The organism is Gammaproteobacteria bacterium (genome assembly GCA_029862005.1).
Taxonomy (GTDB): domain Bacteria; phylum Pseudomonadota; class Gammaproteobacteria.
In genome coordinates, this window is sequence record JAOTYD010000006.1 from 1 (window position 1) to 57,671 (window position 57,671).

The following is a 57,671-nucleotide window of genomic DNA, read 5'->3' on the forward strand; positions in this document are numbered from 1 at the left end:
AGCGATCCCACATTTCGGACTTTTCTGTCGCCGTGTACCATCTTCGTTTTCTTCGTGACATTTACAACACCTCACCTTTGCTTCTAAAGATAAAGTGTTGCGCCGATCAGTTGAGGTCACCGTCGTTTACGGGCGCTGGCTTTGAAAAATTGAGTGTCCGCTATCGGGGATTCAGCATTTAGGCGTAAGTATCGATAATGCGTTTCGAATCTTTCTTTTGCTGATCTTTCTGGCGCTGCTCGTTCTTCTGTTTTTTTTCGCGATCAGGCTTGTTGAGGGCATCCCGAACCCGTGGCGTTTGATTCACCGATTTAATTAGCGGGTCGGACATTCTAAAAACCTTTGTTCTCCCGGTGCTTCGGTGCGCTGCGGTACTGTCATGCGGCTGCCAACCTGCACCCTCTCGTCTATATCCTTATCGACCGTTCTCCAAAAAAGTTAACCACGTACCCCACTTTCGATTCACGATACGTCGACCTGTCGAATAATTTTTTCGATTTTGTCTTTTAAAGTTGCCGCGGTAAAAGGCTTTACAATATAACCGTTAACACCTGCCGCGGCAGCGTCGATGATTTGTTCACGTTTCGCCTCCGCGGTAACCATTAATACCGGTATGTCCTCTAGTTCCTTGTCGGCGCGTACCGTTTTGAGTAGCGTAAGTCCATCCATACCGGGCATGCTCCAATCGGTTATCAGGAAGTCGAAATTTCCCGCTTTAAGCATTGGCAATGCGGTTTCTCCATCGTCGGCTTCGGCGGTATAGTTAAAACCAAGCTCACGCAGCAAGTTCTTGAGTATGCTGCGCATGGCTGAAAAATCTTCAACGATAAGAATGTTGATATCCTTATTCATCCGCTTTCCAGTCAGACATGCGCGCTTTCACACGCAATAATGCCTGGCCATGCAGCTGGCATATCCTGGATTCCGTGACGTCGAGAATCTCGCCGATTTCACGAAAATTAAGTTCGTCGTCATAGTACAGCGACATCACCAGTTGTTCCTTTTCAGGCAACTGGCGAATACTTTCGGCGAGTTGCTTCTGATACTCGGCCTGGCTGAATGCCTCTTCGGGAGTGAACACAGACGAACTGGGAAGCGAGGCATCCGATGTGTTTTCCTCGAGGGTGTCGATACTGTAAATACGCGCTGACGATGAGTCGATTAAAATCTGGTGGTACTCACCCAGGCTGATTCCGAGGGCCAATGCGACGTCGGCATCTTTCGCATCTTCCCCGGTCTCGTTCTCTATTTTTCGAATGGCTTCGGAAACTGAACGAAACTTGCGATGCACCGAGCGCGGAGTCCAGTCGGAGCGGCGAATTTCGTCAATCATCGAACCACGAATACGAATCCCGGCAAAGGTTTCAAAACTGGCACCCATCTCGGCGTCAAAATTACTGGCCGCTTCGAGCAAACCCACCATTCCCGCCTGGATCAGGTCATCGATCTGCACCGTCGGGGGTAGCCGGTTTAACAGGTGATAGGCAATTCTTTTGACGAGCGATGCATGGCGAACGATCTGGTCTTTTTCGTCCAGATTTTCCACCTCCGCATACATCGCGTGCCCATTCACAGGCGATCTTCCTGCGCACTGAAATTGACCAGGCGCTCGATAAAGAACTCAAGATGCCCCTCCATGCTGCTCGGGGTGGGCCATTGCTGGGTTTTCTTCGCAATCTGCTTGAAGGCCAACGCGGATGGGCTGCGCGGAAAGGCCTCAACCACTGATTTCTGTTTTTGCACCGCTTTCTTTAAACAATCGTCGTAAGGGACACTGCCTATAAAGTCGAGCGTTACGTCGAGAAACTTCTGCGAAACCCTTGCCAGCTTGTTAAACAGTTCACGTCCCTGCTGAGTGTCATGCGCCTGGTTTGCCAACACGTGAAAACGCTCGACGCCGTAGTCACGATTCATGACCTTGACCATCGCGTAAGCATCGGTTATCGAAGCCGGTTCGTCGCAAACCACGACAATCACCTCGCGCGCCGCGCGCGTATAGCTGACAACACTGTCCGAAAGGCCGGCCGCGGTATCGATCAACAGGGTATCTACCGGTTCGGTCAAGTCGGAGAACGAGCGGATCACGCCGGCGTTCTGGGCGGGTGTGAGATCTGACATCGCCGCGATTCCGGAGGAAGCCGGAACAATCTTGATTCCGGCCGGCCCCTCGACGATGGTTTCCTCGAGCGAGCACTCGCCGTTAATGACATGGGAAAGATTGAGCCCCGGGTTTAAACCCAGCAGCACGTCGATATTGGCGAGGCCCATATCGGCGTCCATGATCATCACCTTCTCCCCACTTTGCGCCAGTGTCACTGCAAGGTTGACGGTGACATTACTCTTACCGACACCACCCTTGCCACTGGTCACCGCGATCACGCGCACCGGGTGCTGTTCTTTCATCTGTCTGATACCTTGAGCCTGATCCATTTTTAATCCTATGCCTGGTTCTTGTTTATGATGTGGTTGTAACGCATCGCCAACGCTTCCTGATCGAACTGTTCACCGTAGCGCTGCATCAGCGACACTGCCCTGCTGATCAAGCGGTGACTCTTGGCAGTTTCCAGATCCTCGGGCACCTTCTGGCCGGTACCGCAGTAAGCCAGAGCCAACTGGTGTCGGATCGAAGCCGTGATAATTCCACCAAGACTCGCTGCCTCATCCAGCTTGGTGACGAAAGCGCCCGCCAGTTTCACCTTGCTAAAGTTCAGAATCGTCTGGTTTAACGCCGCCAGCTGGGTGTTCGCCGACAGCACCAGGTAGGGTTTAATCTCGGAAGAATCCGTCTGCAGGCGTTGAAATTGCTCGCTCAGACGCAGATCGCGCTGGCTCATGCCTGCCGTGTCGATTAGAACGAGTTTCTTGTCACCGAGCATATCCAGTCTATCGCTTAGCTCTTCACTGTTTCCTGCCATCAGCAAAGGCACTTCCAGTAAACGCGCAAAATGCTGCAGCTGATCCTGGGCACCGATTCTGAATTGATCGGTGCTGATCATCGCCACCGACCGTTTGCCATGCAGGTGTGCAAAGCGCGCGGCAAGCTTGGCGATGGTTGTGGTCTTACCCACCCCGGTTGATCCGACCAAAGCAATACGACCACCTACGGCCAGAAGATCGTGGCGATAAACCGGGATGCAGTGCGCGATTATGCCGAGTAATTGCTGCCATACCTTGTGTGGGTCGCTACTATTCTGGCCCAGGTGTGACATCACGGTTTCACACACATCGGTTCCGAGCCCCATTTCTGTCATCAGGTTCAATAGCACCGTCCGTACCGGGTGTTTCTGGCTGAATCGGTCCCACTGCAGTACCGACAGTTGGCTCTCCATCAAGTCACGCAGGTTTTGCAGTTCACTCTTGACTTCGTCAATAACCGGTTTAGCCTCAGATTGCCTGGCAGTCGCAACCTGTGACTTGTTGGCTACCGGCTTGTTTGAAACCGGTGCCTTGGGTACCGACCTATCGACCACTTTCGATTTGTTCCTCGATTTGGCAACGGCGGCCTTGACGATAGCGTCATTGGCGCTCACAGCTGGTTTGGGCTTAATTCTGGCTACCGGTTTTTTGACGCTCACCGGTGCTTGCGCTGAATTAACGCCCCCTTTAGCGACAGGACCCAGCACGGGCTCTTTACGACCGTCGGCCAAAATCGATCCGATCCAGGCGTCGCTGGCGACATCGGTGCTCACGGCGGGGAGCGCCGCCTCGGTTCGTGGCGCCTGACGGGGTGCCGGTGCAATCGAGGCCATATTGGCAATCGCGACCTCGTCATAATCGATCGCCGAGAGTATCTCTACGCCCCCTGGCACTTTATTGTTTCCCAGGATCACCGCGTCGCCGCCCTGTTCCTGTTTGACCAGCTGCAATGCATCGCGCATGGTGGGCGCAAAGGTTCGCTTAATTCTCATTTCCAGACCTCACTTCGCTACCGACCAGCGTATCGGGGGCCCCGACGCTGGCGACAACCTTCAATTGTTTATCGTCCGGTACTTCGTCGTAACTCAATACGTGAAGTCCGGGAATCGCATGTCGAACCATGCGCGCCAGGAAAGCTCGCAGACTTTGCGATACCAGTAATACCGCCGGCTCACCCTTCGCCTGCTGGGTTTCTGCGGCCTGTTTTAACGAGCTATGTATCATTTGCGCCAATCCCGGTTCGAATGCCATGACGTTACCGTCCTGCCCCTGTACTGATTGAAGCAAAATCTGTTCCAACGAGGGGTGCAGGGTCATAACAGTAAGCTCTGACGCCATTCCAAAGATGCTCTGCACAATTTGCCGCCCCAGGCTGATGCGCACCAGGGCGCTGAGGGCGCCGGCATCTTGACTATTGCTGCCGTGCTCTGCCAATGTTTCGGCAATGCTGCGTAAATCACGGATCGGAATCTGTTCCTGCAACAGGTTTTGCAATACCTTGACGATCACGCTCAGTTCGAGTGGTTTTGGTGTCAATCCATCGACCAGCTTCGGTGAACTGCGTTTCAGCACCTCGAGCAATTCCTGGACTTCCTCGTGCCCGATCAGTTCGTGCGCATTGTCCTGCAGCAACTGGCTCAAATGCGTGGCGATGACCGTCGATACGTCGACCACGGTGTAACCGAGCGTTTGCGCATGATCACGCTGGGCGCGTTCAACCCAGTAGGCTTCGAGGCCAAAGGCTGGATCCTGGGTCGGGGTGCCGCTCAGTTCACCGTAGACGGTACCCGGATTGATCGCCATATCCTTCCCCGGCTGCACCTCGGCCTCGCCCATCGGCACCCCCAGCAGGCTGATGCGATAGCTATTCGGCGATAAATCGAGATTGTCTCGAATGTGTACCGGCTGGATCAGGAAACCGAGTTCCTGCGACAGTTTCTTGCGTACCCCCTTGATACGCGTCATCAGTTCGCCACCCTGGCGGGCATCCACCAGCGGAATCAGTCCATAACCGACCTCGAGCCCGATGATATCGACCGTTTGTACATCATCCCAGCTCAAGTCCCGCTGTTCAGGTCGCGGCTCGACTTCTTCGGGCTCGACCTCAACCAGTTCCGCCTGCTGCTGCCGGCGGTGCAACATGTAGGCGAGACCTGCTGCCATTAACGCAATAGTCAGAAAGGCTGCATTCGGCATGCCCGGTATCAGTCCCAGTATTGCCATGATCGCGGAGGAAACGATCAGTGCGCGCGGGTTGTCGAACATCTGGCTGAAAACCTGGCTCGACATCGCTTCCGAATTGGAGACACGGGTAACAATTATCGCGGTCGCGGTTGACAACACCAGTGACGGAATCTGCGCGACCAGGCCATCGCCGATGGTCAACAGGGTGTAATTTCTCACCGCTATCCCGGCCTCGAGATCATGTTGAAACACACCGATTGAAAGCCCACCGATAATATTGATGAACAGGATCAGGATTCCGGCAATCGCGTCGCCCCTGACGAACTTGCTGGCACCGTCCATGGAACCGTAGAAATCAGCTTCCTGGGATATTTCGCTACGACGGTGACGCGCTTCGTCCTGGGTACACAGGCCGGCATTCAGGTCGGCATCGATTGCCATCTGCTTACCGGGCATTGCATCCAGCGTGAATCGCGCGCTGACTTCCGAGACACGTCCGGCACCCTTGGTGACCACGACAAAGTTGATGATGACCAGGATCGCAAACACCACCAGGCCTACCGCGTAGTTGCCGCCAATAACGAAATCACCAAACGCTTCGATGACCTTGCCCGCGGCGGCGGTACCGGTATGTCCTTCGAGCAGGACGATACGGGTCGACGCAATGTTAAGCGCCAGGCGCAGCAGTGTGGCAATCAGCAGAATGGTTGGAAATACGGTGAAATCGAGTGGACGCAGCGCGTACACCGACACCAGCAACACCACCAGTGCGAATGTAATATTGAAGGTAAACAGCATGTCGAGCGCCATCGGTGGCAGCGGGATCACCACCATCGCCAGCATCATGATCACGATCAGGGGTGCCGCAAAACCCTGGGGATTGAACCCCCTGAGTTGCGCGCTGAAAGTCTGGCCAGCCATTATCGTTTTACCCCGCCAGCCAGGATGCTGTTAGCGCGGAGCGAAACCGTCAGTTTTAAATCCATTTATACTTCCTCGTCGATCGGCGTATGGGGATCGGGGCGCTGCGGCAATTCGGTTCCTTGTTCACGCGCGATGCGCAACTGGAACACGAACGCGAGAATCTGCGCGACTGCGAAGTAAAGATGCGCCGGAATTTGCTGGTCAATCTTGCAGTTGGCGTAAAGCGCGCGCGCCAGCGGCGGTGCTTCGAAAATCTCGATGCCGTGGAAAGCAGCAATTTCCCTGATCTTGAGTGCGACCAGGTTCCTACCCATGGCAAGCACGACCGGGGCCGCCATGTTGTCATGATCGTACTTCAGCGCGACCGAATAATGTGTCGGGTTGGTAATGATAACGTCCGCATCCGGCACCGCTTCCATCATGCGGCGTTGTGCCATCTCCTGCTGCACCTGGCGCACTTTCGACCTGACCTCGGGCTTACCCTCGGTATCTTTTAACTCATCGCGCACTTCCTGCAGCGTCATTTTCAGTTTCTGCGAATGGTCCCAGAGCTGGAACGGAACGTCGATTGCGGCAATCAGTACCAATGTTGAAGACACCACCAGGAAACTCAGACCCAACAGCCAGGCGCCGTTGAGCAGCGCCAGCGACAGCGACTGTGTCCCCAGGCCGATAAACTCCTCTGCCTTGCTCCATAAGAAGATGACCGCAACGCTCGACACCACCAGGAACTTGGCTACCGCCTTGATCAACTCCATCAGACCCTTGCTGGAAAACATGCGCTTGAAACCGGCAATCGGGCTGATACGTTCCGCCTTGAAAGCCATCGATTCGACGCTGAAAGACCAACCACCAATCGCCAACGGTGTGAAAATTGCGATCACCGTCATCAGGAACATGAATGGGCCGATCGCGGTCAACGCCTGTGCGGCTGCCATACCAAATTTTTCAAACACTGCCTGCTGCGAAAACACGTCAGCTCTCGAAATAGTGAATCCCTGCTGCATGAAAATCGTAATGTGTTCAATCATGTGTGAACCCATGAACAGCAGGCCGAGGGCCCCGAACACCATGATGGTCATGCTGTTGAGTTCTTTCGAGCGCGGTACCTGGCCCTTTTTCTTCGCATCACGAAGTTTCTTCGCCGTCGGCTGTTCCGTCTTTTCCTGACCGTTGTCGCTCTCTTGTGCCATATCCGCTCAGCCTCAGGGTGCGACCATCGATTGCGACAGCCGCATGGCCTGCAACATCATCTGGTTGAAACGTGGCAGGAAACCGGGAATCACCAGCAGCAGGATGATAAATCCCATGAACATGGTGACTGGGAAACCCACCGAAAATATGTTTAGCTGTGGTGCGGCACGAGTCATGACGCCCATCGACAACGTGATCACCAGCATCGAGATCAGCGCCGGAATTGCGACCCAGAGGGCACCGATAAACATTTGACTGCCCCAGGAGATCAGTGCCCAGAAATTGTCACGCCCGACGCCGGTCGGTGAGATCGGCAGGCTTTCAAAGCTGCTCACGACCAGCTGGATCAGCATCAGGTGGCCGCCCAGGGCGAGAAACAACAGCGTGCCGATAATGATAAAGAACTGCGAAATCATCGGCACGTTGACGCCATTGGTCGGGTCGACCATCGATGCGAAACCGAGGCCCATACTCATCGCGATGGCTTCGCCGGCCATCATCAAGGCACCAAATACCAGCTGCATCGTGAAACCCATCGACAGGCCGATCAGAATTTGCTGGGCGGAGACAAAAAGACCTTCGAGCGATAACGCTTCGACCTGTGGCATATCGGGCAGTAGCGGCAGCACCACCACGGACAGAACCATGGTGATGATAATCTTGACGCGGGTGGGCACCAGGCGCGTACCGATCACCGGCATTGCAATAAACATCGAACCAATACGCATCATCGGCCAGATCAGTGAGCCGACGAACGCGGTAGCCTGGGCGAAGCTGAAATCCATCGTCAAATCAACCAACCAGGCCCGGGATTCCGAGGTACAGGCGCCGGGTAAAGCTCAGCAGCAGGTTGAGCATCCAGGGTCCCGCGACCAGAATCGACAGCAGCAACACCATGAGCTTTGGGATAAAACTCAGCGTTTGTTCATTGATGGATGTGGCTGCCTGGAACATACCGATCAACAGGCCGATGGCAAGTGCCGAGAGCAGCATGGGCGCTGCGATCATTGCGATCACGTAAAGCGCTTGTTGTGACAGATCGATAATCGTATCTGGCGTCATCGTCAGGCTCCCAGCAGAAAACTCGAGGCCAGGGTGCCCATGATCAGGGCCCAGCCGTCCACCAGTACGAATAACATCAGTTTGAATGGCAGCGAGACGATCATCGGCGACAACATCATCATACCCATCGACATCAGCACGCTGGCGACAACCAGGTCGATAATGACGAAAGGAATGAAAATCAGGAATCCGATCTGAAACGCGGTCTTCAGTTCACTGGTAACGAAGGCTGGCATCAGTAGTGAAAAGGGTGTCTTGTCCGGGGATTCGATTTCGGTCACCCCGGCGATATCGGCAAACATGCGGATATCGGTTTCGCGCGTTTGTGCCAGCATAAAGGTCTTGAAGGGCTCGGTCGCGGCCATCATCGCATCCATCGCCGATAGCGAACCGGCCAGATATGGCTGCATTGCGACCTCGTAAACCTGGTCGAATACCGGCGACATCACGAACAATGTCAGGAACAGCGCGAGACCCAGGATAATCTGGTTCGAGGGTGTTTGTGCAGTGCCCAGAGCCTGGCGCAGAATCGAAAGCACAATAATGATGCGGGTAAACGATGTCATCATCAGCAGGATGGCGGGTAACAATGTCAGCATCGTCATCAGCGCCAGGATTTCGAGCGTCACCGTATAAGTCTGGCCGTCGCCATTGCCACCATCGATCGAAATGGCTGGAATACCGGCCGACTGTGCCTGTACCTCAGGCACCAGCAACATTAAAAAAAGAGCTAGCAGTAGCTTCACGTGGACTCCCCGTCGCCCATGGCCCGGTTCAGTTTTGCAGCGAAAGTCGACGTCGCCGGCTGTCCTTCCGGCGCTTCCAGTGGATGAGCCATGGTATGGAGTTTTTCGATACGGCCCGGCGTCAGGCCAACCAGTATCTGTTCTTCACCGATTTGCAGCAGCACGATTCGATCACGGGCGCCAATCGAAAGTCCCGCGATGATCCTGATCAACCCATTTTGTGACTGCTGGTTCAGATTGAATCGTTTAACCAGCCAGGCCAGTATCAGGATCGCCACAACGACCAGCAGCAGGCCACCTGTCAGTTTTAACAAGTACGGCGTTGACAGCGGTTCCAGTGGCGGCGCATCGAGTCGTGACTCTGCCAATGCCGCACTGGAAAGCAATCCGGTGAGTACAAACAACCAACGCATCAGCGGAGATTCTTGATCCGGTCTGACGGGCTGACCACGTCAGTCAGGCGAATGCCAAATTTCTCGTTGACGACCACGACCTCGCCATGTGCCACGAGGGTGCCGTTGACGAGTACATCCATCGGTTCGCCCGCGATTCGATCGAGTTCAACGATCGAACCCTGGTTCAACTGTAACAGGTTACGAATGCTGAGCTGGGTGCGCCCGATTTCCATCCCCACGGTAACCGGAATATCGAGGATGACGTCGAGCTTGACGTCACCTGATTCCGGATTCACGTTACTATTCAGATGCTTTGCCGCAACCTGCTGAAATTCGTCACCCTCCTTCGGTTGGGCAGTACCACTGTCGGCACTGGCCTCCTCCGTCGCGGTTTCCAATTCCTCGGCCAATCCGTCCTGGTCTACGGCCTGTTCTGTTTCGTTGCTCATATTAGTCTCCTGCAGACTATTCCTGGTGCGTAATTGCGTTTTTAATGTCTTCGTTATCCGGATCGTAAATTTCGATAACGTCTTCCACCTTGATGGCTGCATTACCCTGGTGTTCACCAAACTGCCCACGGATAACCGGCATGTCTTCGGCCAGTAACAACACCTGCTCAGGCATATCGATCGGGATAATGTCGCCGGCCCTGAAGTTAATCAGGTCAGAAAGCGGCACCTGTTTTTCGATAAACAGGGCCTGCATATTGATTTTGGCGTGCATCAATTCCTCCTTCAGAAGAATCGCCCAACGTTCGTCGATTTCACCATGATCGCTCTGCACGCCGGTATCGAGCAAGTTGCGGATAGGTTCAATCATCGAATAGGGGTAAACGATCTGAATATCGCCGCCACCACCTTCGAGTTCAACATGAAAAGTGGAAACCACGATGACTTCGGTGGGACTGACGATGGTCGCCATCTGCGGATTCACTTCGTGATTGTGATAATTGAAATTAACGGACATGACCGGCTCCCAGGCCTTCACCAGGTCCCGAAAGCTGATATGTACAACCTTTTCGATAACCCTGAGTTCGGTACTGGTAAATTCGCGCGGCTCGATCTTTGTCTCGATGGTGCCGTCGCCACCAAAAAAGTTGTCGACCAGAATAAAGACCAGCTCGGGATTAAGTACGATCAGGCCGGTGCCACGCAACGGCAACATTTTGATCATGCTGAGGCTGGTCGGCTGGTGCAAGGTCTGGATGTATTCGTTGAACTTGACCATCTCGATACCGGTTACCGATATTTCCGGAGACTTGCGCAACATGTCGAAAAAGCTGATGCGAAAGTAACGCGCGAAACGTTCGTTGATCATTTCGAGGGTCGGCAATCGGCCCCGAACGATACGTTCCTGGTTATTGAAATCGAAAGGATGGGCTTCACCGTCAAAACTGGCTTCATCGGGTGAGGTATCAATGACACCGTCATCAACACCACCGAGCAGGGCATCAACTTCGTCCTGACTGAGAATGTCGTTACTCAAGGTAATTTACCTACTGCATGACAAAGCTGGTGAAAAAGACATTGTCGACTTCACCACCCGAACCGTGCTTGTTAATGACAGTCTGTACCGTTTCCAGTGCCGATTTTTGCAGGCGCTCCTTGCCTTCCGGGGCCCGCAGTTCGGCCGATTTCTGTTTTCCGAATAAAACGACCAGGTTGTTGCGAATCAGGGGCCTGTGCTTTTCCAGTTCTTCGGCAACGTCGTCGTCGAAGGTCAGTACCTGCATCGAAATCTGCAGAAATCCAACCGGATCCTCAGGCGCAAGGTTTACCGTAAAGGCGGGCTTCAGGTCGATGTAGCTGGCATCGCCCCGGGAAACCTCTACTTCTTCCTCAACCTCGGCCTCGGCACTATCACCGCCCCCGACAATCAATAACGTGCCACCGACCGATCCGCCGATCAGCAAAACCACGCCCAGAATGATGAAAATCAGTGTTTTTTTGCTGCCGCCAGTCGTTTCGGCTTCGCCCTGTTGCTCTTCTTCCGCCATTTTGAGTTCCTGCCTGTTAACAGATATCTAAGCTTGAGCAATTCCTGTGCCAACTAATTTTGTTTAGGGTTTTCAATAAGTTAAAGGAATGGAATTTGAGATAGACAGTTTTTTGACAGTGTTTTCCGGTACAGAGACAATAACTTGTCGGCAGTTTGGCCATGGTTTGTCGAAAAGCCCGGGACAGGCCCGTAAATGTGACGCTTCAGGGCGTCATCCGGGCATGGGCACAGCACTTATCCGGGGCCCTGGAACGATGCCAGGATTTAAAATTTTCTGCTGAACGGGGATGACCCTGAAACTAAAAAAATTGCGGCGCGCACGCCGCAATAAGGGGGTAATCAGGCGAAGGTGTCGACAATGCCCTCGCCAATGAAATAACTGGCCTGATCTCGCTCCCTCTGCTCGAGAGCCTGTTCCTGCTGGGATTCATCCTGCTGCTCGGCCTCCGCATTGAAAGTCGAATTTGAACGCTGCTGCTGGTCATGACGCTGCGAAACATCGACGTTCACGTTCTGATAGCCACTTTCCTGTAGAAAATCACGCAGTCGAACCGAGGCGGTTTCGATCAGCTCGCGAGTGTGTGCATGCTGTGTCAGAAAGCTTACCGTGGTTGCATCGTCAGCGATCTTTACGTGAACATCGAGCTTACCCAGGAATGGTGGATCGAGTCGAATCGTTGCCGTATTCTGCTTCTGGTTAATCATCCAGTTGACACGTTCACTTAACCCGTTGCTCCATTCGGTCGCATCTGCGTTGCGCGGTAGTGTCAATGTCTCGAGATGGGGCGGTAAGGCGCTCGACTGGGTGCCCGGTGTCAGCACATGGGGTAACACCGAAACCGACTGGAGCGCGCTCGCAGACGGGGTGATCGTTGACTGCTGCAGGTTTGCGGACTGCTGTGCCATGATATCGGGATTACGATATTCAGCGCTGCCCGGCATATCACGCGCAGTCGCGGGGCCAGGGAGCGGAATTTTCTCTCCGGCCATCAAGGTCCTGTCCAACGCCTTTTCCCGCGCAGGAACCGATTCCATGGTTAGGTTTTCCCGGAGTCCTTTTAACACGCGTTGAGTATCGTCGAGTTGATCTTCACCGACCATTGCGAGCACCGATGCCGAAGGTTGCGGTGCCGCTCCCAACGATCGTTCAGATTGAGGTAAAGCCACCGCAGTTCTGAAGTCGACATTACGCATCACTTCAGCCGCGCCAGGTTGCCTGGTTTCGGGAACGGGTTTTACCTCCGCCAATAAATCTCTCGCGATGAACTGACTGGACTCAGGATCAACAGGCCTGGGTATCGAGATAGCCTGTGCCGATTCGCGTGTGAGCGCGGATTTATTCATCACCGACACGAAATCCGCAGCAGGGGATATTGTCTCCGATGCCGCGTTAATAGCCGCGGAAAGCGTCTCTAGCTTGCCTGACTGCGGGGCTGCTGCCGACAAAGCGACTTGTGGCTTGAGTTCGGAGGGAGCGCCTTTAAGCGTATCGGAAACACCGGCGGCGGGGGCGGTCATATTTTTGGACATGCCTCGCTGCGCTATATCAAGCGCGGCATTAACCGGCAAACTCTTTCCGCCAGCTGGCAATGTTTCTCCCGTCTTACCGTCTACCAGCGCATTCGTTACCGCTTCTGAGCCGAGTTTTAACACCGGCAATCCAACGCGCTCAATAAGCTCTGTCGCTGCCTTGACAGCCAGATTGGTATTGATGGGAGTCGAGGTCGGATCTGGCAGTAAGTTTTCGTCACTGCTGCTACCGGGCGACAGCTCCGGGATTGATCTGGAGGCATCCGAAAGAGTTGGAATCTTATCTAAAAAGTCTTTAATATCAATATCTTGGGTTTCTTTACCAGGCGCCACGGGAAACTGCTGAGAAAACAATCCGGCAAAGCTGTCCGCGTCAGCCTGCGGGGCCAGGGGTAATTCCTGCTGGTCCAGCGTGAGCGAGCTTATGTCGGTCAGCAATATATTCATCTAGTCATCCAGTCCATGTATTGATCGGAGCGCTTGTCGAGCCATTGCAGGAACTGAATGCATCATGCGTGCCAGTTTTTGTTAAATCGAGCTAGCGACGGTTGAATTTGCGTTGCGCGAATTCGTCGAGCGCCTTCTGCTCTTTACGCGCCTGCTCTGCAGACTCCTGCTGTTGCAGCTTTTCGACTACCTTGTGCATCTTCTTGGAATCGACGCGCATGACATTCCAGATTTCGCGCTTTTGTTCCAGTTCCTGGCGACGCAATGCGACCACTTCGATCTGGCGTTCAATAGTCTGATCGAGTTGCTGCATAAACCGGTTGAACTCCTGCAGTTCGTGCGGGGTGAAGACACCAATGTCATACTTTTTCTTTTGCAGGTATTCAAGCTTGTAGTCCTGCAGCTGGGCCTGTCGGGCTATCTCCGTGTCGAGCAGGTTCTGGCTCACGGCAACTTCCTGCAGGGCCCGCTGTTCCTTCTTATCGGTATGCTTAACCACCGGGTGCAAACGTTGGGCGCGAGTCATCGTTTACCCAACCTCTGCCCTGCTCAACTGCCGCTCCACCAGGGCATCAACTGCCTGCGGCTGGTTTTCATCTCCAGACTTGCTCAATACTTCGGCCAGCTCGGTGCGGCTGCTTTCAAAACTCACTGAATGATTCATATTCTGGGTAATGAAGTCGATCAGGTCAGGTTGCATTCGGATCGCGCGATCGATTGCCGGATCAGATCCCTGCTGGTAAGCCCCAACGTTTATCAAGTCACGATTTTGCTGGTAGAGACTGTAAATACCCTTGAAATTCTGCGTCAAGCCCATGTGCTCGGGGGTTGTGATCTGGGGTGTCAATCGACTAATCGAGGATTCGATATCGATCGCAGGATAGATACCTGTTTCCGCCAAAGCACGAGACAGTACAATATGCCCGTCAAGTATGGCGCGGGCCGCATCCGCGATCGGATCGGCGTGATCGTCACCCTCGACGAGGATCGTGTAAAACGCCGTAATCGAACCCGAATTCTGCGCACCGTTCCCGGCCCTTTCGACCAGCTGGGGGAGGCGGGCGAAGACCGATGGTGGGTAACCCTTGGTTGCCGGCGGCTCACCAATGGCAAGGGCAATTTCACGTTGCGCCTGCGCAAATCGGGTGAGCGAATCCATCAGCAGGAGCACATTTTTCCCCTGGTCACGAAAGTACTCAGCAATACTGGTTGCCTGCATCGCACCGTGGATTCGCATTAGCGGCGACGAGTCAGCCGGCGCGGCCACGACGACGGCCTTGCGCAAACCCTGCTGGCCCAGGATTTCCTGCACAAACTCCTTCACTTCTCGTCCGCGTTCACCGATCAACCCGACCACCACGATATCGGCCTCGGTATAGCGGGTCATCATTCCGAGTAAAACCGATTTTCCGACACCGCTGCCGGCAAATAATCCCATGCGTTGACCCCGGCCGATCGGAAATAGCGCGTTTATTGCACGTACACCAACGTCAAGTTCTTCATGGATCGGTGTACGCATCAACGGATTGATTTCCTTGCCCTGCAGCGGATATTTCTGGTGAGCACGCAGCGGTCCCTTGTCATCGAGTGGCCTGCCACGTCCGTCGATTACGCGGCCCAGTAATTCCGGGCCGGTGAGGACGTCGGATCCCTGTCGCATCGGGATCACCCGGGCATTCGGTACCAGTCCACGAACTTCCGCGGTCGGCATCAGGTATAGACTGTCGCCGGAGAATCCGACCACCTCGGTCTCCACTCTGTCACCACTTGAATTGACCACATCACAACGCGCCCCGGTCGGCGCCTGGCAGCCAATCGCTTCGAGCGTCAACCCTACCATACGTGTCAGCACGCCTTCGACAACTGGACTACCCACATGCCTGGATTCGCTCGCAGTTCGTTGCAGTGACTTCATCCAGCCCGAGGTTGCCTTCTGGATCAGCGGGTGCGGCATTAATCCTGCTCCCTTTCACCACCCAGAACCGAAGCAGCAAGCGCGGAAAGTCGATTTTCGAGGGTCGCATTAATTGCCGATGGCGCAGCATTAATCTCGAATCCACCACGCGTTATCATCGGATCTTCAACCAGTTTCCAGTTATGTTCCTCGTCACTGGTTTCGATCGACAATGCACTGCGAACAAGGTTGGCGTCCTCGGGATGCAATACGATCGAAATATTACGCTGATTGCCGGGTAGCAGCCGCACCGAGTCTCGAATCAAACCGATAATTTCACCTGGCTCCAACTTCAGTTCGCGCCGCACCAGTTGCTGCGCCAGGGTTACCGCCAGTTGGGTTAACTGGTGCTCGATATCCTCGTTCAACGCCTGCAGGGGATGTTCAAAAAAATCAATCAACTGCAATAACTGCTGCTGCAGCTCATGGGTTTCCTGTCGGGCGCGCACCAGCCCCTGCTGGTAGCCCTCTTCCTCGGCCTGCGCCATCCATTGATCGAGGTCTTCGGCCGTGGGAATGGAAGCTTCATTTTGTTCACGATGACGAACCACGCGACTAGGATCGGCATCCATTACCGGCACGCGCCATTTTTCGACTTCTTTGTCAGTCATCATTCCGGGTTTACCTGTTTCGTTATTTTTATTGGTCCAGCGCCAGCAACTGCCCGCCTAGACCATTTCCTCGCCACCACCCGAGAGCACGATCTCCCCGGATTCCTCTAGCTTGCGGGCGACGTCAAGAATTTCCTTTTGTGCCGCTTCGACTTCGCTGAGCTTGACCGGTCCCTTCGCTTCCATGTCTTCCAGCAGCATTTCCGATGCACGCGAAGACATGTTTTTCAGGAACTTCTGCCGCATCTCGTCATCGACTCCTTTCAGTGCGAGTGACAGCAGATCGGTTGATACTTCTCGCATCATGGTCTGAATGCCGCGATCATCAACATCGCGTAGGTTCTCGAATACAAACATCATGTCGTCAATCCTGGTGGCGAGCTCTTCGTTTTCGGCACGTACCTGTTCCATGATCGTATTTTCAATCGAGGTATCGATGGAATTGAGAATATCGGCAGCGGTTCGCTCGCCACCGACCATCGACGACTTTACGTTTTCGTTGTCGCTGAAGTAACGCTCCATAATTGAATCGAGCTCCTTGATCGCGGCCGGCTGCACGCCTTCGAGGGTCGCGATACGCATCAGTATTCCGGCACGCATGCTTTCCGGTAAATGGGTGAGTACCCAGGCGGCATTATCGGATTCGAGATACGACAGCACGATGGCAATAATCTGCGGATGTTCAAGCCGGATTATTTCGGCGATGGCCTTGGGATCCATCCACTTCATCGACTCCAGGCCATTGCTGCCACTACCCATCAGGATTCGATCGATAACGCTGCCCGCCTTGTCACCCAGGGCCTTTTGCAGCATACCGCGAATATAGGAATCGTTACCGATACCAAGCGCAGTCTGAGATTCGAGCACATCGAAAAAGTCATCGATGACATACTCAACCGTCGGGCGCGATACATCATTCATGGTGGCCATGGTTGATCCCACCACCTGGACCTCCTTGGGGCTCATATGCTGGAGAATCTCGGCCGCGATGTCCTCGCCCAGGGTCAGCAGCAATACCCCGGCCTTTTCCGGGCCCTTGACCGAGGTCAAACTCTTATCCGACTGTTCGTCAGCCACTATTGGTCACCTACCCAGTGTTTCATTACGTTGGCAACCCGCGCGGGATCATCCATGACCATCGAGCGTGCCATATCGACCTTTTGCTCGTAGGTCGCATCTTTACGCCTTACCATCGCAGCCGGATTATTGGGGTCCTCGGCCAGGTTGGGAATGCCAAAGTTTTGTGCTCCCGCCTGTTGTCCAGGCATTGCATATTGCATCGGCGTTGGTGTTCCCAGCGTCTGCACGCCCGACGAGTCCGAGCCACTTGAGCCAGCCGAGTTTTCGGCATCGGTGTTTTTCAGTGACAGCGATCGGAGGGCAGGGCGCACCAAAATAAAGTAAACGATGATCAAACCAAGCGCGCCCAGGACCTGCTTGATCAGGTTAATGATCCAGGCTTCATTCAGCAGGCTGCGCCAGGCGGGTATCGGCTCAACGACCAGTTCCTCGACTTCCAGAAAGGATGCATTGATGACACTGACCGAATCTCCCCGATTTTCATCGAAGCCAATCGTTTCCTTGACCAGGTTAGTGAAACGCGAGATCTCTTCGTCACTGTAAGGTGTCCTGGAGACGCTGCCGTCGTCCGCGGTCACCTGCTTGTCATCGATAATGACTGCTACCGAAAGTCTCTGCACGCTGCCAACCGGGTTACTGGTGTGGCTGATAACGCGATCAACCTCGTAATTACGCGTCGCCGAACGATTTTGATTGGTCGGAACCCGCTCGGTGACAGCGCCCTCGGTTGCAGTTTGCGCGCCCGTTTCCGTTGCGATCGTGCCGGCGGCGGGGGGTTGATTGCTAAGCGCACCGGGGATACCCAGGGCCTGGCTGAAACTCTGATTCTCTTCTTCGTTAATTTGCTCGCTGCGAATCACGCTGCGCTCCGGATCGTAGGTCTCGCGAGTTGATTCTACCGCGGAAAAATCGAGCTGTGCGGCCACCTGCGCGTTGACCCTGCCTTCACCGACTATCGGTTGCAGCAGGTTGATAATGCGATCAGCAAAATTGTTTTCCAGCTTGCTGGTGTACTCGAATTGCCTGGTTGTCAACGAGATTCCTTCATCTTTTTCACTGGTCAAAAGGCGACCAAACTGATCGACAACCTTGACCTCGGTGCTTTCGAGCATTGGAATACTCGAAGCGATCATTTGCACAATGGCTTCCACCTGCCCCGGATTCAGCACCCGGCCGGGATGCAGCTTGACCACGACTGAGGCACTTGGCATGGTGCGGTTGCGAATAAAAATCGATTGTTCTGGAATGGCGAGATGCACACGCGCCTTATCGACCGCCCGGATCGACTCAACCGAGCGCACCAGTTCTGCCTCGACGGCATGATTGTAACGTGCGGTTTCAATAAACTGGCTGGTGCCGAGACCCTGATCCTGCTCCAGCATTTCGAGACCCTTGGCGGTGCCGTCAGCCAGGCCCTGCGAAGCGAGCAACAGACGCGCCTCGGACAACTTGGTCTGGTCGACCAACAAGGTACCCGTGTTGGCATCCAGCTTGAATTCAATATTGCGCGACATCAGGGTGTCCGCAACCTGTGCCGCATCCTTGCTGGACATGTTGGAGTACAGCGGCGAGTAATTCGGTTCCGCGGTCCACAATACGACGACCATGCCGACGGCAATTGCCGCGGCAAGCCCGACGAGCTTGCTGATATGGCGCACCGCACGTGACTGCGCGACGGCATCGATCGGATTAATCTGTCGCGGCGCTACTGCCACTATCCCCTGCCCGTCCGGGCCGGGTAGTACCTGCTGATTTGCGCTTGCCTCTGCCATGGTTTACACCGACATGTTCATAACATCCTGATATGCGCTCAGGAGTTTGTTGCGGACCTGGGTCAGGGCTTCGAAAGAAATTCGCGATTTCTGTACCGCGATCATGACCGCGGATATATCGACATCTTCACCCAGTTCGAAGGCCTTTGTCAGGCTGGACGCCTGCATTTGCGTCTCATTTACCTTGCCGATTGCCTGCTGCATCAGGTCGGCAAAACTCTCGCTCTGCTCGGGCTTAAGCTCGGGTTGCAGCCCCTGGCCTTTGGCCAGGGACTCGAGAGCCTGCATTTGACTGAGTAAGTGGTTTTGAGTCTTGTTGATCATAAATTTCCCTACTGGTCGATTTATTGACGGATTGAGTCCCGACCCATGGATCAGGTGCAAAACTGTTAATTTTTTGACGTATCGTCGGTTTAACCCACCCTTTTCGGGTCCCTGGGGGATAGTCAGCAACAATCGCGCCAACTTCCCCTGGTCCAATCCTAATTCTGGTTGAACCGCATTGCTGCCACCGACTCCTTGTATGTTGAGCCATTCCGGGGGAAAGTCTGCAAAAGTGTCGCGAGGCAGGACGCCGAGCACCAAGCTGTTCCCTGGATGGACCAACCGGCGCACGCGCCGGTTGGGAGCGTCTTTTGCGGGCTTTCCCCCGGGGTGGCAGGGGAGATACCATTGCGATGATCATGCCTTTGGTATTAGTCCGGAAGCGCTGCGCCGGCATCGCGCAACTTGGCGAGCTTGTAACGCAAGGTGCGTGGACTGATACCGAGTTTTTCCGCCGTCTTCTTGCGGCTGCCCCTGAAATTACGCAGCGTTTCAAGAATGACCTCGGTTTCCCGGTCGCGCAGATCCGAATGGAGTTTACCGTTATCCTCGAGCAATGGATCGAGTGGAGCCTGCTCGATACCACTCTCAAGCATGATGTCCTGCGGCAGGATTTCCCTGCCCTGCTTCAGGATCAGCGCACGCTGAATCACGTTGTCGAGCTCGCGCACATTGCCGGGCCAGCTGTGTTGGCATAAGGTTTCGCAGGCAGCGTCGGAAAGCTGGATCGATTCTCCCGCTGCCCGACTGTACTGGGCCAGAATCTTGCGCGCGATGGGGACAATGTCGTCGGGTCGTTCGCGCAGGGCAGGGATCGTAATCGGAAACACATTAAGCCGATAAAACAAATCCTCGCGGAAGCGCTTTTCGCGCACCTCGTGGCGTAAGTCCCGATTGGTGGTAGCGATGATACGCACGTCAAGTTCTATTACCTGGGTGCTACCGAGCCGCTCTACCTCCCGCTCCTGCAGCACACGCAGGATTTTTGCCTGCAACCCGAGGTCCATCTCGGTAATTTCATCCAGCAGCAGGGTGCCGCCATGGGCCTGTTCGAACTTGCCGACGGTCGCCTTGTGCGCACCGGTAAAAGCGCCTTTTTCATATCCAAACAGGACCGCTTCCAGCATATTCTCGGGAATTGCGGCACAGTTAATCGCCACGAACGGCTGCTTCGAGCGGGCCGATTGCTGATGAATAAACCTCGAATAGATTTCCTTGCCGACACCGCTCTCCCCGGTGAACAGAACCGACGCAGTGGTTTTCGCGACACGACCGGCGAGGACTAGAGATTCCTGGCTGGCCATGTCCACGGCGACAAGATCCTGATCTGCTGACACCGGATCCTGGATCTGCTTGCGCACCGTGCTTACCAGGCTTGAGACTTCAAACGGTTTGACCAGGTAATCGACTGCCCCGGCCTGAATCGCATCCACCGCCTGCGGAATCGATCCGTAGGCTGTCATTAAAATAACCGGCACATCGATCTGATTGCTGCGAATCGAAGACAAAAGTTCGTAGCCATTGCCCGGGCTCATCTGCACGTCACTGAGTACGAGTGACGCCGAGTTGCTGGCCAGGAACTGTTCGGCGGCACGACCATTTTCAACCTCGTGAAAGCTGATTTCATTAAGCTGCAGCGTGTCGCAAATAGCCTCGCGCAGATCAGCATCATCTTCTACTACCAGTACATCAACCATGGTTTGGCTCCTTTTTTATCATTTACTTGCTAGTGCTGACTTGAGTTTTCATTGCCTGCCTGCAGGGCAGGAAAATACGAAAGCGACAACCGCGCCCGGGTCTCGAAAAGACGGCGATACGGCCCTGGTGTGATTCGATAACCGCCTTGACTACCGCTAGTCCGAGACCGGTACCATCGGTCTTGGTGCTGAAAAAAGGATCAAAGATATGGGTGCGGGTGTCGCGATCCATACCGCAGCCATTGTCCTTTAGCGAAATCGACAGCAGTCCATGCAGCGTCGTGCCTACCCTGATTTCAATCCGGGGGTCCTGGGTACAGGCTTGCAGTGCATTCATGCACAAGTTGGCGATTGCGCCCAGCAGCGCATCCTTGTTGCCCTGCAGTTCAACGGTGCACTCATGTCCATGCAGCTGCAGCAGCGCACCGCGTTGCTGTAGCTGTGGCATGAGCTGGTCGTTGAGCTCGGTAAACAACTCCGTTACCGAGAAACGTGTCGTCACGAACTGGCCGCCATGGGCGAAAACCAGCATGTCATTGATGAGCTTTTCGATATGCCGGCTGCGTGCCAATGCCTTTTTGCAAAAGCTTTGCACGGTCTCGGTGTCGAGGACAGTATCGACGCATTGCGACAGGTACAACATGGTCGAGGCTAGCGGAGTTCTGATCTGGTGTGCAAGACTCGCCATCATCTTGCCCATGGTTACCAGGTGCAGATTCTGTTGAGCCGTACGCTGCAACTCGCGGGTCTGTGTGACATCGCTGAGTAACAGCACCTGTCCCGGCGCGTAGCCGAGCGGACGCGTCGAGATACTGAACTGCCTGCCGTCGGCGGTTTTCAGTTCACCCTGGTCAAGCTCAGGCAAAAATACGCGCGTCACGATGTCCCGCCAGGGCTCCTGGTCCAGCGGTGTGCCCAGCAGCAGACGGGCACTCTCGTTGGCTTCGACGACATGTCCCTGCCGGTCGAGTACTACGACTCCGCCGGGGATCGCATCCAGCAACTGAGCATTGGCGGCAGGTCTGGTCGGCACATCATCCGCTTTGAGGCGACCGACATGCTGGTTGATTTGTTCGACGCTCGCACTCAGGCTCGCCGACAGTCGATTAAACTGCTCAAACGCGCCCTTAAGGCTGTGCGTTGCTGGCGCTTTAAATTCTAGCTTTTGATTTTCCACCCCGAACAGGGTGCACAAGACAAACCAATTGTAATAAATCTAATAATATCAGAAAGTTATAAATTACGATTATTCTGGACGACAGAAAAATGACGCTATTCGGTGCGTTCTATTTCGTATTTGCGCATTTTTTCGACGAGGGTTGTGCGCCGCATTTTGAGCATGGTCGCTGCCCGCGCAACCACGTTATTGGTCTTTGACAAGGCTTGCTCGATCAATGTTATCTCGATATCCGTCAGGTATTTTTTCATATCGATGCCGTCTGCAGGCAACTCGCTCAGGTCGGGCTCTGCCATCGCCAGCCTGGTTTCGTCCCCGCTAGATTCGAAAACTTCGAGCGCTCCCTCGCTCTGGTATTTTACGGGTAGATCTTTTGAATCCACGACACCGTGCGGAAACAGGATCGCAAGGCGTTCGATCAGGTTGGCGAGTTCACGCACATTTCCCGGCCAGGCATACTGTTGCAACATGGATATCGCTTTTTTGCTCAGTCGGACAGAACCGCGATTTTCACGTTCAATTCGAGCAATCATTTCGTGAATCAATAGCGGGATATCGGACTGCCGTTCGCGCAGCGGCGGTACCTCGATCGGAAAAACATTGAGTCGATAAAACAGGTCTTCCCGGAATTTGCCCTCGGCAATTAACTCTTCGAGACGACGATGGGTTGCGGCAATAACCCGCACATCGGATCTTATCGACTTGTTGCTGCCAACCTTTTCATAGCTGCGCTCCTGCAGTACACGCAGTAACTTGACCTGCATCGGCAAAGGCATATCCCCGATTTCATCGAGAAACAGTACACCCCCCTCGGCAAGTTCGAAGCGACCCTGGCGCGCACTGATGGCACCGGTAAATGCGCCCTTTTCATGGCCAAACAGTTCGCTTTCAAGCAAATCTGCCGGGATTGCGCCGCAGTTGATTGGTACGAACGGTTTCTTGCTGCGTGAAGACTGTGCGTGGACATTACGCGCGATGACTTCCTTGCCGGTACCCGAATCTCCGAGAATCAAGACCGACGCATTGGTGTCGGATACCTGGTCGATCATTAAATTAATGCGCTCAATTGAGCTGCTGTTGCCTATTAGCGGCTGGCATTCGCGATTCTGCATGCGGCGTTCGCGCTTATTGTGCTTACGCGCCTGGTCGAGGACCTGGGATAGAGAATAGTAATCAGACTGGAAACAGAGTCCGGAAACAAAGGGTAGTTCTACCACGATTTCAAGCGCACTCGATTCGGACTTGTCTGCCAGTAAGATTACCGGATACTGACACTTGTCTTCCTTGTTGCGCTCGAGAAAAAACTTTGAAATATCGTCGCCGCCGATACTGAATATTGCGAGATATTCAAATAATTCTCGACGCGGGATATCGGGGAGTTGTTCGGGCGTGATAAGCCTCGCTTCCACTTTGATGAAGCCGAGTACCGCAAGGAAAGAATGTCCACGTGTATGGTTGGAATCGACAACAAGCACCTCGTTGCTGTCCTGACCTCCACTATGGTCCTTCATTTGTGTTACCCCGATTCTAGAAAAAACATCAGCCAGTTTTTTGACGACGCTGAAATTTAGTGTTGATTTTAGACCAGAATGACAATATACCGGCGCAAAAAATCGTAGTTTCTAGATTAATAATTTCAATTGGTAATGGATTGAATTATTTGGGGTACGAGTCATTACTGAGGTAGGCACGAGACGCTTTGGATGCGTTTCGAATACGTTTCTGCTGCAGAATAACGGCCTCTTTGAACAGGTTCAGCTTGTCGACAACCTGTTGATTCAGGCTTTGCAGGTGTTGTGCCCTGATCACGTCGACCTGTGCAATTGAATCCGCAAATGCCTGTTCTATAAGAATTTTTCGCTTCTTCTCGAGTTCATCGACGCGCTCGAATTCGCCATCTTCGAGTATCTCGAGAATTTCGTCCGTCAGCGCAATCGCTGCGCCCAGGGCTTTCTGCTGGTTCATTTTCTGTACCAATTGCTTAGGCACCGGTTTCCCTGGCCTGCTCGGGTATTTGCTCCCAGGCGGACTTGATTGTCAGCAAAAGATCGCTTATTTCATTGAGCCTGGCTATATCGTCGCTGACGTTGGCCTCGGTTAACGCGATAATCATGTACTGATAAAGATCTGACAGGTTCTGTGACAGCTCCCCTTCCTGCGAGTGGTCGAGGCACCCTTCAAGCCCGCCAATGATCGAAATCGCCTTGCCGATAAACTCGCCTTTTTGCGCGGTATCCTTGTGTTTTACGGCACCTTTGGCCTGCGCTATGCGCTCCAGAGCACCGTTCATCAGGCGCAGAATCAGCTCGTGGGGATCCGCATAAGTGATCGAGCTATTGTCTGCGGACTGGTATTGGTTAACGGCTTTAATTGCAACATTTGTCATTATATTTCTGGCTCCATGGCTTGTAACTATTAAGGGTTATCGTCTCTAACCCCATTTTCTTTAATTAAGAATCTCTATCAGTCGTTATTGTTGATCGAATTCGGCTTCGGCAGGTTCGCGAGCTGTTGTGTCAGGAAGTTGCTGGTCTGGTTGAACTGCGCAATCAGGGCGTCGAGTGCTGAAAACTGCCGTATCAGACGCGCTTCTAGCGCCAGTATCCTGTCCTCAAGCCTGATTCGATCATCTTCGATGTCTTCCAGGCTTTCGTTCAAGCCGGCTTCGCGACCGGCAATCGTGCCATCTGCCTTGAGAAAATTCTCCAGCAGGTCATCGAGCTTGCCTGCCAACCCCTTGGTCAGGGAAACGGTGCCACGATTGCCAAAACCACCTGTCAGAATTTCAACGGAGAGCCCCTTGCTCGGGCCGGAATCGCTGGTCACGATTTGTCCATTTACGGTTGCGCTTGCACCGTCTATCGTCGCCGCAATGCCGGTGTCGGTACCATCAACTCCAGTAGCTACCGCAAGTCCAAAGTCCGCGAAAGTGTTGGGGTCGACGTTGGTGATTTCGACCGTCGATGACGGTCCACTGCTGTCCGAGGTGATCACGTAGCGATCGTCAGTCGCGTCATAGGTTACCGTAACCGAGATGCCACCCGACAACCTGCTGTTAATCCTGTTCTGCATCATGGTTGCGAACGCGGCCTCGTCAGCATAGGTACCACCGCTCAAATTGAAGTTTCCGGTGTCGTCCCCATCAACCGTCAATCTGATTCGATTGTTGCCACCATTGACCGTCAGGCTGTTGACCGGGCCGGCCCCGATTAAATACCCCTGGGTAAACACCTGGGTCAGGTTGATCGCATAGTCCCCCGGCTGGGTATCCGACGTCGACGACACGTAACCGATACCGGGATCCGTCGTCTTTCCCTGCAGCGTAAACAGCGCCTCCACCTCGGCACCATAATCCAGCAGCGCATCCTTCAGCTTGGTCGAATCGACGTCCAGCGTACCGCCGGAGTTGGTGGTAATTCCGATGTCAACCAGTGATTTGATGTTACCCTCCAGCCCGGAAATACTGCCGAACAGGATACTGCGAATCTGGCTACTGATGCCACGTACGGTAAAATCACCAATCAGGGCGCTGCCGGTAGCGGTCTCGGCATCGTAGGCGGTGAGCTCCTTTATATTTTTTGCCAACTCATTGTAGGCCTCTACGAACGCGTTTATCGAAGCGGTTACTTCGGCCCTATCCTCATTGATATCGATAGTGACAATATTGCCGACATCCGCTTTCAGCAAGTCGAGCGTGACGCCATTAATCGCGCCGGTTATCGAATTTGTCTCACGGGTAATATCAAGACCATTGATCGTCAGCGTCGCATCCTGGGCAGCGACGGTTTGCGACAGGCTTACCTGGGCCGAGGCATTGAACGCCAGTTGCGACAATCCCAGATCATCGTTGTCGTTGCCGTCACCATCGCCAGTCACGGTCAGCTCCATGCTATTGGCAGCACCGGTATTTTCAGAGGTGAGTACCAGGCGGTAGCCATTAACTCCATCGTCAATAATCGACGCCTGTACACCCAAATCATTGTCGTTAATGTAATCTCTCAGTCCGCTAACGGTGTCATTGCCATTGGTAGCATTGACCTCGATAACCTGGGCTGGTTTGCTCAGGTCCGGGGTAAAGGAATAAGGCCCCGTGGTGGTGGTGCCGAACTGGATTGTCAGCGTGCCGCTGCCGATGACGTCATCGACCGTGGCGAACGCGGTAGCGGCATTGCTGGCCAGCGATTGCGACTTGGCCAGTGCGGTTACCTCGACCGAGTAACTGCCGATATCGGCAAAACTTTCGACCGAAGAGGAAAATACCGAGCTATCGGAGGCGGTAATTGCCTTCGCATTAAACGCCGTTGACGATTGCAGCCCACCGAGGCTGCTCTGAAACTGTGCCAGCGAACTGCGCAACAGTCCAAAAGCCGACAGCTCGGTCGTCAGGGTTTGTTGCTTCAGGTTGAGGCGATTTTCGACGGGCGCGCGCTCGGCTTCGATCAGTCCCGAAACCAGCGTTCCGAGATCCAGCCCGGAACCGACACCCAGTGAAGTAATTGCCGCCATATGTTGCTACCTACATCACAAATTTTACAATCCAGGACCAGGTTTTGAGGCTGGTCCCTTAATCAGAAAATGAGAAGGGACAGTATCAACTCCCCCTTCTCATGTATGCCTTAAATATTTACAGCAAGAAACAGACCAGATTTACTAGGTACTATCGGAAAACAGTAATCCCTGCCCTATTTCACTTTGACTCACTGCATCTTCCTGAAATTCACGAAGCTGCGACGCGATTGCCAGTACTTCCTCAGTCGGAATCTGTCGAATTAATTCTCCACTTTCCGTATCAACGACCCGAATTACGTATTTACCGCTGCCCTCATCCATGTTGAACGACAAATCCCGCTGTACACTTTGTACGATCTCGTTGATCTCGCTAACCGCCTGGCGAACCTCGGCGGTATTTGCAGCCTGTGGCGGTTGTTCTTTACCGTTAATCGGCAAAGCCTGGCCACCATTATCTGGCAAACTGGCTACGTCAGTCGTCGCGACCTGCCGTGAGTTCGTAGCTGCGCCGCTCAATCCCCTGAGTGACGCTATGCTTGAAATCTCGTTAGCCATGTTAATTCTCCGCTTTAAGAGATGACTGGCATGAGATCATGCCAGTCACTCATTCACCTGATTACTGAAGTAAAGCCAGGACGTTCTGCGGTAAGGCATTGGCTTGCGACAGAATCGCAATACCGGCCTGCTGCAGGATCTGGCTCCGCGTCAGCTCGGCGGTCTCAGCCGCGAAGTCCGCATCACGGATCCGTGAACGCGCTGCCGACAGGTTCTCGGAAGTCACGCTCAGGTTGGAGATGGTAGACTCGAAACGGGTCTGTACCGCACCCAGTTCTGCACGAAGACCACTCACCTGCTGTAAAGCAAAGTCAAGCGTCAGCAAAGCCTTATTTGCGTTAGCACCGGTCAAAACATCGGTATTAGTAAGCTGTTGATCTATCTGAGCAGCAGTACTAAACGTCACAGCAGTACCTGCTCCACTACCATCATCATCAAGTGTTGCAAACGTGCCAGCAGCGGAAAATGCACCTTCTGAGACTGCGCCTGCTAAAATAATGCCTGAGTGATAAACTTCATCACCCCCAAAGGTACCTGTGCCTTCAACAATTGTTATATCTGAACCATCTGTATTACTCAGAATAACACCGCCACCACCATCAACAACGGCGGTTACACCCGTTTGGTTTGATAACGAGTTTAGTGTTGCTGCATCGGTTGCATCCACACCTGTCAAAGTAACTTGCACACCATTGACAGTTACAGTACCTAGACCAACGGCAAGAGCACCAGTAGCAGTTGTAGTTGCCTTAAGCGCCTGCACACCTGAATTAGCACTTACTGCATTAATTGCTGATACAACATCATTAATGGTTGTTGCAGTGGTTAAATCAATACTTGTCCCGTTAATTATATGATCAGTTGCTGCAACAGCCAGTGCTAAATTTGTTTCAGTGATCGAGGTAGTTGTCAAAACACGTGCGCCTAACTGAGAAGTCCGTGAATCAACACCATCAACCTGGATTGTTTGGTTCTGGTTAGCGCCAACCTGGAAGGTCAGTGTCGACAATGTGCCATCGAGGATGTTCTGACCGTTGAACTGGGTTGCATTCGCGATTCGATTCACCTCCGCGATCAGCTGACCCACCTCATTATTCAGTGCCTGACGGTCTGCCGACGAGTTAGTATCGTTGATCGACTGGACTGCCAGTTCGCGAATACGCTGCAGCGAGTCACCGGTAGTACTCAAAGCACCTTCCGCAGTTTGCGCAAACGAAACACCATCGTTGGCATTTCTGATTGCTTGATTCAAACCCCGAATCTGGGTAGTGAAGCGTTCTGAAATCGCAAGACCTGCTGCATCATCTTTTGCACTGTTGATGCGCAGACCTGTTGACAAACGCTGTAGCGAAGTAGCCAGGCTACTCTGCGAACCGTTCAGGTTCCGCTGCGCCGTTAACGACGCAATGTTTGTGTTAATAATCTGAGGCATTTTTTCTCTCCTAAGTCACGCTTCAACAAGCGCCAAATTTAAGTTACGGACAATCCGAGAGCTATATGGATTAACCGCTCAAGGGCTTTAGCGGCCAAAAGAGAATAAACTTTAAGAAATTTTTGGTTATTTGAGGAAGTTAAACAGCGAGGAACTGGTAATCCTTGCAAACACGGCCTGCGCGGCGTCGAGCGTGGTCTGTTCGAGGGTTAGCTGGCTGATCGCCTCGGCGAGGTCGGTATCGCGCAGGGTACTCAGCATGGATCGCGTGACAAAAACCTGCGCCTCGTTATCTTCGCGCTGGGCTTCGAGGGCATTGAGCCTGCCCCCAATGCGGGTACGGGCATTGAGAGAATTTTCGAACGCGCTATCGAGATCGGCCAGCGACTGACCGATATTGGCAGCCCTGGCGTCGGCGGTCGGAGCGGATTTCAACGTCTCTGACAGGCTCGCGACAATTGAAAAGACATCCTGGAATTGCCCGGCACTGACGGTAAACACGTCACCCGCGGCAGGCGCACCGGTAATCGAGGTCCTGATTCCCTGGAAGTTAATGTCCTGACCGTCGGTATAGGTAGCGCCGGTGACGATGTTAACGGCAGCGGTGACATCGAAGACATCATAAACGCCCGGTGCGGTAAAGCGGATTTCGTAATCACCGGGTACGTAAAGCGAATTATCGACGACGCTGGCCGGTGCGATAATGCCGGTTCCAAGGTTCGCGGGGTCCGGAATTTCGCGCAGTGCGTTGGCAGAAGTTACTTCCATAAAGATTTCACGCCCGGGTATATCGACCGGAAGCTGCCGATTCTGACTGATCTGAACCGACCGGACACCGTCATCGCCATTGAAATTTACGAAATCTCTAGATCCGATCACCGCTTTCGTAAATGGGGCACTGTCGTTCTGATATCCCGCAAAAAGGTAATCGCCGTTACTGTCGATCGTATTTGCCAACGACAGCAGCTCGTTAAGGCGCTCGTCGATCTCTGCCGCAATGGCGTTTCGTGACGTCTGATCAAGCGGTGCATTGTTGGCCTGGATCGCCAGCTCACGCACCCGGATCAGCAGGTTGTCAAAATTTGCCAGCACCGCATCCTGCTGGTTCAGGCGCTGCTCCGCAAGATTGATGTTTGACTGGTACTGCAGGTTCAGCGAAACGGTCTGCTCCAGCTCGAGCACCTTCGATGCGGCGGCCGGATCGTCAGATGGTTTGCTCAGGCGAATCCCGGTCGAGATCTGCTGCTGTAGCTTGGCCAGCTTCACCTGCTGTTGCTGAAAGGCTTCCAGGCCCTGGGTATATATTTGTCGTGTTGAAATTCTCATGCTTATCTTACGCTATCCAGCAGTGTTTCAAAGATAACCTGGGCGGTACTGATAAGACGGGCCGTTGCTTCGTAGGCCTGTTGATAACGCACCAGGTCAGCAGCTTCTTCGTCCAAATTGACCGAAGCTTTAGAAGCTTGTCGATCGACCGCCTGGAAAAGCAGTGCCTGCTGGGCATCCCGTTCCAGGTTTGCGGCAAGCGTCTGAGAACCGACGAAACCAACCAGCGAGCCGTAGGTTTCCTGAAAACTGGCAATGCCACCATCGAAAACACCGGCATTCTGCAGGTTGGCGAGGTTTAGCGCATTGCGATTGTCGCCGCTACCGCCCAGGTTGGCTTCAACCGTAAAGATATCGCCCGCCTGGGGGGCACCGTTCAGGCTGACCTGCCAGCCATTCGAATCGATCACCATGTTGTTGCTGAACGGAATCGCCGCGCCGGCCACGTAAGGCACTCCGGCGACAACGACGTCGGCATCGGCACGCAGCGTGGTCGGCGGATTATCGAACGTCAGCGTGACGGTATTAAGCAGGTTGGCATTGGTAACATCGGTAACGATACCGGGGCTGATGTCAGCACTGCCGAGGTTGTTCAGTGATGCACTGCTGCGAATCGGCAGCGCCGCGGCAATGGCAGTGGGATCGGTGGTAATCACCTGCAGGCTCCCGGCGCCGGCCAGGGTTGGCTTGATCGTAAACCGGTCACCCGCAACCGCCGTGGCGCCGTTAATTGTCAACGTTATTCCCTCGAAAACCAGCGTAGCCGGGGCGCCGTTGGCAACGCTGGCACTGCTGCCACTATCCGAGGTCAGGGTCCAGTTCACACCATCGAAGGCGAGTTGATAGTCGTCCGTGGTCAGGGCACTAACGTCGCTGACGACGGTTGATACCGTTGGCGTTCCCGCATTCGTCGAATAGGCGATGGATTGCGGCGCCGTGTAGCTGAAAAAGTCCTGCCCGAGATTACCATTCAAATCCATACCGTCGCGCATCTGCGCATTAAAGGTTTCGGCAAGCCCGATCGCGGTGCGACCCAGGGCGTTGAAGGTCGGGTCAAGCACACCGTCACGGAAATCAAGCAGACCCCCGAGCTCGCCACCGGACAGGTTGGCGCTGATATCGTAAACCGTAATCAACCCGTTATAGGCGATCACGTCGCGGGTCGGGTCGCTGACGTCGGGCTGCGTACTCAGGGAAAAACTGGTGACCCCGTTAAGCATGGTTTGACCGTTACCGAGAAATATAGACAGGTTATTTTCGCGCTCGTCGACCACGGTAATATTGACCTTCTCGGAAAGTTCGTTCAGCAGTGCATCTCGCCGATCAAGCAGGTCCGCGGCCTGTTGCGTCGAAGCAGCTGAAGGCGCTAAATCATTAAGGCTGACGTTGATATCTCGAATCCGGGTAACCAGCGAATTGATTTCGTCAACGACATTACGAATTTCACCTGTCGTGTTGCGTTCGAGTTCCTCGAAGCGGTTGTTGATACTCTGAAACCGGCCAGCCAGGGTTTGCGCCGTGTTGATCAGGGCATAACGTGCCGTACTCGAGGCCGGGTCATCGGCAATATCCTGTACCGACTCGAAAAAATCATGCAGTATCGGGCTGATACCCCCGTTGGGATCAGCCAGTACATCGTCGACACGCGAGGCCAGCTCGCTAAACTGGGCCACGCGTGCATAAGCCGACGTCGTGTCGCGTACCTCGCGCGTCAGGAATTGATCGTAGGCGCGGCTAATCCCCTCGATCTGCACCCCGTTACCGTAGAAATTACCGCCAAAAAATGACGGATTGTTGGTGCCGAACTCGACGGTTTGACGGCTATAGCCCGGCGTATTGACATTGGCAATGTTGTGGCTCGTGGTGTTGAGCGCTCGCTGAAACGACAGTAAACCGCTCACCGCGGTATTGAGAATATCAGGCATGGTCCTTCACCTCCGCGTTGAGTCTGGCGAGCGATCGTTGCATTACCTCGCCATTGAGAATGTTCAGTACCTTGTCAGCATATTGCGGGTCGGTCGCGTACCCGGCTTTGTGGATCTCGCGGATGTAGGCCTGATCGTCGCCCGCCTGCTCTAGTGCCTGGCGGTAACGGGGATTGGTACGGATAAATTCAACGTAATCAGCAAAGCTTTGCGCGGGCGAGGCGTAAACCCGGAAGCTCGATACCTGGTTTTGCAGGACGCCATCCCGGAACTCCAGCGATGCCTTTTGTAACGAACTTCCCTGCCATTCGGGCCCTGCCTTGATGCCAAAAAGGTTGTTGCTGCTGCCGCCGTCGGCCAGCTTCATCGCGTACTTGCCCCAGCCTGTCTCCAGTGCCGACTGCGCAATTAACAATCGGGCGCTGACGCCCAGGGTATCGGCGGCAAGCTGTGCCTGCGGTAGAATATCGGCAATATAATTATCCGGATTCTGCCAACGACTGTTGGCTCGCTCGATACGTGAGACCTCGGCGAAATCATCATTCACTACCCTGCTGGTGCGTACGGTTGATGTTTCAGTCGCGGTCTCGATGGGTGCCCTGGCCGGATTGACATTCGCATCCAGGACAACTGGCGTCTTCTCCACTGCCGTATCTGGATCCAGCGACACGGCCGTCACCCTGGGTAGATCCAGGTCGAGAACAGTCGCGGTCTTGGCCGGTTCTGTCCCGTCAGCCGGTATATTTTCGTTGCCTGGCATATTTTGCAGAATCAATTTAGCAACACCGAGACCACCCTGTTTGGCGATACTTTGTGCCAGCTGTTTGTCGTACATTTCCTGGTAAAAATCCATGTAAGAGCTGTCCTGGGACGTATCGAGGTTCGCTGCCGAGCGCATCGCTGCCAGCATCTGCTGCACGAACAAACCCTCGAATTGCTGTGCGACCGCCTGCCCGGCGTCATCAGAATTGTTGCGAGCACGCAGTTTCATATCACCAAACTGCTGAAAATTAAGGAAGAATTCCGCCTTGCTGGGAATCGACATGAACGTTTCCGCCTATATTACGATCAGCTCGGCGCTCAATGCCCCAACCTGTTTAAGCGATTCCAGGATCGCAACCAGGTCACCCGGCGAAGCACCCACCTGATTTACGGCACGCACGATTTCGCTCAGGGTCACACCCCTGGGAAAGCGGAACATGCGGCTATCCTCGGCGGTAACCTCGATGTCGGACTGCACATTTTCAGTCGTGGTGCCGCCACTGAACGGACCCGGTTGTTCAACGTCTACCGTGTTGGTAATCGTTACAGACAGGTTGCCGTGCGACACCGCGGCCGAGTAAACCTTGACGTGATTTCCGATGACAACCGTCCCCGAGCGCGAATTGATAATCACCTTGGCTGGCCCCTCACCCGGCTGAAATTCGAGGTTTTCGATGAAGGACATGAAGCCAACGCGTTGCGAGACATCCCTGGGCGCGTTAATCGTGATTTCAACGCTATCCTTGGCGCGCGCATTGTTGGGTCCGAGAATCTGGTTAATGGTATCGGCAAGACGCTTGGCGGTCGTAAAGTCCGGGCGTTTCAAATGCAGGGTGAGTTTTTCACTCGATGCAAATGGATTCCTGATTTCACGTTCGATGCTGCCACCGCCGGGGATTCGACCCACGCTCGGTACGTTAATCGTTATCGAGGACCCATCGGCACCCTCAACACCGAGGCCACCGACGATCAGGTTGCCCTGGGCGAGCGCATAGATATTGCCATCGGCACCTTTCAGCGGCGTCATCAACAAGCTGCCGCCGCGCAAACTCTTGGCGTTACCCAGCGATGACACGGTGACATCGATGGTTTGACCAATTTTTGCAAATGCCGGCAAATCCGCGTGCACCGACACCGCCGCAACGTTCTTCACCTTAGGATTCACATCGGGCGGCAAGACAATCCCGTACTGCGACAGGAAGTTTTTCAAACTCTGTACCGTGAACGGGGCCTGTGAAGTCTGGTCTCCCGACCCATCGAGACCCACGACCAGGCCATAGCCAACTAGCTGGTTATCTCGAACGCCCTTGATCGAAGTGACGTCCTTGATGCGCTCGGCCCAGGCGTTTTCTAAAAAACCTATAAATATCAGTAAGATAAATAACCTTGCAAGCTTCATATCAAACTCCTAGAGTGGGAATACCGGGCTGTCGAAAAAGCGTGACAACCAGCCCCTGGTATTAGATTCGGCAATGACGCCACCCCCACCGTAGTAAATACGCGAGTTCGCCACCTTGCTAGAAACCACGATATTGTCGGTGCTGACGTCTTGCGGGCGCACGATACCCGAGATGCGGATGAATTCTGATCCCTGGTTCAAGCCTATAATTTTTTCGCCGCGCACCAGCAGGTTGCCATTGGGCAGTACATCGACCACGGTAACCGCGATCTCACCGCGCAAGCTGTTACTCTGGGCACTATCCCCACTGCCGGAAAATGCCCGTTCCGTGTCGATTTGATTGGTCAATGCCAGGTTGCCATCAATGGTAGGCCCGGTGCTGCCGAAGATCGCAGACGCGCTGATATCGATTTCGTCATCCTTGTCGGTACTGGTTTCCGCCGACTTGGAGGCATTGGTTGACTCCATCAGGGTCACGCTGAGCACATCACCAATGCGAAACGCTTTATTGTCTTCGAATAGTCGAACAGAACGTCCCGACTGGAAAATAGAACCGTTTTCCAGGGGCTTGAATTCGATTGAATTCAGATCCACCGGCGCGTACTGCGGATCAGGCTGAACCACTATCCTGGTCTGTGCGCAACCCGCTGCGAGGCTAATTAGTAATAGTGAGTATACTAATCTGGCTATACGGCTCATCGCGTCACCTAGGTGTTGTTGTTGAGGTATTGCAGCATGCCATCGGCGGTCGCAATCAACTTCGAATTCATTTCATAGGCGCGCTGGGTTTCGATCATGGAAACCATCTCCTCGACAATATTGACATTCGATCCCTCCAGTGAACCCTGTCGCAATCTACCCAGTCCACTTTCTCCGGGTGTTCCCTCTTGTGGAGATCCACTGGACGCCGATTCAATATAGAGATTCTCGCCGATAGGTTGCAGGCCGGTCGGATTGATGAAATTGGCAATCTGGATGGTACCGATGTTGGTGGGTGAAGCCTGGGTCGGCAGCTGCACGCTGACGATGCCGTCAACACCGATTGTTATCGTCTGGGTATCTTCAGGCAGGCTAATGCCAGGCTGCAAATCATAGCCGCTGGCGGTAACCAATTGCCCCTGGTCGGAGATCATGAAAGTGCCATCACGAGTGTAAGCCTGGGTGCCATCCGGCAGTAAAACCGAGAAAAAACCCTTACCATCGATGGCGACATCCAGCGATTTACCGGTATTTTCGATATTTCCCTGGGTATGGATCTTTTCGGTTGCGACCACCCGGCTACCCGTCCCCAGCATCAAACCCGAGGGTAAACGGGTGTCTTCGGAGGATTGTGCACCGACCTGGCGCAAATTTTGATATAAAAGATCCTCGAATACTGCGCGCGTTTGCTTGAAACCGGTGGTGCTGACATTGGCAAGGTTGTTGGAAATCACCGAAAGGCGCATCTGCTGCGCATCGAGTCCGGTTTTTGCAACCCATAGGGCCTGGTTCATGTTACGTCTCCATCGATTGGTTCTGCTGAAGAACTATGCAGTTACCATGCCAACTCGTTTTTCAGTTGACCGGCAACTTGAATCAAGCGTCTACTTGACTGGCGTCACTTAAATCCTGCTTAAATTCTGTACCCTGATTTTTGACCGAAATCCTAAGGGGGGTGGTATCATGGCAAAGACAAAAAAAGCATCGGTAAAAAAGAAACCAGTCGCTAAAAAGGCTGCCGCGAAAAGCAAACGGCCTTCGATTAAAAAGTCAACTGCCCGCAAGGGCAGCGTAAAAAAGAGGAAAGCCCCGTCAAAAAGTAAAGTTGCCGCAAACACCCGCCAGGCTCTGCTCAAGAAACTGCGGGCCGATTTAAAGGCGACCCGTACCAGTCTTAAAGGTGCGCGATCCGCCGCGAAGGCAGAACTCAAACTCGTCAAGGCGACGGCAAAGGCTGAAATTGACGTCTTGAATGAAAATCTGAAGGCTGCATTAAAAAGGGAACAGGCGCTGTTAAAACTCGGGGAAAAGCGGGCAAAAATGATGCTCGCGGCCGGCCAGCGCTGGGAAAAACAGCAGGTCGCTAAAATCAAGAAACTAACAGCGAAAAAGATAAAGTCTAAATAACGTTAATCCCGGCATCTAGGATAAATGAGCATTAAAGTCGAAGAATTGATGACGAAATCGGTCATCACCGCCCAACCGCATCAAAGCGTCGAGCATGTCCGCCACATGCTTGAGAACAATTCGATCAGTGCCGTACCCGTGGTTGACAGCGACGGCCACCCGATCGGTATCGTGTCGTTAACCGACCTCGTCCATGAACTCAAGCCGGGTGCCCCGATCAGCCAGATTATGACCGAAAAGGTGTATACGGTGCCGCAATATGACGATACCAGCATCGCCGCAAGAGTGATGCGCAATCACAAGATTCACCGGGTGGTGGTGACACACGAACAGAAAGTCGTCGGCATGTTGAGCGCTTTCGATTTACTCAAACTCGTGGAGAGCCACCGCTACGTGGCCAAAAATCCGCCGACACCGTCGTCGAGGCGCAAAGGTAGCAAACGCCGCTAGCGGTCAGCTAAAGGCGCAAGGTTAAGCTTCGTTATTTAATGACGCGGTGAGGCGACGATCTCGTTAAAGAGAGCAGACAAGCAGGGTTTAGATAGGCTCGAGCGGCGGATCCAGCAGGTTGAAAAGGCGTTCCATGTGTTCGATCGCTTCGCGCCCGCTATCGGTGAGTTGTCCTCCCTCGGCGGTGGTAATCAGGCCCTTTTCAAACATGCGTTCGGCCGCCGCGATCACTGCTGGGTCCGGGTTATCGTGCACATTCATCGCCACCGGCCCCCCCATACTGAAACGCCGGAGCAGGTTTAATTCATCGATAAGTTCGGGATCAATATGCATATTCTTCCTCCTCCATCAGGGCCTGGCCATATCCTCGCCTTCCTTATCCGGCAATAGCAGGTCGCCGCGGCTGATACCAAGCGCCAGCGCCGAGGTCGTGGCAACGTAGATCGAGGAATAGGTCCCGACCAGCACCCCGATGATCAGGGCCATGGCAAAGGCGTGTATCGCCTCGCCGCCCAGGAAGAACAGGGATAACAGCACCAGCAAGGTTGTAAACGAGGTCATCAAGGTGCGCGAAATGGTCTGGTTGATGGACGTGTTGACGATTTCGATCGAAGTCCGCTTACGAATCTTACGAAAATTCTCGCGCACCCGATCGAAAACGACGATCGTATCGTTGAGCGAATATCCGATCACCGCTAGCAGTGCCGCCAGCACGCTCAGGTCAAAATCGAGCTGTAATACCGAGAAGATACCCAGGGTAATTAACACGTCGTGCACCAATGCAGCCACCGCGCCGAGCGAAAATCGATATTCGAAGCGCAGCGCGACATAGATCAAAATTGCGATTAGTGCGTAAAGCACTGCCAGTCCGCCGTCCTCAGTGAGTTCTTCACCGACCTGTGGCCCGACAAAATCGACTCGTCGCACGTCGATCGGGGTATCACTGGCGGCCTGCAGCAGACCGATGACCTGCGAGCTAATTTCGGCTTTATCCTTTGCCACATCGGGCACCAGTCGAATCAGGACTTCCTGTGCACTGCCAAAATGCTGCACGATCGCGTCGCCGAAGCCCCCGGTCTCGAGCGCATTGCGGATCGGCTCGAGTTCGACTGCCTGCTGGTAACCCACTTCGATAATACTGCCGCCCGTGAAATCGATGCCCACGTTTAACTTGAACGTAAACAGGCTGATTATCGAAATCAGCAACAACGTGATCGAAACGATCATCGCTGGTTTGCGCAGAGACATGAAATCGAAATTGTTGAATAGTGTCTTGGCCATGATCAAATCGCCAGCCGGGTGACCTGTTTACTACCGTAAATCAGGTTGATCAATGCACGCGTGCCGAAAATTGCGGTAAACATCGAAGATGCAATTCCGATCATAAGCGTCACCGCAAATCCCTGGATCGGCCCGGTGCCGAAACCAAACAAAACTATCGCCGCGATAAAAGTCGTTATGTTGGCGTCGGCTATGGTCCCGAAAGCCTTCTCATAGCCAACGTAGATCGCAGCCTGGGGCGTATTACCCAGGCGGATCTCTTCTCGAATTCTTTCGAAAATCAATACGTTAGCATCAACCGCCATACCCACGGTCAGTACGATCCCGGCTATTCCGGGCAGCGTCAGAGTTGCCTGGAATATCGACAATATCGCCACCATCAATACCAGGTTAAGGCTCAGCGCGACATCGGCAACCAGCCCGAACACCTTGTAATACACGCCCATGAATATCAGTACCAACGTAAAGCCCACGACTACCGACAGGAACCCGCGATCAATATTTTCCTGTCCCAGGCTCGGCCCTACCGTCCGTTCTTCGACGATTACCATGGGCGCCCGCAGTGCGCCGGCACGCAGCAGCAGCGCCAGGTCACGAGCTTCACGGGTACTGTCGAGCCCGGTGATATGGAAACGTTTACTGAGCTGGTCGCGGATCGTGGCAACATTGATAACCTGGGAATCAGTGGTCCTGAAGCGTTGTCTTTCACCGTCGACATCGCGGAATTCAAACTTATCCTCGATGAATACCACCGCCATGGGTTTACCGATATTGTCGCGCGTAACCTTGGCCATGCGATCGGCACCCTTGGCATTCATGGTGATCGTGACGTCCGGCGTACCGCTCTGCTGATCGATACCCGATGCCGCGCCGACTATCTGGTCCCCGGTGACGATGACGGAGCGTTTCAGCAATACCGGGGAACCATCGCTCTGGGTATAAAGCCGGGTTCCGATCGGGGCCTTGCCATTGGCCTGGGCTGCACTCCATTCGGCAAAACTGCCGTGCACGAGTCGAAATTCGAGGGTCGCGGTGGCGCCGAGGATTTCCTTGGCCCTGACGGTATCCTGTACTCCGGGTAGCTGGACCACGACACGTTCCGCGCCCTGCCGTTGTATTACCGGCTCGGCAACACCAAGCTCGTTAACCCGGTTCTTGAGGGTCGATATATTCTGCTCGATGGCAGCCCGCCTCTCCTCGTCGAGCGCGGTTGGGTTAAAACCGATGTCGATAAACCAGCTGCGGTCATCGTTGCTGTCGACAAAAACGAAGTCGCGATACTCGTCCTCCAGCAGCAATCGTGCCGCGTCACGATTTTCCTGGTCGGAAAAACGGACGCTTATTTTTTGCGGGCTGGCCTGTACCCCTTTGTAGCGTATCTTTTCTTCACGCATAAAGCTGCGCAGTTCGTCTCCCGCGCGTTGGAGTGATTTCTCGATCGCGGATTCCATGTCGACTTCCATCAGGAAATGCACGCCACCTCGCAAATCGAGCCCGAGGTACATCGGTAACGCATTTAGCGCAGTGAGCCAGTCTGGTGTGGCGGGTGCCAGGTTGAGGGCGATACTATAGCGCCGATCACTGGCATAGAGTGCGTCACGCACTTGCGACGCTGCCCTGAGTTGTGCTTCCTCGGTGTCGAAGCGAACCAGGATATTGTTGCCATCAAGCTCGATCGATCGATAACCGATAGATTCAGAATCAAGCAGGCTCTTGATATTGTTTAATTCACCTTTATCGACGAGGTTCACCCGGTGGCTAATCTGCAGCGCAGGGTCCTCACCGTAGAGATTGGGTGTGGCGTAGACGGCCCCAATCACAATAATCAGGATCAGGAGAATGTATCTCCATGGAGCATAACGATTGACCATCGTAATTACAGGTTCTTGATCGTGCCCTTGGGCAATACCGAGGTGATCGCATGGCGCTGGACTTTGACCTCGACGTTATCCGAAATTTTACAGGTCAGAAAATTTTCGTCGACATCAGTAATCTTCGCTAAAAGCCCGCCATTGGTAATGACTTCGTCACCCTTACCGAGCGCCTCGACCATCGTCTTGTGCTCCTTGGCTTTTTTCTGCTGGGGACGTATTAACAGGAAGTAGAAAATACCGAACATCAGCAGTAACGGCAGAATCAATTCCAGCGCGCCTCCCGATTGCCCACCGGCACCTTGCGCCATCGCATCACTTATAAAGAAACTCATCTTTAGATCTACCTTTGGTTTGCTATCTTGTGGCCCGGGCCCTACCCGGAGCGGCGCGTATTATGGCACTAGCACGCATATCCCACAAGGCGGAAACGGCAATTTGGGTTTAATCATCCGACCGGTAGCGCTGGTAAAAGTTCTCGCAAAAATGCTCATAGCAATCGTCCTCGATCGCTTTTCGAATCCGGCGCATCAATTCCTGGAAATAATACAGGTTGTGGATGGTGTTGAGTCGAGCGCCCAGAATTTCCCCGCACTTGTCAAGGTGGCGCAAATAGGCACGCGAGTAATGCTGACAGGTATAGCAATCGCAGCCCGCATCCACGGGACCGATATCGTCCGCATATCGACTGTTGCGTATGCGAACGATGCCGTCACGCGTGTACAGGTAACCGGTGCGTGCGTTTCGGGTTGGAATCACGCAATCAAACATGTCAATGCCGCGACGCACCCCCTCGACCAGGTCCTCGGGCTTGCCCACGCCCATCAGGTATCGGGGCTTGTCGACCGGGAGCGCGGGCAATATCTCGTCCAGTACCCGGTTGCGCTCATCGGGCGCCTCACCGACCGACAAGCCCCCGATGGCATAACCATCAAAGCCGATCTCGATCAAATCCAGCGCCGATTCGGTACGCAAATCGGTATAGGTGCCACCCTGCACAATCCCGAACAGTGAATTCGGGTTGTCGCCAAACGCGGCCTTGCTGCGTTCGGCCCAGCGCAGCGATAGTTGCATGGACTCCCGTACCACGTTCTCCGTCGCCGGATATGGCGTGCACTCGTCGAAACACATGACAATATCAGAGCCCAGGTCACTCTGTACCTGCATCGACACCTCGGGGCTGAGAAACACTTTATCACCGTCAACCGGGGATGCGAAGGTGACGCCCTGTTCGGTAATCTTGCGCATCTCGGCGAGGCTGAATACCTGGAACCCGCCCGAATCGGTCAGGATTGGACCCTGCCAGTTCATCAGGTCATGCAGGTCGCCATGCTTTTTAATGATATCCGTTCCCGGCCGCAACATCAGGTGGAAGGTATTGCCGAGGATAATCTGGGTGCCGATATCGATCAGTTCTTCGGGGGTCATGGCCTTGACCGTGCCGTAGGTGCCCACCGGCATGAATGCCGGGGTTTCGACCGCGCCTCGCGTAAAGTCCAGTCGGGCACGACGGGCCAGCCCGTCGGTATTTTCGAGGGTGAATTTCATGCGGTGTCACGCGTTGCTCGTGCACTAATATACATCGCATCCCCGTAGCTGAAGAAGCGATATTGTTGCGCCACGGCGTGCGCATAGGCCTGGCGTATCAACCCGGTGCCGGCGAACGCACTGACCAGCATCAACAACGTCGATTTCGGCAGATGAAAATTGGTCAGCATGGCATCGACAACTCTAAAACAGTAACCGGGCCTGATAAACAGGTTTGACTCGCCCCGCAGGGGTATTAGCTCACCGCTCGCCGCGGCGGCCTCGAGACTGCGCACCACGGTGGTACCCACCGCAATAATACGGCCGCCGCGTTGCCGGGTTTGAGTGATCGCATCGACTACCGCCGCGCTAACCTCAATACGCTCCGAGTGCATGATATGGCTGTCTATATCATCGCCTCTGACCGGCTGAAATGTTCCGGCACCGACATGCAGCGTGATATGAGCGGATTTAATACCCTGCCGCTGCAGGGTATCGAACATTTCGCGGTCAAAATGCAGGCCCGCAGTCGGCGCCGCCACGGCGCCCGGATTTCTGGCAAAAACCGTCTGGTAGCGTTCACGGTCGGTATCATCATCGGTACGTCGTATGTAAGGTGGTAAGGGAACGTGACCGAATTGCTCGAGTAGCTCAAGCCAGGGCCCGTTATCCTGATGCAATATGAACAAGTCGCCATCGCGTGCCTGCACCAGGCATTCAATTTGTTGCTCGAGAACCAGTTGCGTGCCCGGTTTAGGCGCCTTGCTGGCACGTATGTGTGCAAGCAGGATTTCATCGTCAAGTACACGTTCGACCATAACCTCAACCTTGCCACCACTTTGCTTATGCCCAAAAAGGCGGGCCGGAATAACGCGGGTATCGTTAAACACCAGCAGGTCACCGCTTTCAAGCAGTGTTGGAAGATCGGTAAAACGCTTATCCGTCAATTGCCCTCGACCTGGATCAACCAACAGCATGCGCGACCCTCCGCGTTGTCGCAGTGGTGTCTGGGCGATCAGCTGCTCGGGAAGATCGTAATCGAAATCGCTGAGTTGCATGACCAGGGTGCCGAAAAACGGCGTATCATACCGCTTAGGCTACCACTTGGATATGTTTTGAATTAGAATGCGCGCTCGCTGCCGGGGTGGCGGAACTGGTAGACGCGGCGGATTCAAAATCCGCTGGTGGTAACACCTTGGGGGTTCGAGTCCCCCCCCCGGTACCATAGCTATATCCACGATTCTTACGTATTGACGCCGTAGTCCATAACTCCCCTTTTTCTGCTTTAGTCCTTACAGGGACGGCTTGACCTGGCAATAAAAGTCTTATCAGAAAGAATATTCTGAACTGGACAGGGTGTTATATGGCTCTGCCGAGAATACAGCCAGAAATATATCAATCGGGTCATGATCGGTTCCTGCTGTTCTACCCTGGGAGTAGCGGAAGAAGGAATAGATGAGCGCCGTGCCGAATAGCCAGAGGGCTACCTGGATCGAGACGACGGAAACTAGATCAGCCTGTAAGATTGAATTAAACATGGGCCGGCTAGGTTATATCAAGCACTGATAAGTAACAGCGACATATTTCACAAATTATTAATTACATGAGGTTTACACCATAACCAATTGTAAATAATGATTTTTAGCGGGTGTACGAAGCCTGAGCCAAACTCGTGGCATTTAGCAAATATAAAAAGCGCCGCACATTCGCGGGGCTTCTATTAATCTCCCGATAAAAGGCAGGATGCTTTTCCTCAAAGCGGGCGTTGCAAATGATTTTGGTGCGTCTGAGAACGGCCAACAGCAGACTCTCAATTTTTCAGGCATCTGCTATTCAACGCCATATAACAGACTCTCGATTATCGAATTGCTTTCTTGACAGAAAACTAATACCCGATTTCCGACTTGTGCATACGTCCAAGGAAACGGTTCAGTATAGTCGGTTTTGTAGCTCACATTTTGAATTAACCTGCCGATAAAGAATCATGCAGGAGGCTCACATCGTGCTTTTGGTAGGGGAATATCATGTCACTACAACAGGTTAAGATTCAAACAACAGATCTTCAAGAGGGAATGTACGTCACACAGTTGGATCGCCCATGGTTGGAAACTCCCTACAAAGTTCAGGGGTTTTTGGTTAAAAACCAAAAAGATATAGATAAACTGTTACAACACACTGAATATGTATTTATCGACACGGAACGAAGCCGGGAAAAACACAATGGATCAGCACAGCCTAGTCGATTACTGACTGAAGAAGAGAAAAAAGAATTTCTCATCGAAAGCAAACCGAGATATTACGAAGACAAGACCGATTTTAAAAAGGAATTGCCAGTTGCGCATGATAACCACGCGACTTTAAGTGCCACCGCTGAAAACGTCATGGCCGACATTGCCAATAACAAAAAACTCAACTTGCCGATTTTGAGAAAAGCGGTTAATCCAATGGTGGAAAGTGTGATTCGAAATCCTGAGGCTTTTTCGTGGCTTACCAGAATGAAATCAAAGGACGACTATACCTATAACCATTCTGTCAGCACTGCAATTTGGTCCGTGGCACTGGGCCGGCAACTTGGATTGCCGAAGCGTGATCTGCAATCTCTTGGTATGGGCGCATTATTATTCGACGTCGGAAAAATGAAGTTACCCGAAAAACTGATAAACAATCCCAATCGGTTCAACCAGGTAGAATTCAATTTGATAAAAAAACATGTTGAGTACAGCGTCGACATAGTCCAGTCGATCCCAGGTATCAACGATAACGTTGTTGAAATGGTCGTTACCCACCACGAACGCCATAATGGCGGGGGTTATCCCGGGGGCTTAAAAGGTAACAAGATTCCTCTATTTGGCAAGATAGCTGGCATCACCGATTGCTATGATGCTCTCACATCGGACCGTGTGTTTCAGTCCGCAACATCACCCCATGATGCCGTTAGAAAACTGTACGATTGGAGTAATATCGATTTTCAGGCTGAAATCGTTGAACAGTTTATTCAACTGGTGGGAGTGTATCCGGTTGGCACTATTGTTGAGCTCAGCGATGAGCGCATTGGGATAGTGGTAGCTAACCACCGAGCATTACGCTTGAGGCCCAAAGTAATGCTCATTCTCGACAAAGACAAAGAACCATATCCCAAATTCAATGTGATCGACTTGCACTCCATTGAAACCGGAGAGGATGGAAACCCACTGAATATTCTGAAAAGTATTGATCCTGGTTTGTATGGGATTGATCCTCGAGAATTTTATCTGTAATCAAGATAATGCCTGAATTTCCCGACAATATTGGTGGCAGAGAGTCGCTAATTACACAACTGGATGGATTTGTCACAAATCACAAAGCCCAATCAAAGTGCTTTGCACTGTTACTGATCAATATTAAAAATTTTCGACGTTTCAATATGAAGTATGGGTATATGGTAGCGGACCTGGTACTTAGCGAATTTGCTGCCTGTTTGGCAGATTTAACGCGCTCTCAGGATTACGTTGCTCGAGTCGGAAATGCCGAGTTCGCTTTGCTATTACCCGCGGTCTTAAATGAAGGCCACGCTAGTCTTGCTGCGATAAAAATTATTGAAAAGCTAAAAGAACCGTTAATGGTCGGAGAAGATGAGTTTCAGATTCGTGCCGATATTGGGATCGCCCTTTATCCCCAGCATGCTGATGATAGTCAAATGCTTTTCGGTAATGCGGAGTTGGCATTGAATGATGCGGGCAATTGTTCAGAGTCCTACGCCATCTATTCGGACGAAGATAACACGATCACTACCTTTGACTGGGATATCGAAGCCGATTTACAAAAAGCAATTGAAAAAGATCAATTCGAACTTTTTTTCCAGCCCCAAGTATATTTGAGTAACGGGCAGCTTTATGGTGCCGAGGCACTAATACGTTGGAAAAACGGGAGTAAAGGATTTATTCGACCCGACCTATTTATACCGGTGGCGGAAAAAAGCGGGCAAATTAACGAGATAACAAAGTGGACCTTGAATGCAGCGTTATGGTTTCGTAAATCCTGGTCTAAGGAAATGGATTCGTTAAGTTTAGCGGTCAATATTTCGACAAATATGCTCAGCGACCCCGATTTTGCTGACATGGTACGTGGAGCAGTTAGTATTTACGCGGTTGAGTACGAACAATTGACCTTAGAGATCACAGAAAGTGCGCTGGTTGAAGATATGTCTTCCAGTTTCGACACACTGAATGAACTGAAAGCACTAGGGATCAATATTTCAATAGACGATTTCGGAACAGGATATTCATCGATGGCATATTTCAAAAACATTCCAGCCGACGAATTGAAAATTGATCAAACATTCATTCGATACATGCTGGAAAACTCAATGGATCAGCATATCGTGCAGACAATTATTCAGATGGCCAAAGGATTTGATCTTACGGTTGTCGCGGAAGGCATAGAAGATCAGAAAACCTTTGATATGTTATGTGATCTGGAGTGCGACATCGCGCAGGGATATCATCTCGCGAAACCCATGCCGGGTGATAGTTTCATAGAGTGGATCGATTGCTATACCGCTAACAGGCAAACCGTCGGCAAGCTCAGCTAGGGATCGACACTGTTGAGACGATATCAACCAAGGTAGGTAAGTGTGCGATCCAGCTTTTGATCAGATAATTTTTTGAATCGAGGTTTTGCTTCGGGTCGGTTATTGTCGCTGATATATTGAGTCTGAGGGGCAGCTTTCTCCAAATCCGACGCTGAAATGTGTGGCCCGAGCTTCTGAGTTCGGCCACAAGCGGACCCTTGTCACTTCGCATTATGGCTGAGGTATAATGGTTACAAGTTTCATTGTTTCTCGAGGATACTGCCATGAATTTTCTAAACCGAATTAATAATTCCAGCAAGTTTCTGGATGGGTATAAGGAATACAGCTACGCGTTGCTGCGGATCGTAACCGGCTACCTGTTTATATGGCATGGTACGCAAAAGCTACTGGATTTCCCCGCAGCATACCCTTGGGGAGAACCGGATCTGTTGACGACGGTAGGCGGTGGTATCGAGATAATTGGTGGCGCACTAATATTGGTTGGCTTCTTTACTCGACCCGCCGCGTTTATCTGCAGTGGCCAAATGGCAGTCGCTTATTGGATGTTCCATGCGCCGCAGGCTAATCCAGTTTTTCCGATATTAAATGGTGGTGATTTGGCAATAATGTATTCGTTCGTTTTTCTATATATCGCATGCCGGGGTGCAGGCTGCTGGAGCATCGATTCAGCCCGTTCTTAGGATACGGATTAGGTCCCAAAGCCTGAGCATCTGTTTTCTTGAAAGCAAACCCTCAAAAAGCTCAGGTGGGAGGCAATCTTCGGCCAGGAACCGACACTCGTTTGGATCGGTTAGGACATCCTGAACTGTCGGCATTCTTTACAGACCTCCGAAAGTTGTAAAAGTTTTTTACAATTATATGGTATGTGGAAATAGAATTTTTTATGGGAAGTTATAATAATCAACGACTTATATTTTTTTGGCACGATACATGCGTTTGTATAGTATTGTATAACGTTTGTAGCTAAACGTTATATCTTGTAGAAAGCTAAAATTAAGAGATCTAATCCATGAAAATATTTCGCAACAAACAGAAAAAACATCGGGCATCGCCTTCCGGGTGGAAACGATTACTGGTGGTACCTATTTTTTTGACGATGTCGGCATCGCTTCCGAATTTAGCGAATGCGATGGCTATTACTGGCTTTGGTGGGCAAATATTTGGAACGGGTGGAAACGTTGTTGTTGACATCTTGCCTGCAAGTTCTGGATACACCAACGATATCAACCTTTATTTCGCATATCCGGACCTGTCCATTGCAACGTTCATCGGTATCGACAATAATCTGGCATCCGTCGATCTGGGGTCGTTCGCCCTCGGTACCGAACTTGTTTTCGGGATCGTTAATGATCCAGGTGATATTTTCGTGATGGGCGATGCCTCGCGTAACCCAGACAATTTAATTCACGCAAATGTATTCAACACTGTAACTGGCGCTGGTTTTGTAGAATCATGGATTGTTGGTTTTGAAGATCTCCTCGGTGGTGGTGACAATGATTTCAACGACGCCTTTATTCGGGTGAACCTAGCAGCTGCTGTTCCCGAACCATCAGTTATCGCTTTATTTGCAGCGGGTCTCCTTGGTTTAGGTTTCGCTCGCCGGAGAATGCGTAGCTAATTAAAAATAAAGCGTTACCGAATAAGCCATCTCAATTGAGGTGGCTTTTTTATGGGGGTCCGTTTAGGGTCGGTCTCTGCCGCTGAGTTTTAGGATTTCAGAGTCTGCTTTCCTGTAAGCTGACACTCAAAGTCAGAGCTTCAGCGACGTTCTTCGGCCAGGAAGAGACGCTCAGCAATGAAAAAATTGGATCGGTCGAAGAGGTTACCGGTGCGATATTGTATTTGGCTTCCTCGGACTCAGGCTTCACCACAAGGATTGCTTTACCGATGGACGGTGGTGCGACAGCAGGGGGCTAAGAGTTTGGTGCGTCTCATAGCTGGGGCGTGCAGCCAGACAATTTCACTTATCACAATTTCAATCGCTCAATAACAGACGCTCGTTAAGCTCAGTTAAACTTCGACAATCGGCCACATTCGGAGCTTTCTATTTTCCGGGATGCCTGTGTCTCGCTGTGATAGAATGCATTCGGACTGTAAAAGCACCTGGTAGGTGCGCAGTTTCTACATCAATACTGCATTGATGGACATTCATAAATACGGGTGTTTCCACACCCTACAAAAATTGAGGAGCTAAATATGAATTTATTACGTGGACGATGTCTCAGAACATTACTTGTCGCTACCTGCTTTACCCTGTTTTCTGTTTCAGGGGTATTTGCGGCGGATAGCAACAAACCGATTCGAATCCCCTTGAAGAATTGGTCCAGCCAACTTGTTATGGCTCACGTAATCGGTGGCATGTTTGAAAGCATGGGCAACAATGTTGAATATGTACCGGTAGACAATCAAACCAGTTTCGAAGCCGTACGCAATGGCGACATCACACTCGTCCATGAAGTCTGGCAATCCACCATGCAAAACGCTTATTACAATGCGATGGAAAAAGGCGGATTGATCGACGCGGGCACACACGAAGCTGCCACGCTGGAAGAAATGGGCGTACCGACCTGGGTAATTGAAAAGAACCTGTGCCCGGGCCTGCCGAATTGGGAAGCTCTGAAAAATTGCCACGAAGTTTTCGCAACCCCGGATTCCGGTGGCAAAGGACGCTGGTTGGAAGGCCCGCAAAGCTGGCACGGTGACGTAATGCCGAATCGAGTCAAAGGGCTGGGATTGGATGATAACTGGACGGTTAAGTTTGCCGGTGGTGCCGATGCACTGTGGACCGAACTCAAGGCCGCTGAGAAAGAAGGCCGGGGAACTATCATATTCAACTGGTCGCCAAACTTTACCGATGCGTCCGGATTTACCTTTATTGAATTCCCGCCGTACTTCGATGGTTGCCGAATTGCCGATGGTGGCACGCTAGAAACAACTGGTTGTGGTTCACCACCGGGTTGGCTGAAAAAAGGTGCACACTACAAGTTTGCCAAGACGCACCCGAAAGCCTATGCAGCCTTCACCCGCCTCTCATTTACCACACCACAGATCGGTCAAATGGCCGCACTGGTTGACGTTGACGGATTAACCGTTGAAGAAGCCGGCAAGAAATGGCTGGCCGATAACGAAGCCATCTGGAAGCCGTGGACCGCAACAACCCTGGGGCATGGGAACTAAGCTAACTATCTGTACAGGTGGTTGACGTTAAAAAAGGCGTTATCCGTGAAAATTCACTTGGCGCCCCCTCCGTTATAGGTGGGGGCACTGATTGCTATCTCTAATCACGCCAGATGTTTTCAATCATTTCGGTTTTCTCCGAAGATGATTGGATTTGCGGCGTTTCAAATTGAATGTTTGAGACTGACCGAGAATCGTTGTCGCGATTGGTATTTTGCATCACGGAGTATCCCAATTCACAACTACCGACCACATTACGTTCACGAGCCGTATGGTATTAATCAAAGGACGAGAATTAATAACAGTAGGTGAATAAACAAAGGTACTAACGAAAATAATCACTTTGAGATAAGTGATTCGCCATAGGGTAAATCCTTATATATCAGGTGTCTGAAAAGGATCGTAAATTGTCGCTGAATTGTCGAGATTAAGCGGCAGCTTTCTCGTGAGCAGACGCTGAAAAATACTAATCGGGCTTCAGAGAACGGCCAGGAACGGTCACTGGATTCCAACCTGTATCACTCAAGATATTTACAACATCTCAGAGTTGGTACCTGTTTCGATAATGCATATTGAGTGGTGATGGCCTAAATAAAGATTACTTTTACCTGTAGACTCATGCTTGAGTTCACCTATTGGTAGGAGAGTAATATGAGTGATATTACGGTTATCGGTCTTGGAGTGATGGGTTCGGCACTAGCACAAACGCTCCTACAATCCGGATACAAGGTTACCGTATGGAATCGGACCCCCAATAAAGCTGCTGATCTGGCAGATCGAGGAGCGATTACAGCAGTTTCATGCTCCGAAGCTATAGCCGCCAGCCCATTGATTGTTATCTGCATCAAATCCCACAGCGATACCCGCCAACTACTCGAGTCCGCAGAAAACCTGAAATCCAAAAATATAATCGAGCTAAGCACCGGCAGTGCGCCCGAGGCTGAGTCACTCGCAGAATGGGTACGTAGCGAAGGGGCTGGATGCTTAATCGGAATGATTTGCACTTTTCCGCGTGATATCGGTAACGAGGATTCGACGATTGTTACCGTGGGAGACGAGGCTCTATGGGAACAATCCCAAAAAATGTTGAAGACCCTTGCCGGGAAATCAACTTACATCGGAGATAATATCGGATCTCTGGCGATTCTTTATAGCGCGTTGTTTTTACCGCGTCAGGGATTTATGTTCGGGATGATATACGGCGCTCTACTTTGTAAAAAAGCCAGCCTGTCTATGCAAACCTATGTTGAGCTAATGCCGCTTACAATCAAGGTAGTGAATGACTACTACGACGTTTTTGCCTCTTCCGTGCTTTCCGACAATTATTCAGACCCACAAGCATCCATAGACACGTACATAGCCGCTTTTGCAGATACGCTTGAGTCGTTTCGTAATCACGATGTTAACGATGAACTGCCTAAATTGATGGCTAGATTGCTCGATCAGGGTGCTAATGCTGGTCTGGGTGATAAACAGATAACCTCTCTGATTAATGTGTTGAGCAATGAATAACCCAGGCATGCCAAAATCACTCTAGGCGAATCCCCTAAGCGGACTCTCGTAAAACCTTGTTGGGGGACAATCTTCGGCCAGAATCGGACGCTCAAAAAAACAAATGCTAGATCGGATATGCGAACCTTAAACGATATTTGTAACCAACTGTTAAAATTCGATAGTAGAATAATGAAACTCGATTGTTGATCGAAGATTATAATTGGCGAGTCGGTGAAGTGATGAGAAAAATGGAGCGACATGCGCGATTTAGGAGGTTTCTAAGCGATATCTCCGTTCACACACCATTTACCAAAATGGTGATTCTATTAGCTGTGCTGTGGCTAACGTTTTCTGCCGGTGTGTATCTCGCCGAGCGAGGTATAGAAGCAACATCTATCGATTCTTATGGGAAAGCATTGTATTGGGGGATAGCCGCCTTTTCTACAGCGGGAATCGCCGATGCACCGATCTCTGGTGCAGCGCAAGTGGTTGGTGGTCTTTGGATAGTCCTTGGTTCGGTTTTGTTCTTCGGGACCATCGTGGCGACCGTTACGACCTATTTTATGAGACCAATGCAGCGCCCACATAGGAAGATCATTGATACGATAGAATATAACCTCGAGCAATTAGATAACCTGACGATCGACGAACTCGATTTATTAAGAGAAACAACTGACACGCTAATTGTGCATGTCGAACGCTTAAAGAAAAAACAATCAAGAGAATAATCGAAATCTAACGATGGTTTAGATGGTTTGTATTATTTTTGGCGGTTCAAGCGGGATTTTCCAAGCCTACCGCGAATGATGGAAATGGGTTGTTAGCTCCCCCTAAAATCACAATTCTGAACGCCGGCTTTCCCGATAGCGGGCCCTCAATTTCAGAACTTCAGAGGCGACCTTGCGCCAGAAGCGGACCCTTAGGGCGGCATTAAGTTAACTGTCAATATAATTCACATTTTATAAAAAGACTCTGTTTGATTTCCTGAGTTACAATCACAATCCGAAAATCAAACAAAAATCGAAAGTGACATGGTCAATGAGTCTACGGAAACGGTCAGTACAGAAGAAAATCTAGATCCCATTGCTATCAGCGAGGAGCAGTTCAATCGCGCATCGTATCACGTCAAAGGTCTTAAAAGAGGCTTGGTGGAGTTCCTGAAAAAACCCAAGCGCGTGAATATTATAAATTTCCCGGTCGAGATGGACGATGAGAGCGTGCAAAGTTTCCAGGGCTTCCGCGTACAGCACAATCGCGTATTCGGTCCCGGCAAAGGCGGAATCCGATATCACCCGGATGTCACGATGGAAGACGTCATTTCGCTGGCCAAGCTGATGACCTGGAAGTGCGCGCTGGTTAATGTCCCCTTCGGAGGCGCCAAGGGTGGCCTCGTTTGCGATCCCAAGAAGCTGAGTGAAAAGGAACTGCGTCGTATCACACGTCGTTATACCTCCGAGCTGTACGACGAGCTTGGGCCACATCAGGACATCCCCGCGCCCGACCTCTATACCAATGAGCAGACCATGGCCTGGATATACGACACCTATGATGTTTTGCATCCGGGTTTCAACAACCGGCCGGTGGTGACCGGCAAACCTATCGAAATGGGTGGTTCCTATGGCCGCTACGAGGCGACTGGCAACGGTTGCCTGTTCTCCACGCAACGCTTTTTGTCCAAGGCGCTAATCCCGGATCATCAGGATGTTACAGGAATGCGCATCGCCATCCAGGGTTTTGGTGACGTCGGTGCAGTCGCAGCGAACGCTTTTCATCGTCAGGGCGCAAAGATTATCGCGGTCAGTGACAGTAAGGGCGGAATCTATAGCGAAGCGGGATTGAATCCGGAGGATGTAGAAGGTTTCAAGGGTCGGCAGGGAACCGTGGTCGGATTGAAAGATACCATGACCATCACCAACGAGGAACTACTAGAACTGGAGTGCGACATTCTGTTGCCGGCTGCGCTCGGAAACCAGATTCATGCAGGCAACGCGTCCAATATCAAGGCCAGTCTGGTCGTTGAGGGCGCAAACAATCCGACTACGCCGCTGGCCGACCGGATTTTACAGGAACGTGGAATTCATGTGTTGCCAGACATCCTCGTTAACGCCGGTGGTGTCACGGTCAGCTATTACGAATGGGTGCAGAACCAAGTTAACGAGCAATGGGACTACGATACCACCACCGAAAAGATGCATTCCAAAATTTATGCAGCCGTGGACACGGTGTTTGACCGCTGGCAGTCGTTCGTCGTCGGTGAAGAATCAACGCGGAATCACACGCCTGATTTTCGCACAATCGCCCTGATGATCGCCATTGAACGTGTCGCGCATGCGACCTTGTTACGCGGAATATGGCCATGAATCAATAGGACGGGTGTCCATTTTGGGTCGTAAATCGTCGCTGAATAACATAGCTTGAGCGTCTCCTTTCTCGTACGCAGATTCTCATAAAAAATCATAGCGGGAGGTAATATTCGGCCGATAGCTGCTATTTGTTTTATCTGGAGATGACTATTTGATAGTGCAGGTTGTCAGCCTGATTACCGAGTAACCTTTATGTTGCTGATCAACTCAAATTTATCGGGGATATTGCCATCAATGTCTTTGAAGTAACAGTTTGCATGGTTTGGTTTGCCATTCACAAAGAATGTGCAAAAGAGAGCACCAAAGTTGGCGCCCTGATCAAAAGTATAGACAGATGCCCACCACGGATCATTGTGACGATATTGTCTGCTTATGCTTAGACCCCCCAATCCTGAGACGAAGGCGAAGCTTTTTCCCTCTTCGATTACCATCTTATTCGCGGTCGAAGCTATGCGCTGCTTTTTAAAGCTGCTCATCAGATGTGTCCGTGAATATGAGTGTGTGTGACCCGTAGCCACGATTGCTCCCCCCTCGCGGCAGACTCGAAAGGGCTTCCAACCTACCTGGCTACCTTTCACCCCAACCTGCATCTTTTTTTGAGACTTGTGCCAGGAACAAATCCTCCATATGGAGTCAGTTTGAGCTAACTGTTTGCGTATATAAGCAACGTGATCGGGATTGTTCTTCGTGATGCTTGTTCCAATGCCCGAAAGAATGAAGAACAATCCTCGAAAAGTGCATACAGATTGCACGCCAAGATCACCACCGCAATTTATCTCGTCTATTCTGTCCAAACGGGCTTGCAACTTATCTTGATAGCCATCAGGTGAGTACCAAAGAATATCGTGGTTGCCGATGGATGCCAGATACGGGAAGTCCTCCCCAAGAATGTCTGTTATAAAGTTATCCCATCTAGTGGGATTGTTTTCGTAATCCAGATCCCCCTGATGCAACACTAAATCAGCACCCTCATCCTTGATCAATCGAAGTACCGCCCTGGAGTCACTGTTTATCCCCTGATCACCAATAAATGCGACGGTTACGGACTGCAATGATGCCAGGTTCTGAGAGCTGGCCCCGTTGAGCAAAGCGCAGTCGACAAAGACTACTGCCAGTATAAAACAGACTGCGGCCGTTACTCGATTTCTCATTATTTTAAATTTACTCGGATGCCCACCGGGTTACCATTTTGTAAAACAGGCACTAGATTAGTCGAAACGGGGAAATAATTAAAATAAGCGAGTGTCTCAGTTGGTGTTATCAGACTCCCTTTTGTAAAATCTCAGTGTCTGCTTCCGCATTTGTGGGGCATTCAATGCAAGTACCAAATTTAGTACATCATAGGGCAGCAGATGCCAATATATGGCAACATTTAAACGGCGCTTAGAATCCGGCATAAAAAAGCGTTCGCTATCTACGTTAAATAACGGTTATCTGCAAGCCATAGGGCGTATTTCGAAAATCACATGAAAGCCAGAATATTCAGGCAATGCCAGGAACTGTTCCCGGAATGGTCAACCCTCTCGATAGCAGATTTCGAATTTGATGATCCCAAGGGTTTTTCGTCATTTACCATGGGTATCCGGTCTAACAGGCCGGTGCAACCAGGCGCGGTCCTCTACCGTCGCATCGAGGGGAAAGAAAACGCGATACTGGATTTTGAAACCGAAAAGGAAGTGTTCCTCACCCTGGGTGCCCACGACATTGCCGCCCACTGTCACTACTACGATAAAACCTGCCGTATCGAGGCTTTCCACCGGGGGCGCAGCCTGATAGCCGACGATTTATTCGACCCTGATACCCTGCGGCAGATCGCCAACCAGCTTTATCGCTTTCATCAACTGATGCCGACGGGCCTGCCGCGACAATCCTTTTTTGAAATGCTGCATCACAAGTGGGGAAAACTGGCAAAACGAGTGCTCGAAAAGGAAACCGGCAGTTTTCCGGCCAATGAGCAAGCCATGTGCGAGGAATTGCGTGAGATCTACAGCCCGGATACCCGTGCCAAGGTGCAGCAATGTCTGCCCGAGGGCGAGTTAACTTTTTGCCACAATGACACTTACCACGGCAATATCATGAAGCTCGACAGCGGCGAGATAAGACTGGTTGATTTCGAGTTTTCCTGCCTCAACCACAGGACTTACGATTTCGCCAATTTATTTGCCGAAACGGTGATGCGCCATCAGCAACCGGAAAATCCCTACTTCCGTATTGCCGAGCCGGAATACAGCGACCATGAACTCGGTCTGTTGATCAATTACTACCTTGACAACGCCGAGTTCGAAAGCCAGCAATCAAGAGAAAATGAATTTCGGAAACTGCTGCGTGACACCAGGACGATGCTGATAGTGTCAGACTATAAATACGCCATGGCGGCTTTGCCATTAGCAGTCAATCCCGTCCAGAAGATTCGTTTTATCCCGTATGCTTACCAGCGCTTCAACAAGTTCCTGGCAACTTACGAAACACTGAGAAAGCAATTGTCGCCGCAAACTCCATGATATTTGGCTAATTTGTAATCGAGTTAAGCGCTGTGCCGGCAATTTCAATCCGGTACAGAAGATACCTCTTTTGATTCTCCTTTGAGGTTTCCGTTGGCCGGAACGGGGGTTGACTTGAACTGCAGGATGTCCTCCTCCGTAAACGCAGGTCCCAGAAGACGCTTGCCCAGTAAATACCGGGTCAGGTTTACAGGCGAAACTTTGGCCGTAACGCTCTCTTCCGCATCATTGAGACCCGCGGTTACACCCAACTCGTAGGCGTTTATGCATCCCGGCTTATAGCTTTTCGTCAGTGGATCTGCCAGCTCCGCCCCGTTTTCATAGATTTCCCACAATTTGCCGGGAGAGACCTTATCGCAGGTACCCCTCAGTAGTTTGAGCTGTAGCGTCATATCATTGCAGCCATGACGATTCAAGACACCCCAGAAAAAGGACTTGAGATAGCCCGAGGTGAAAGCGACTTCCTCGGATTTTTGAAATAACTTCCTGTGACTCGCCAAGGCATCCAGTATCTGGCGGTGAATCAGTACGCCAGTATTTCCGGCTGCTTTTTTATACCGCCGATTTTTCCCAAAACCAAACATAGTCCCCCTGCTGAAATGGTATTCCTGTTATCACTGACACGCGACAGATTACCATAACAAGCGGCCGGTATAACCACTTGTGCAATATTTCATATTCCGATGTTAATCCGCTGGCAAGCGGTTATCGGTAAGTGAGGAGTGCGATCAATTTTGTCGATACCGCAAAAGTCGCGTAAAACCGCGATTATTGACGAAAGCCACCGCAGCCCTGGCGGGCCGCGGCGACTTACGAGAAAGGAGCTAAACCGCTGCTTCAGCTTTTTCCTTGTGCTCGAGCGTGGCGCCCGCGCTGCCGATTGCAATCGACTTCGGCTTCATAGCCTCGGGAACTTCCTTGACCAGGCTAATGGTCAACAGGCCGTTTTTAAGGTCGGCGCCGCTGACTTCAATGTGGTCGGCAAGATTGAACTTGCGCTCGAAGCTGCGGTTTGCGATGCCGCGATACAGGTATTCCCTGTCTTTGCTATCGTCGGCTTTTTTGCCCCGTACACGCAATTCGCCTTTTTCGACCTGGATATCGAGCTCGCTTTCTTCGAAGCCCGCAACCGCGATGGTAATCGCGTAGCGATCCTCTCCGGTAGCCTCGATATCGTAAGGCGGGAAACCGACCGTGGCTTTTTGACTGCGCAACGCGCTATCCAGTAGTGAACCCATACGGTCGAAACCGATGCTACTGCGGTACAGGGGGGATAAATCGATAGTTGTCATAACAAATTCTCCTAAAGAAGCAATTGATAAACGTGCCGCCATTCTCTTAGAGACCTGGCGATCACGGACACTATCTGGGAATTTTTACTGTGATTTCAAGAACCGGCCGGGAATTTTTTTACCTATCCCTGCTTTTCAAGCCACTTGACCAGGTGGGAAAATGGTAACGGACGCGAAACGATGAATCCCTGCACCTGATCGCAGCCAATCTCGGCGACAAGGTCCCAGTCCTGCTGGTCCTCAACACCCTCGGCGACCACCTTCATATTGAGCTTTTTTGCCAGCAGTACGCTTGACTCGAGAATCGCACGCGCCGAGGCTTCCTGCGCTGCGCCATGCACGAATGCTCGATCAATTTTAAACTCGGTAAACGGGATGCGTTGCAGCTGCTCCATCGATGAATAACCCGTGCCAAAATCGTCGATCGACAGGTTAAACCGTTTCAGCGACAGTCGGCTCAGGATATCGAGCGCGACCGACAGATGCTCCATCAAGCGGCTCTCGGTGATTTCGAAGGAAATGCTCGAGGCCTCCAGACCGGATGTTTCCAGCATTGTTGAAACCCGGTCCGGCCATTCGAGGTCGGTCAGTGAATCGACCGACAGGTTGATCGCAATGTTGAGATTGTAACCCAGCGATTTCAATTCTGCTGCATACTCCAGCACCTTGACCAGGACAACATCGGTCAATTCCTTTATCAGCCCGTTTTCTTCGGCCATGGTGATGAAAGCGTTGGGCTTGATCAATCCCTTGATCGGATGATTCCAGCGAACCAGTGCCTCAACACCGACAACCTGGCCGGATTTGATATCGACCTTGGGTTGGAAATAGGTGTCCAGTTGATCGTTAGTAATCGCATTTTCCAGCTCCATCAGTGGAGCGGGTCCGACCAGCATCATCGTGCCTTCCTGGCGAATCTGGTCGAGCGAATCAAGCAGTTCGCTTAGCTTGGCAGGCGCTGCCGGTTTTTCCAGTACGCCGAGCACATGCAAATCGTGTTCGATGGCAAGCTTCTCCACCGTCTTCAGGATACGCAAATCTTCACCACTGGTTAAAATCAGCGAACCCGAGAATTTCCTTTTAGCCAGGTGACGAATGAACTCAACGCCATCCATTTCCG

Annotated in this window: 55 protein-coding genes, 1 tRNA gene and 3 pseudogenes (1 of these 59 running past the window's edge); 13 read left to right on the plus strand and 46 right to left on the minus strand. The window is 52.2% G+C overall.

All coding sequences use genetic code 11. The features are described 5' to 3' along the window. Positions 1 to 178: 178 nt before the first annotated feature. The 36 genes and pseudogenes from OES20_05840 to flgG form a co-directional block, all read right to left on the minus strand. Entirely contained in the window at positions 179 to 331 is a 153-nt protein-coding gene (locus tag OES20_05840; GenBank protein ID MDH3634211.1) for a hypothetical protein, read from the minus strand. 131 nt (positions 332 to 462) lie between these two features. Continuing rightward, positions 463 to 852, minus strand: a complete 390-nt coding sequence (locus OES20_05845) for a chemotaxis response regulator CheY (protein ID MDH3634212.1) — start codon at positions 850 to 852, stop codon at positions 463 to 465. Further along, entirely contained in the window at positions 845 to 1,558 is a 714-nt protein-coding gene (locus tag OES20_05850) for an RNA polymerase sigma factor FliA (protein MDH3634213.1), read from the minus strand. Before OES20_05850 ends, OES20_05845 begins: the two co-directional genes overlap by 8 nt. Positions 1,559 to 1,569: 11 nt before the next feature. Then, a complete protein-coding gene (locus OES20_05855; protein ID MDH3634214.1) occupies positions 1,570 to 2,412 on the minus strand; it encodes a MinD/ParA family protein in 843 nt (280 codons plus the stop codon). A gap of 26 nt (positions 2,413 to 2,438) precedes the next feature. Then, the gene (gene flhF / locus OES20_05860; GenBank protein MDH3634215.1) at positions 2,439 to 3,908 is read right to left on the minus strand and encodes a flagellar biosynthesis protein FlhF; all 1,470 of its coding nucleotides are present in this window, start codon (positions 3,906 to 3,908) and stop codon (positions 2,439 to 2,441) included. Then, positions 3,898 to 6,021, minus strand: coding sequence for a flagellar biosynthesis protein FlhA (flhA, locus tag OES20_05865; GenBank protein MDH3634216.1), 2,124 nt, complete (start codon positions 6,019 to 6,021; stop codon positions 3,898 to 3,900). Before flhA ends, flhF begins: the two co-directional genes overlap by 11 nt. 65 nt (positions 6,022 to 6,086) lie before the next feature. Beyond that, entirely contained in the window at positions 6,087 to 7,217 is a 1,131-nt protein-coding gene (gene flhB, locus OES20_05870) for a flagellar biosynthesis protein FlhB (GenBank protein MDH3634217.1), read from the minus strand. A 12-nt stretch (positions 7,218 to 7,229) separates the two neighbouring features. Continuing rightward, positions 7,230 to 8,003 (minus strand): flagellar biosynthetic protein FliR, encoded by a 774-nt coding sequence (fliR, locus tag OES20_05875; GenBank protein MDH3634218.1) that lies wholly within the window; start codon positions 8,001 to 8,003, stop codon positions 7,230 to 7,232. Between the two features lie 7 nt (positions 8,004 to 8,010). Beyond that, the gene (gene fliQ, locus OES20_05880) at positions 8,011 to 8,280 is read right to left on the minus strand and encodes a flagellar biosynthesis protein FliQ (protein MDH3634219.1); all 270 of its coding nucleotides are present in this window, start codon (positions 8,278 to 8,280) and stop codon (positions 8,011 to 8,013) included. A 2-nt stretch (positions 8,281 to 8,282) separates the two neighbouring features. Beyond that, positions 8,283 to 8,999: a flagellar type III secretion system pore protein FliP gene (fliP, locus tag OES20_05885; protein MDH3634220.1), complete on the minus strand. Its 717-nt coding sequence runs from the start codon at positions 8,997 to 8,999 to the stop codon at positions 8,283 to 8,285. Positions 9,000 to 9,022: 23 nt separating this feature from the next. Beyond that, positions 9,023 to 9,439 carry a flagellar biosynthetic protein FliO gene (gene fliO / locus OES20_05890; protein ID MDH3634221.1) on the minus strand — a complete coding sequence of 139 codons (417 nt, stop codon included), beginning with the start codon at positions 9,437 to 9,439 and terminating at the stop codon, positions 9,023 to 9,025. Beyond that, positions 9,439 to 9,870, minus strand: a complete 432-nt coding sequence (fliN, locus tag OES20_05895; protein MDH3634222.1) for a flagellar motor switch protein FliN — start codon at positions 9,868 to 9,870, stop codon at positions 9,439 to 9,441. Before fliN ends, fliO begins: the two co-directional genes overlap by 1 nt. 16 nt (positions 9,871 to 9,886) lie before the next feature. Next, positions 9,887 to 10,906: a flagellar motor switch protein FliM gene (gene fliM / locus OES20_05900; protein ID MDH3634223.1), complete on the minus strand. Its 1,020-nt coding sequence runs from the start codon at positions 10,904 to 10,906 to the stop codon at positions 9,887 to 9,889. 10 nt (positions 10,907 to 10,916) lie between these two features. Further along, positions 10,917 to 11,417, minus strand: coding sequence for a flagellar basal body-associated FliL family protein (locus OES20_05905; protein MDH3634224.1), 501 nt, complete (start codon positions 11,415 to 11,417; stop codon positions 10,917 to 10,919). A 341-nt stretch (positions 11,418 to 11,758) separates the two neighbouring features. Further along, a complete protein-coding gene (locus OES20_05910; GenBank protein ID MDH3634225.1) occupies positions 11,759 to 13,396 on the minus strand; it encodes a flagellar hook-length control protein FliK in 1,638 nt (545 codons plus the stop codon). Between the two features lie 91 nt (positions 13,397 to 13,487). Further along, a complete protein-coding gene (fliJ, locus tag OES20_05915) occupies positions 13,488 to 13,922 on the minus strand; it encodes a flagellar export protein FliJ (protein MDH3634226.1) in 435 nt (144 codons plus the stop codon). Positions 13,923 to 13,925: 3 nt separating this feature from the next. Further along, a complete protein-coding gene (fliI, locus tag OES20_05920) occupies positions 13,926 to 15,311 on the minus strand; it encodes a flagellar protein export ATPase FliI (GenBank protein ID MDH3634227.1) in 1,386 nt (461 codons plus the stop codon). Positions 15,312 to 15,349: 38 nt separating this feature from the next. Beyond that, complete coding sequence (locus OES20_05925; GenBank protein ID MDH3634228.1) at positions 15,350 to 15,964, minus strand: FliH/SctL family protein; 615 nt, start codon at positions 15,962 to 15,964, stop codon at positions 15,350 to 15,352. Between the two features lie 54 nt (positions 15,965 to 16,018). Next, on the minus strand, positions 16,019 to 17,038 hold the full coding sequence (fliG, locus tag OES20_05930) for a flagellar motor switch protein FliG (GenBank protein ID MDH3634229.1): 1,020 nt from the start codon (positions 17,036 to 17,038) through the stop codon (positions 16,019 to 16,021). Then, positions 17,038 to 18,813 (minus strand): flagellar basal-body MS-ring/collar protein FliF, encoded by a 1,776-nt coding sequence (gene fliF, locus OES20_05935; GenBank protein ID MDH3634230.1) that lies wholly within the window; start codon positions 18,811 to 18,813, stop codon positions 17,038 to 17,040. Before fliF ends, fliG begins: the two co-directional genes overlap by 1 nt. 3 nt (positions 18,814 to 18,816) lie before the next feature. Next, the gene (fliE, locus tag OES20_05940) at positions 18,817 to 19,137 is read right to left on the minus strand and encodes a flagellar hook-basal body complex protein FliE (GenBank protein ID MDH3634231.1); all 321 of its coding nucleotides are present in this window, start codon (positions 19,135 to 19,137) and stop codon (positions 18,817 to 18,819) included. 371 nt (positions 19,138 to 19,508) lie between these two features. After that, on the minus strand, positions 19,509 to 20,834 hold the full coding sequence (locus tag OES20_05945; protein ID MDH3634232.1) for a sigma-54 dependent transcriptional regulator: 1,326 nt from the start codon (positions 20,832 to 20,834) through the stop codon (positions 19,509 to 19,511). Between the two features lie 22 nt (positions 20,835 to 20,856). Further along, a complete protein-coding gene (locus tag OES20_05950) occupies positions 20,857 to 22,029 on the minus strand; it encodes an ATP-binding protein (GenBank protein ID MDH3634233.1) in 1,173 nt (390 codons plus the stop codon). Between the two features lie 77 nt (positions 22,030 to 22,106). Further along, a pseudogene (locus OES20_05955) lies at positions 22,107 to 23,105 on the minus strand (sigma-54 dependent transcriptional regulator). Positions 23,106 to 23,159: 54 nt separating this feature from the next. Further along, positions 23,160 to 23,522 (minus strand): annotated as a pseudogene (locus tag OES20_05960) (hypothetical protein). 145 nt (positions 23,523 to 23,667) lie between these two features. Then, positions 23,668 to 24,000 (minus strand): hypothetical protein, encoded by a 333-nt coding sequence (locus tag OES20_05965; protein MDH3634234.1) that lies wholly within the window; start codon positions 23,998 to 24,000, stop codon positions 23,668 to 23,670. Further along, entirely contained in the window at positions 23,993 to 24,397 is a 405-nt protein-coding gene (gene fliS / locus OES20_05970) for a flagellar export chaperone FliS (GenBank protein MDH3634235.1), read from the minus strand. The genes OES20_05965 and fliS overlap by 8 nt, the downstream gene beginning before the upstream one ends. Positions 24,398 to 24,474: 77 nt before the next feature. Next, positions 24,475 to 26,517, minus strand: coding sequence for a flagellar filament capping protein FliD (gene fliD, locus OES20_05975; protein MDH3634236.1), 2,043 nt, complete (start codon positions 26,515 to 26,517; stop codon positions 24,475 to 24,477). 144 nt (positions 26,518 to 26,661) lie between these two features. Further along, positions 26,662 to 27,075, minus strand: coding sequence for a flagellar protein FlaG (locus OES20_05980; GenBank protein MDH3634237.1), 414 nt, complete (start codon positions 27,073 to 27,075; stop codon positions 26,662 to 26,664). A gap of 61 nt (positions 27,076 to 27,136) precedes the next feature. Continuing rightward, on the minus strand, positions 27,137 to 28,507 hold the full coding sequence (locus OES20_05985; protein MDH3634238.1) for a flagellin: 1,371 nt from the start codon (positions 28,505 to 28,507) through the stop codon (positions 27,137 to 27,139). 126 nt (positions 28,508 to 28,633) lie between these two features. Then, positions 28,634 to 29,833, minus strand: a complete 1,200-nt coding sequence (gene flgL, locus OES20_05990) for a flagellar hook-associated protein FlgL (GenBank protein ID MDH3634239.1) — start codon at positions 29,831 to 29,833, stop codon at positions 28,634 to 28,636. 2 nt (positions 29,834 to 29,835) lie between these two features. After that, on the minus strand, positions 29,836 to 31,758 hold the full coding sequence (gene flgK, locus OES20_05995) for a flagellar hook-associated protein FlgK (GenBank protein ID MDH3634240.1): 1,923 nt from the start codon (positions 31,756 to 31,758) through the stop codon (positions 29,836 to 29,838). Beyond that, positions 31,751 to 32,803, minus strand: coding sequence for a flagellar assembly peptidoglycan hydrolase FlgJ (flgJ, locus tag OES20_06000; protein MDH3634241.1), 1,053 nt, complete (start codon positions 32,801 to 32,803; stop codon positions 31,751 to 31,753). Before flgJ ends, flgK begins: the two co-directional genes overlap by 8 nt. A 12-nt stretch (positions 32,804 to 32,815) precedes the next feature. Then, positions 32,816 to 33,919, minus strand: coding sequence for a flagellar basal body P-ring protein FlgI (locus OES20_06005; protein ID MDH3634242.1), 1,104 nt, complete (start codon positions 33,917 to 33,919; stop codon positions 32,816 to 32,818). A gap of 9 nt (positions 33,920 to 33,928) precedes the next feature. Further along, positions 33,929 to 34,618: a flagellar basal body L-ring protein FlgH gene (flgH, locus tag OES20_06010; GenBank protein ID MDH3634243.1), complete on the minus strand. Its 690-nt coding sequence runs from the start codon at positions 34,616 to 34,618 to the stop codon at positions 33,929 to 33,931. 8 nt (positions 34,619 to 34,626) lie between these two features. After that, positions 34,627 to 35,412 carry a flagellar basal-body rod protein FlgG gene (gene flgG, locus OES20_06015; GenBank protein MDH3634244.1) on the minus strand — a complete coding sequence of 262 codons (786 nt, stop codon included), beginning with the start codon at positions 35,410 to 35,412 and terminating at the stop codon, positions 34,627 to 34,629. Between the two features lie 169 nt (positions 35,413 to 35,581). Between flgG and OES20_06020 the strand changes: the two genes are divergently transcribed. Together OES20_06020 and OES20_06025 are read left to right on the plus strand one after the other, a co-directional pair. Beyond that, positions 35,582 to 36,025 (plus strand): hypothetical protein, encoded by a 444-nt coding sequence (locus tag OES20_06020; protein ID MDH3634245.1) that lies wholly within the window; start codon positions 35,582 to 35,584, stop codon positions 36,023 to 36,025. Positions 36,026 to 36,049: 24 nt separating this feature from the next. Continuing rightward, positions 36,050 to 36,475 (plus strand): CBS domain-containing protein, encoded by a 426-nt coding sequence (locus OES20_06025; protein MDH3634246.1) that lies wholly within the window; start codon positions 36,050 to 36,052, stop codon positions 36,473 to 36,475. Between the two features lie 87 nt (positions 36,476 to 36,562). Here OES20_06025 and OES20_06030 read toward each other — a convergent pair whose 3' ends face one another. The 6 genes from OES20_06030 to queA form a co-directional block, all read right to left on the minus strand. Continuing rightward, positions 36,563 to 36,808, minus strand: coding sequence for a TIGR02647 family protein (locus OES20_06030; protein ID MDH3634247.1), 246 nt, complete (start codon positions 36,806 to 36,808; stop codon positions 36,563 to 36,565). 15 nt (positions 36,809 to 36,823) lie between these two features. Further along, the gene (gene secF, locus OES20_06035; GenBank protein MDH3634248.1) at positions 36,824 to 37,756 is read right to left on the minus strand and encodes a protein translocase subunit SecF; all 933 of its coding nucleotides are present in this window, start codon (positions 37,754 to 37,756) and stop codon (positions 36,824 to 36,826) included. Positions 37,757 to 37,758: 2 nt separating this feature from the next. Continuing rightward, positions 37,759 to 39,627 carry a protein translocase subunit SecD gene (gene secD / locus OES20_06040; GenBank protein ID MDH3634249.1) on the minus strand — a complete coding sequence of 623 codons (1,869 nt, stop codon included), beginning with the start codon at positions 39,625 to 39,627 and terminating at the stop codon, positions 37,759 to 37,761. 5 nt (positions 39,628 to 39,632) lie between these two features. Then, a complete protein-coding gene (yajC, locus tag OES20_06045) occupies positions 39,633 to 39,962 on the minus strand; it encodes a preprotein translocase subunit YajC (protein MDH3634250.1) in 330 nt (109 codons plus the stop codon). A 109-nt stretch (positions 39,963 to 40,071) separates the two neighbouring features. Then, positions 40,072 to 41,175 carry a tRNA guanosine(34) transglycosylase Tgt gene (tgt, locus tag OES20_06050; GenBank protein MDH3634251.1) on the minus strand — a complete coding sequence of 368 codons (1,104 nt, stop codon included), beginning with the start codon at positions 41,173 to 41,175 and terminating at the stop codon, positions 40,072 to 40,074. Next, a complete protein-coding gene (gene queA / locus OES20_06055; protein MDH3634252.1) occupies positions 41,172 to 42,212 on the minus strand; it encodes a tRNA preQ1(34) S-adenosylmethionine ribosyltransferase-isomerase QueA in 1,041 nt (346 codons plus the stop codon). Before queA ends, tgt begins: the two co-directional genes overlap by 4 nt. Positions 42,213 to 42,292: 80 nt before the next feature. Here queA and OES20_06060 point away from each other — a divergent pair. The 10 genes and pseudogenes from OES20_06060 to OES20_06105 all read left to right on the plus strand — a co-directional run bounded on the left by OES20_06060 (position 42,293) and on the right by OES20_06105 (position 52,755). Next, positions 42,293 to 42,379 (plus strand) — tRNA-Leu (locus OES20_06060). A gap of 799 nt (positions 42,380 to 43,178) precedes the next feature. Then, positions 43,179 to 44,411 (plus strand): HD-GYP domain-containing protein, encoded by a 1,233-nt coding sequence (locus OES20_06065; protein MDH3634253.1) that lies wholly within the window; start codon positions 43,179 to 43,181, stop codon positions 44,409 to 44,411. Positions 44,412 to 44,419: 8 nt separating this feature from the next. After that, positions 44,420 to 45,724 (plus strand): bifunctional diguanylate cyclase/phosphodiesterase, encoded by a 1,305-nt coding sequence (locus tag OES20_06070; GenBank protein MDH3634254.1) that lies wholly within the window; start codon positions 44,420 to 44,422, stop codon positions 45,722 to 45,724. A gap of 263 nt (positions 45,725 to 45,987) precedes the next feature. After that, on the plus strand, positions 45,988 to 46,404 hold the full coding sequence (locus OES20_06075) for a DoxX family protein (protein ID MDH3634255.1): 417 nt from the start codon (positions 45,988 to 45,990) through the stop codon (positions 46,402 to 46,404). Positions 46,405 to 46,733: 329 nt separating this feature from the next. After that, positions 46,734 to 47,342, plus strand: a complete 609-nt coding sequence (locus tag OES20_06080; protein ID MDH3634256.1) for a DUF4114 domain-containing protein — start codon at positions 46,734 to 46,736, stop codon at positions 47,340 to 47,342. A gap of 185 nt (positions 47,343 to 47,527) precedes the next feature. Then, a pseudogene (locus OES20_06085) lies at positions 47,528 to 47,641 on the plus strand (short chain dehydrogenase). A gap of 279 nt (positions 47,642 to 47,920) precedes the next feature. Beyond that, on the plus strand, positions 47,921 to 48,901 hold the full coding sequence (locus tag OES20_06090; protein ID MDH3634257.1) for an ABC transporter substrate-binding protein: 981 nt from the start codon (positions 47,921 to 47,923) through the stop codon (positions 48,899 to 48,901). A 651-nt stretch (positions 48,902 to 49,552) separates the two neighbouring features. Further along, entirely contained in the window at positions 49,553 to 50,413 is an 861-nt protein-coding gene (locus OES20_06095) for an NAD(P)-binding domain-containing protein (protein MDH3634258.1), read from the plus strand. Between the two features lie 230 nt (positions 50,414 to 50,643). Next, positions 50,644 to 51,123 carry a two pore domain potassium channel family protein gene (locus tag OES20_06100; GenBank protein ID MDH3634259.1) on the plus strand — a complete coding sequence of 160 codons (480 nt, stop codon included), beginning with the start codon at positions 50,644 to 50,646 and terminating at the stop codon, positions 51,121 to 51,123. A 303-nt stretch (positions 51,124 to 51,426) separates the two neighbouring features. Next, positions 51,427 to 52,755, plus strand: coding sequence for a Glu/Leu/Phe/Val dehydrogenase (locus OES20_06105; protein ID MDH3634260.1), 1,329 nt, complete (start codon positions 51,427 to 51,429; stop codon positions 52,753 to 52,755). 179 nt (positions 52,756 to 52,934) lie between these two features. On the opposite strand, the gene OES20_06110 is transcribed toward OES20_06105, so the two are convergent. Next, a complete protein-coding gene (locus tag OES20_06110) occupies positions 52,935 to 53,909 on the minus strand; it encodes a metallophosphoesterase (GenBank protein ID MDH3634261.1) in 975 nt (324 codons plus the stop codon). Between the two features lie 315 nt (positions 53,910 to 54,224). Here OES20_06110 and OES20_06115 point away from each other — a divergent pair, with 315 nt between their 5' ends. Then, complete coding sequence (locus OES20_06115; GenBank protein MDH3634262.1) at positions 54,225 to 55,259, plus strand: phosphotransferase; 1,035 nt, start codon at positions 54,225 to 54,227, stop codon at positions 55,257 to 55,259. Positions 55,260 to 55,303: 44 nt separating this feature from the next. Here the strand turns inward: OES20_06115 and OES20_06120 are convergent, their stop codons facing one another. The 3 genes from OES20_06120 to OES20_06130 form a co-directional block, all read right to left on the minus strand. Then, entirely contained in the window at positions 55,304 to 55,843 is a 540-nt protein-coding gene (locus OES20_06120) for a hypothetical protein (protein ID MDH3634263.1), read from the minus strand. 240 nt (positions 55,844 to 56,083) lie between these two features. Then, positions 56,084 to 56,551, minus strand: coding sequence for an Hsp20 family protein (locus OES20_06125; protein MDH3634264.1), 468 nt, complete (start codon positions 56,549 to 56,551; stop codon positions 56,084 to 56,086). A gap of 122 nt (positions 56,552 to 56,673) precedes the next feature. Continuing rightward, positions 56,674 to 57,671, minus strand: the 3' end of a protein-coding gene (locus OES20_06130; GenBank protein ID MDH3634265.1) for an EAL domain-containing protein. The gene runs 2,803 nt beyond the window's last position; 998 of the gene's 3,801 nt are visible here — the last part of the coding sequence; its start codon lies beyond the right edge, outside the window; its stop codon occupies positions 56,674 to 56,676.

Bases quoted from the DNA above. Each gene is read 5' to 3' on its own strand.
- OES20_05845 (MDH3634212.1), bottom strand. From the start codon at position 852: ATGAATAAGGATATCAACATTCTTATCGTTGAAGATTTTTCAGCCATG.
- secF (MDH3634248.1), bottom strand. From the start codon at position 37,756: ATGGCCAAGACACTATTCAACAATTTCGATTTCATGTCTCTGCGCAAA.
- fliD (MDH3634236.1), bottom strand. From the start codon at position 26,517: ATGGCGGCAATTACTTCACTGGGTGTCGGTTCCGGGCTGGATCTCGGA.
- flgJ (MDH3634241.1), bottom strand. From the start codon at position 32,803: ATGTCGATTCCCAGCAAGGCGGAATTCTTCCTTAATTTTCAGCAGTTT.
- OES20_06100 (MDH3634259.1), top strand. From the start codon at position 50,644: ATGGAGCGACATGCGCGATTTAGGAGGTTTCTAAGCGATATCTCCGTT.
- OES20_05980 (MDH3634237.1), bottom strand. From the start codon at position 27,075: ATGGCTAACGAGATTTCAAGCATAGCGTCACTCAGGGGATTGAGCGGC.
- OES20_06110 (MDH3634261.1), bottom strand. From the start codon at position 53,909: ATGAGAAATCGAGTAACGGCCGCAGTCTGTTTTATACTGGCAGTAGTC.
- OES20_06020 (MDH3634245.1), top strand. From the start codon at position 35,582: ATGGCAAAGACAAAAAAAGCATCGGTAAAAAAGAAACCAGTCGCTAAA.
- OES20_06120 (MDH3634263.1), bottom strand. From the start codon at position 55,843: ATGTTTGGTTTTGGGAAAAATCGGCGGTATAAAAAAGCAGCCGGAAAT.
- OES20_06090 (MDH3634257.1), top strand. From the start codon at position 47,921: ATGAATTTATTACGTGGACGATGTCTCAGAACATTACTTGTCGCTACC.
- OES20_06065 (MDH3634253.1), top strand. From the start codon at position 43,179: ATGTCACTACAACAGGTTAAGATTCAAACAACAGATCTTCAAGAGGGA.
- flgK (MDH3634240.1), bottom strand. From the start codon at position 31,758: ATGCCTGATATTCTCAATACCGCGGTGAGCGGTTTACTGTCGTTTCAG.
- fliS (MDH3634235.1), bottom strand. From the start codon at position 24,397: ATGACAAATGTTGCAATTAAAGCCGTTAACCAATACCAGTCCGCAGAC.
- fliO (MDH3634221.1), bottom strand. From the start codon at position 9,439: ATGCGTTGGTTGTTTGTACTCACCGGATTGCTTTCCAGTGCGGCATTG.
- queA (MDH3634252.1), bottom strand. From the start codon at position 42,212: ATGCAACTCAGCGATTTCGATTACGATCTTCCCGAGCAGCTGATCGCC.
- OES20_05945 (MDH3634232.1), bottom strand. From the start codon at position 20,834: ATGGTTGATGTACTGGTAGTAGAAGATGATGCTGATCTGCGCGAGGCT.
- OES20_05840 (MDH3634211.1), bottom strand. From the start codon at position 331: ATGTCCGACCCGCTAATTAAATCGGTGAATCAAACGCCACGGGTTCGG.
- fliQ (MDH3634219.1), bottom strand. From the start codon at position 8,280: ATGACGCCAGATACGATTATCGATCTGTCACAACAAGCGCTTTACGTG.
- OES20_06125 (MDH3634264.1), bottom strand. From the start codon at position 56,551: ATGACAACTATCGATTTATCCCCCCTGTACCGCAGTAGCATCGGTTTC.
- yajC (MDH3634250.1), bottom strand. From the start codon at position 39,962: ATGAGTTTCTTTATAAGTGATGCGATGGCGCAAGGTGCCGGTGGGCAA.
- OES20_05850 (MDH3634213.1), bottom strand. From the start codon at position 1,558: ATGTATGCGGAGGTGGAAAATCTGGACGAAAAAGACCAGATCGTTCGC.
- OES20_06005 (MDH3634242.1), bottom strand. From the start codon at position 33,919: ATGAAGCTTGCAAGGTTATTTATCTTACTGATATTTATAGGTTTTTTA.
- OES20_06080 (MDH3634256.1), top strand. From the start codon at position 46,734: ATGAAAATATTTCGCAACAAACAGAAAAAACATCGGGCATCGCCTTCC.
- fliP (MDH3634220.1), bottom strand. From the start codon at position 8,999: ATGTTGCTGGTGCCTGAGGTACAGGCACAGTCGGCCGGTATTCCAGCC.
- OES20_06105 (MDH3634260.1), top strand. From the start codon at position 51,427: ATGGTCAATGAGTCTACGGAAACGGTCAGTACAGAAGAAAATCTAGAT.
- tgt (MDH3634251.1), bottom strand. From the start codon at position 41,175: ATGAAATTCACCCTCGAAAATACCGACGGGCTGGCCCGTCGTGCCCGA.
- secD (MDH3634249.1), bottom strand. From the start codon at position 39,627: ATGGTCAATCGTTATGCTCCATGGAGATACATTCTCCTGATCCTGATT.
- OES20_06070 (MDH3634254.1), top strand. From the start codon at position 44,420: ATGCCTGAATTTCCCGACAATATTGGTGGCAGAGAGTCGCTAATTACA.
- flhA (MDH3634216.1), bottom strand. From the start codon at position 6,021: ATGGCTGGCCAGACTTTCAGCGCGCAACTCAGGGGGTTCAATCCCCAG.
- OES20_06095 (MDH3634258.1), top strand. From the start codon at position 49,553: ATGAGTGATATTACGGTTATCGGTCTTGGAGTGATGGGTTCGGCACTA.
- fliF (MDH3634230.1), bottom strand. From the start codon at position 18,813: ATGGCAGAGGCAAGCGCAAATCAGCAGGTACTACCCGGCCCGGACGGG.
- OES20_05985 (MDH3634238.1), bottom strand. From the start codon at position 28,507: ATGCCTCAGATTATTAACACAAACATTGCGTCGTTAACGGCGCAGCGG.
- OES20_06030 (MDH3634247.1), bottom strand. From the start codon at position 36,808: ATGCATATTGATCCCGAACTTATCGATGAATTAAACCTGCTCCGGCGT.
- fliR (MDH3634218.1), bottom strand. From the start codon at position 8,003: ATGGATTTCAGCTTCGCCCAGGCTACCGCGTTCGTCGGCTCACTGATC.
- OES20_05905 (MDH3634224.1), bottom strand. From the start codon at position 11,417: ATGGCGGAAGAAGAGCAACAGGGCGAAGCCGAAACGACTGGCGGCAGC.
- flhF (MDH3634215.1), bottom strand. From the start codon at position 3,908: ATGAGAATTAAGCGAACCTTTGCGCCCACCATGCGCGATGCATTGCAG.
- fliJ (MDH3634226.1), bottom strand. From the start codon at position 13,922: ATGACTCGCGCCCAACGTTTGCACCCGGTGGTTAAGCATACCGATAAG.
- OES20_06075 (MDH3634255.1), top strand. From the start codon at position 45,988: ATGAATTTTCTAAACCGAATTAATAATTCCAGCAAGTTTCTGGATGGG.
- flgG (MDH3634244.1), bottom strand. From the start codon at position 35,412: ATGAACCAGGCCCTATGGGTTGCAAAAACCGGACTCGATGCGCAGCAG.
- OES20_06115 (MDH3634262.1), top strand. From the start codon at position 54,225: ATGAAAGCCAGAATATTCAGGCAATGCCAGGAACTGTTCCCGGAATGG.
- flgL (MDH3634239.1), bottom strand. From the start codon at position 29,833: ATGAGAATTTCAACACGACAAATATATACCCAGGGCCTGGAAGCCTTT.
- OES20_06025 (MDH3634246.1), top strand. From the start codon at position 36,050: ATGAGCATTAAAGTCGAAGAATTGATGACGAAATCGGTCATCACCGCC.
- fliI (MDH3634227.1), bottom strand. From the start codon at position 15,311: ATGAAGTCACTGCAACGAACTGCGAGCGAATCCAGGCATGTGGGTAGT.
- OES20_05925 (MDH3634228.1), bottom strand. From the start codon at position 15,964: ATGATGACTGACAAAGAAGTCGAAAAATGGCGCGTGCCGGTAATGGAT.
- fliE (MDH3634231.1), bottom strand. From the start codon at position 19,137: ATGATCAACAAGACTCAAAACCACTTACTCAGTCAAATGCAGGCTCTC.
- flgH (MDH3634243.1), bottom strand. From the start codon at position 34,618: ATGAGCCGTATAGCCAGATTAGTATACTCACTATTACTAATTAGCCTC.
- flhB (MDH3634217.1), bottom strand. From the start codon at position 7,217: ATGGCACAAGAGAGCGACAACGGTCAGGAAAAGACGGAACAGCCGACG.
- fliN (MDH3634222.1), bottom strand. From the start codon at position 9,870: ATGAGCAACGAAACAGAACAGGCCGTAGACCAGGACGGATTGGCCGAG.
- OES20_05910 (MDH3634225.1), bottom strand. From the start codon at position 13,396: ATGAATATATTGCTGACCGACATAAGCTCGCTCACGCTGGACCAGCAG.